Source organism: Agrobacterium leguminum, from assembly GCF_015704895.1.
Taxonomy (GTDB): Bacteria; Pseudomonadota; Alphaproteobacteria; order Rhizobiales; family Rhizobiaceae; genus Agrobacterium; species Agrobacterium leguminum.
This window is the reverse complement of sequence record NZ_JADQWB010000005.1, coordinates 166,711-221,130: the sequence shown is the minus strand read 5'-3', so window position 1 is coordinate 221,130 and position 54,420 is coordinate 166,711. Positions and strand designations below refer to the sequence as shown.

64 protein-coding genes and 3 tRNA genes (2 of these 67 cut by a window edge) are annotated in these 54,420 nt (G+C 59.0%); 50 read left to right on the top strand and 17 right to left on the bottom strand.

The annotated features are described in order from the left end of the window. Positions 1-2,822, bottom strand: partial view of an excinuclease ABC subunit UvrB gene (gene uvrB, locus I3J13_RS10395; protein WP_196378730.1) — the 5' portion only. The gene continues 145 nt to the left of window position 1, outside the view; 2,822 of the gene's 2,967 nt are visible here — the first part of the coding sequence; its start codon is at positions 2,820-2,822; its stop codon lies off the left edge, out of view. 268 nt (positions 2,823-3,090) lie between these two features. Between uvrB and I3J13_RS10390 the strand changes: the two genes are divergently transcribed. Together I3J13_RS10390 and I3J13_RS10385 are read left to right on the top strand one after the other, a co-directional pair. Next, entirely contained in the window at positions 3,091-3,444 is a 354-nt protein-coding gene (locus I3J13_RS10390; protein ID WP_003507620.1) for a DMT family protein, read from the top strand. Positions 3,445-3,550: 106 nt separating this feature from the next. Beyond that, a complete protein-coding gene (locus tag I3J13_RS10385) occupies positions 3,551-3,973 on the top strand; it encodes a GNAT family N-acetyltransferase (protein ID WP_196378786.1) in 423 nt (140 codons plus the stop codon). Positions 3,974-3,990: 17 nt separating this feature from the next. On the opposite strand, the gene I3J13_RS10380 is transcribed toward I3J13_RS10385, so the two are convergent. Continuing rightward, positions 3,991-4,374, bottom strand: coding sequence for a winged helix-turn-helix transcriptional regulator (locus I3J13_RS10380; RefSeq protein WP_065655871.1), 384 nt, complete (start codon positions 4,372-4,374; stop codon positions 3,991-3,993). Between the two features lie 154 nt (positions 4,375-4,528). Between I3J13_RS10380 and I3J13_RS10375 the strand changes: the two genes are divergently transcribed. Both I3J13_RS10375 and I3J13_RS10370 read left to right on the top strand, forming a co-directional pair. Further along, on the top strand, positions 4,529-5,140 hold the full coding sequence (locus tag I3J13_RS10375) for an NAD(P)-dependent oxidoreductase (RefSeq protein WP_196378729.1): 612 nt from the start codon (positions 4,529-4,531) through the stop codon (positions 5,138-5,140). 12 nt (positions 5,141-5,152) lie between these two features. Next, positions 5,153-5,629 carry a nuclear transport factor 2 family protein gene (locus I3J13_RS10370; RefSeq protein WP_196378728.1) on the top strand — a complete coding sequence of 159 codons (477 nt, stop codon included), beginning with the start codon at positions 5,153-5,155 and terminating at the stop codon, positions 5,627-5,629. A 66-nt stretch (positions 5,630-5,695) separates the two neighbouring features. On the opposite strand, the gene I3J13_RS10365 is transcribed toward I3J13_RS10370, so the two are convergent. The 4 genes from I3J13_RS10365 to rlmB all read right to left on the bottom strand — a co-directional run bounded on the left by I3J13_RS10365 (position 5,696) and on the right by rlmB (position 9,019). Next, positions 5,696-7,060: a PepSY-associated TM helix domain-containing protein gene (locus I3J13_RS10365; protein WP_196378727.1), complete on the bottom strand. Its 1,365-nt coding sequence runs from the start codon at positions 7,058-7,060 to the stop codon at positions 5,696-5,698. A gap of 47 nt (positions 7,061-7,107) precedes the next feature. Further along, positions 7,108-7,512: a DUF2946 family protein gene (locus I3J13_RS10360; RefSeq protein ID WP_196378726.1), complete on the bottom strand. Its 405-nt coding sequence runs from the start codon at positions 7,510-7,512 to the stop codon at positions 7,108-7,110. Between the two features lie 150 nt (positions 7,513-7,662). Then, the gene (locus tag I3J13_RS10355; protein ID WP_077981754.1) at positions 7,663-8,055 is read right to left on the bottom strand and encodes an acyl-CoA thioesterase; all 393 of its coding nucleotides are present in this window, start codon (positions 8,053-8,055) and stop codon (positions 7,663-7,665) included. A gap of 76 nt (positions 8,056-8,131) precedes the next feature. Further along, a complete protein-coding gene (gene rlmB / locus I3J13_RS10350; RefSeq protein ID WP_196378725.1) occupies positions 8,132-9,019 on the bottom strand; it encodes a 23S rRNA (guanosine(2251)-2'-O)-methyltransferase RlmB in 888 nt (295 codons plus the stop codon). A 209-nt stretch (positions 9,020-9,228) separates the two neighbouring features. On the opposite strand from rlmB, the gene I3J13_RS10345 reads away from it, so the two are divergent. Continuing rightward, positions 9,229-9,313: transfer RNA gene (locus I3J13_RS10345), tRNA-Tyr, on the top strand. A 25-nt stretch (positions 9,314-9,338) separates the two neighbouring features. Beyond that, positions 9,339-9,412: transfer RNA gene (locus tag I3J13_RS10340), tRNA-Gly, on the top strand. A 176-nt stretch (positions 9,413-9,588) separates the two neighbouring features. On the opposite strand, the gene I3J13_RS10335 is transcribed toward I3J13_RS10340, so the two are convergent. Both I3J13_RS10335 and I3J13_RS10330 read right to left on the bottom strand, forming a co-directional pair. After that, positions 9,589-9,783: a hypothetical protein gene (locus I3J13_RS10335; protein WP_035263387.1), complete on the bottom strand. Its 195-nt coding sequence runs from the start codon at positions 9,781-9,783 to the stop codon at positions 9,589-9,591. 129 nt (positions 9,784-9,912) lie between these two features. After that, positions 9,913-10,239: a BA14K family protein gene (locus I3J13_RS10330; protein ID WP_196378724.1), complete on the bottom strand. Its 327-nt coding sequence runs from the start codon at positions 10,237-10,239 to the stop codon at positions 9,913-9,915. A 317-nt stretch (positions 10,240-10,556) separates the two neighbouring features. Between I3J13_RS10330 and I3J13_RS10325 the strand changes: the two genes are divergently transcribed. Both I3J13_RS10325 and I3J13_RS10320 read left to right on the top strand, forming a co-directional pair. Further along, complete coding sequence (locus tag I3J13_RS10325; protein ID WP_035263391.1) at positions 10,557-11,006, top strand: hypothetical protein; 450 nt, start codon at positions 10,557-10,559, stop codon at positions 11,004-11,006. A 628-nt stretch (positions 11,007-11,634) separates the two neighbouring features. Continuing rightward, positions 11,635-12,003 carry an MliC family protein gene (locus tag I3J13_RS10320; protein ID WP_196378723.1) on the top strand — a complete coding sequence of 123 codons (369 nt, stop codon included), beginning with the start codon at positions 11,635-11,637 and terminating at the stop codon, positions 12,001-12,003. A 473-nt stretch (positions 12,004-12,476) separates the two neighbouring features. Here the strand turns inward: I3J13_RS10320 and I3J13_RS10315 are convergent, their stop codons facing one another. Then, positions 12,477-13,109: a TerC family protein gene (locus I3J13_RS10315; RefSeq protein ID WP_035263395.1), complete on the bottom strand. Its 633-nt coding sequence runs from the start codon at positions 13,107-13,109 to the stop codon at positions 12,477-12,479. Positions 13,110-13,511: 402 nt separating this feature from the next. On the opposite strand from I3J13_RS10315, the gene tuf (I3J13_RS10310) reads away from it, so the two are divergent. Beyond that, positions 13,512-14,687 (top strand): elongation factor Tu, encoded by a 1,176-nt coding sequence (gene tuf, locus I3J13_RS10310; RefSeq protein ID WP_003525183.1) that lies wholly within the window; start codon positions 13,512-13,514, stop codon positions 14,685-14,687. 70 nt (positions 14,688-14,757) lie between these two features. Here the strand turns inward: tuf (I3J13_RS10310) and I3J13_RS10305 are convergent, their stop codons facing one another. Continuing rightward, entirely contained in the window at positions 14,758-15,345 is a 588-nt protein-coding gene (locus tag I3J13_RS10305) for a histidine phosphatase family protein (protein WP_196378722.1), read from the bottom strand. 193 nt (positions 15,346-15,538) lie between these two features. Here I3J13_RS10305 and I3J13_RS10300 point away from each other — a divergent pair. From I3J13_RS10300 to rpoC, 9 genes are all read left to right on the top strand, one after another. Then, positions 15,539-15,614, top strand: a tRNA-Trp gene (locus tag I3J13_RS10300). Positions 15,615-15,800: 186 nt separating this feature from the next. Continuing rightward, positions 15,801-16,001 carry a preprotein translocase subunit SecE gene (gene secE / locus I3J13_RS10295; RefSeq protein WP_003523719.1) on the top strand — a complete coding sequence of 67 codons (201 nt, stop codon included), beginning with the start codon at positions 15,801-15,803 and terminating at the stop codon, positions 15,999-16,001. A 45-nt stretch (positions 16,002-16,046) separates the two neighbouring features. After that, positions 16,047-16,577, top strand: coding sequence for a transcription termination/antitermination protein NusG (nusG, locus tag I3J13_RS10290; RefSeq protein ID WP_003523721.1), 531 nt, complete (start codon positions 16,047-16,049; stop codon positions 16,575-16,577). A gap of 144 nt (positions 16,578-16,721) precedes the next feature. Next, positions 16,722-17,153 carry a 50S ribosomal protein L11 gene (rplK, locus tag I3J13_RS10285; protein ID WP_003523723.1) on the top strand — a complete coding sequence of 144 codons (432 nt, stop codon included), beginning with the start codon at positions 16,722-16,724 and terminating at the stop codon, positions 17,151-17,153. Positions 17,154-17,155: 2 nt separating this feature from the next. Beyond that, positions 17,156-17,851: a 50S ribosomal protein L1 gene (gene rplA, locus I3J13_RS10280; RefSeq protein WP_003523724.1), complete on the top strand. Its 696-nt coding sequence runs from the start codon at positions 17,156-17,158 to the stop codon at positions 17,849-17,851. 353 nt (positions 17,852-18,204) lie between these two features. Next, positions 18,205-18,723, top strand: coding sequence for a 50S ribosomal protein L10 (rplJ, locus tag I3J13_RS10275; protein WP_003523725.1), 519 nt, complete (start codon positions 18,205-18,207; stop codon positions 18,721-18,723). Positions 18,724-18,782: 59 nt separating this feature from the next. Continuing rightward, positions 18,783-19,163: a 50S ribosomal protein L7/L12 gene (gene rplL, locus I3J13_RS10270; protein WP_003523726.1), complete on the top strand. Its 381-nt coding sequence runs from the start codon at positions 18,783-18,785 to the stop codon at positions 19,161-19,163. 262 nt (positions 19,164-19,425) lie between these two features. Next, positions 19,426-23,562, top strand: a complete 4,137-nt coding sequence (gene rpoB, locus I3J13_RS10265; RefSeq protein ID WP_003523727.1) for a DNA-directed RNA polymerase subunit beta — start codon at positions 19,426-19,428, stop codon at positions 23,560-23,562. Positions 23,563-23,742: 180 nt separating this feature from the next. Further along, complete coding sequence (rpoC, locus tag I3J13_RS10260) at positions 23,743-27,951, top strand: DNA-directed RNA polymerase subunit beta' (RefSeq protein ID WP_059762645.1); 4,209 nt, start codon at positions 23,743-23,745, stop codon at positions 27,949-27,951. A gap of 140 nt (positions 27,952-28,091) precedes the next feature. Here the strand turns inward: rpoC and I3J13_RS10255 are convergent, their stop codons facing one another. From I3J13_RS10255 to I3J13_RS10245, 3 genes are all read right to left on the bottom strand, one after another. Continuing rightward, positions 28,092-29,177 (bottom strand): helix-turn-helix transcriptional regulator, encoded by a 1,086-nt coding sequence (locus I3J13_RS10255; protein ID WP_196378721.1) that lies wholly within the window; start codon positions 29,175-29,177, stop codon positions 28,092-28,094. A 98-nt stretch (positions 29,178-29,275) separates the two neighbouring features. Beyond that, positions 29,276-29,626, bottom strand: coding sequence for a VOC family protein (locus I3J13_RS10250; RefSeq protein ID WP_035262580.1), 351 nt, complete (start codon positions 29,624-29,626; stop codon positions 29,276-29,278). A gap of 11 nt (positions 29,627-29,637) precedes the next feature. Next, positions 29,638-29,931: a hypothetical protein gene (locus I3J13_RS10245; RefSeq protein ID WP_035262574.1), complete on the bottom strand. Its 294-nt coding sequence runs from the start codon at positions 29,929-29,931 to the stop codon at positions 29,638-29,640. A gap of 526 nt (positions 29,932-30,457) precedes the next feature. Here I3J13_RS10245 and rpsL point away from each other — a divergent pair. The 31 genes from rpsL to rplQ all read left to right on the top strand — a co-directional run bounded on the left by rpsL (position 30,458) and on the right by rplQ (position 50,095). After that, positions 30,458-30,829 carry a 30S ribosomal protein S12 gene (gene rpsL, locus I3J13_RS10240; protein ID WP_003507760.1) on the top strand — a complete coding sequence of 124 codons (372 nt, stop codon included), beginning with the start codon at positions 30,458-30,460 and terminating at the stop codon, positions 30,827-30,829. A gap of 78 nt (positions 30,830-30,907) precedes the next feature. Continuing rightward, a complete protein-coding gene (rpsG, locus tag I3J13_RS10235) occupies positions 30,908-31,378 on the top strand; it encodes a 30S ribosomal protein S7 (protein ID WP_003507761.1) in 471 nt (156 codons plus the stop codon). Positions 31,379-31,412: 34 nt separating this feature from the next. Then, positions 31,413-33,512, top strand: coding sequence for an elongation factor G (fusA, locus tag I3J13_RS10230; RefSeq protein WP_003523732.1), 2,100 nt, complete (start codon positions 31,413-31,415; stop codon positions 33,510-33,512). Between the two features lie 65 nt (positions 33,513-33,577). Then, positions 33,578-34,753: an elongation factor Tu gene (tuf, locus tag I3J13_RS10225; RefSeq protein WP_003525183.1), complete on the top strand. Its 1,176-nt coding sequence runs from the start codon at positions 33,578-33,580 to the stop codon at positions 34,751-34,753. A 311-nt stretch (positions 34,754-35,064) separates the two neighbouring features. After that, a complete protein-coding gene (gene rpsJ, locus I3J13_RS10220; protein WP_003507767.1) occupies positions 35,065-35,373 on the top strand; it encodes a 30S ribosomal protein S10 in 309 nt (102 codons plus the stop codon). Positions 35,374-35,541: 168 nt separating this feature from the next. Beyond that, positions 35,542-36,183 (top strand): 50S ribosomal protein L3, encoded by a 642-nt coding sequence (gene rplC / locus I3J13_RS10215; protein WP_003507769.1) that lies wholly within the window; start codon positions 35,542-35,544, stop codon positions 36,181-36,183. Between the two features lie 12 nt (positions 36,184-36,195). Continuing rightward, positions 36,196-36,816 carry a 50S ribosomal protein L4 gene (gene rplD, locus I3J13_RS10210; RefSeq protein ID WP_003495173.1) on the top strand — a complete coding sequence of 207 codons (621 nt, stop codon included), beginning with the start codon at positions 36,196-36,198 and terminating at the stop codon, positions 36,814-36,816. Then, the gene (locus tag I3J13_RS10205; protein WP_003521003.1) at positions 36,813-37,106 is read left to right on the top strand and encodes a 50S ribosomal protein L23; all 294 of its coding nucleotides are present in this window, start codon (positions 36,813-36,815) and stop codon (positions 37,104-37,106) included. The genes rplD and I3J13_RS10205 overlap by 4 nt, the downstream gene beginning before the upstream one ends. Positions 37,107-37,149: 43 nt before the next feature. Beyond that, on the top strand, positions 37,150-37,986 hold the full coding sequence (rplB, locus tag I3J13_RS10200; RefSeq protein WP_003521004.1) for a 50S ribosomal protein L2: 837 nt from the start codon (positions 37,150-37,152) through the stop codon (positions 37,984-37,986). A gap of 15 nt (positions 37,987-38,001) precedes the next feature. Beyond that, positions 38,002-38,280, top strand: coding sequence for a 30S ribosomal protein S19 (gene rpsS, locus I3J13_RS10195; RefSeq protein ID WP_003507772.1), 279 nt, complete (start codon positions 38,002-38,004; stop codon positions 38,278-38,280). 2 nt (positions 38,281-38,282) lie between these two features. Beyond that, positions 38,283-38,672, top strand: coding sequence for a 50S ribosomal protein L22 (gene rplV, locus I3J13_RS10190; protein ID WP_003521005.1), 390 nt, complete (start codon positions 38,283-38,285; stop codon positions 38,670-38,672). Then, a complete protein-coding gene (gene rpsC / locus I3J13_RS10185) occupies positions 38,672-39,403 on the top strand; it encodes a 30S ribosomal protein S3 (protein WP_003495188.1) in 732 nt (243 codons plus the stop codon). Before rplV ends, rpsC begins: the two co-directional genes overlap by 1 nt. Positions 39,404-39,441: 38 nt before the next feature. Further along, entirely contained in the window at positions 39,442-39,855 is a 414-nt protein-coding gene (gene rplP / locus I3J13_RS10180) for a 50S ribosomal protein L16 (RefSeq protein ID WP_003495190.1), read from the top strand. 12 nt (positions 39,856-39,867) lie between these two features. Beyond that, positions 39,868-40,068 carry a 50S ribosomal protein L29 gene (gene rpmC / locus I3J13_RS10175; RefSeq protein WP_003495193.1) on the top strand — a complete coding sequence of 67 codons (201 nt, stop codon included), beginning with the start codon at positions 39,868-39,870 and terminating at the stop codon, positions 40,066-40,068. An 11-nt stretch (positions 40,069-40,079) separates the two neighbouring features. Further along, the gene (gene rpsQ, locus I3J13_RS10170; RefSeq protein ID WP_003495195.1) at positions 40,080-40,316 is read left to right on the top strand and encodes a 30S ribosomal protein S17; all 237 of its coding nucleotides are present in this window, start codon (positions 40,080-40,082) and stop codon (positions 40,314-40,316) included. Positions 40,317-40,550: 234 nt separating this feature from the next. After that, on the top strand, positions 40,551-40,919 hold the full coding sequence (rplN, locus tag I3J13_RS10165; RefSeq protein WP_003495199.1) for a 50S ribosomal protein L14: 369 nt from the start codon (positions 40,551-40,553) through the stop codon (positions 40,917-40,919). Positions 40,920-40,931: 12 nt separating this feature from the next. After that, positions 40,932-41,240, top strand: a complete 309-nt coding sequence (gene rplX / locus I3J13_RS10160; protein ID WP_003521006.1) for a 50S ribosomal protein L24 — start codon at positions 40,932-40,934, stop codon at positions 41,238-41,240. Then, entirely contained in the window at positions 41,233-41,787 is a 555-nt protein-coding gene (gene rplE, locus I3J13_RS10155; RefSeq protein WP_003495201.1) for a 50S ribosomal protein L5, read from the top strand. Before rplX ends, rplE begins: the two co-directional genes overlap by 8 nt. Before the next feature lie 33 nt (positions 41,788-41,820). Then, entirely contained in the window at positions 41,821-42,126 is a 306-nt protein-coding gene (gene rpsN / locus I3J13_RS10150) for a 30S ribosomal protein S14 (RefSeq protein ID WP_003507785.1), read from the top strand. Positions 42,127-42,138: 12 nt separating this feature from the next. After that, positions 42,139-42,537 (top strand): 30S ribosomal protein S8, encoded by a 399-nt coding sequence (gene rpsH / locus I3J13_RS10145; protein WP_003521007.1) that lies wholly within the window; start codon positions 42,139-42,141, stop codon positions 42,535-42,537. 42 nt (positions 42,538-42,579) lie between these two features. Continuing rightward, entirely contained in the window at positions 42,580-43,113 is a 534-nt protein-coding gene (rplF, locus tag I3J13_RS10140; RefSeq protein ID WP_003495204.1) for a 50S ribosomal protein L6, read from the top strand. Positions 43,114-43,125: 12 nt separating this feature from the next. Continuing rightward, positions 43,126-43,488, top strand: coding sequence for a 50S ribosomal protein L18 (rplR, locus tag I3J13_RS10135; RefSeq protein WP_003521008.1), 363 nt, complete (start codon positions 43,126-43,128; stop codon positions 43,486-43,488). Positions 43,489-43,607: 119 nt separating this feature from the next. Beyond that, positions 43,608-44,177 carry a 30S ribosomal protein S5 gene (rpsE, locus tag I3J13_RS10130; RefSeq protein WP_004442585.1) on the top strand — a complete coding sequence of 190 codons (570 nt, stop codon included), beginning with the start codon at positions 43,608-43,610 and terminating at the stop codon, positions 44,175-44,177. Between the two features lie 11 nt (positions 44,178-44,188). Then, positions 44,189-44,395 (top strand): 50S ribosomal protein L30, encoded by a 207-nt coding sequence (gene rpmD / locus I3J13_RS10125; protein WP_020812287.1) that lies wholly within the window; start codon positions 44,189-44,191, stop codon positions 44,393-44,395. 16 nt (positions 44,396-44,411) lie between these two features. Next, positions 44,412-44,891, top strand: coding sequence for a 50S ribosomal protein L15 (gene rplO / locus I3J13_RS10120; protein ID WP_003521009.1), 480 nt, complete (start codon positions 44,412-44,414; stop codon positions 44,889-44,891). Positions 44,892-45,219: 328 nt separating this feature from the next. Then, the gene (gene secY / locus I3J13_RS10115; protein WP_003521010.1) at positions 45,220-46,560 is read left to right on the top strand and encodes a preprotein translocase subunit SecY; all 1,341 of its coding nucleotides are present in this window, start codon (positions 45,220-45,222) and stop codon (positions 46,558-46,560) included. Next, complete coding sequence (locus I3J13_RS10110) at positions 46,557-47,147, top strand: adenylate kinase (protein WP_003521011.1); 591 nt, start codon at positions 46,557-46,559, stop codon at positions 47,145-47,147. Before secY ends, I3J13_RS10110 begins: the two co-directional genes overlap by 4 nt. 302 nt (positions 47,148-47,449) lie before the next feature. Beyond that, positions 47,450-47,818 (top strand): 30S ribosomal protein S13, encoded by a 369-nt coding sequence (gene rpsM, locus I3J13_RS10105; protein WP_035263425.1) that lies wholly within the window; start codon positions 47,450-47,452, stop codon positions 47,816-47,818. Between the two features lie 137 nt (positions 47,819-47,955). Next, positions 47,956-48,345, top strand: a complete 390-nt coding sequence (gene rpsK / locus I3J13_RS10100) for a 30S ribosomal protein S11 (protein ID WP_003521013.1) — start codon at positions 47,956-47,958, stop codon at positions 48,343-48,345. Positions 48,346-48,540: 195 nt separating this feature from the next. Continuing rightward, positions 48,541-49,551 (top strand): DNA-directed RNA polymerase subunit alpha, encoded by a 1,011-nt coding sequence (locus I3J13_RS10095; protein ID WP_003495228.1) that lies wholly within the window; start codon positions 48,541-48,543, stop codon positions 49,549-49,551. A 118-nt stretch (positions 49,552-49,669) separates the two neighbouring features. Continuing rightward, on the top strand, positions 49,670-50,095 hold the full coding sequence (rplQ, locus tag I3J13_RS10090) for a 50S ribosomal protein L17 (RefSeq protein ID WP_003521014.1): 426 nt from the start codon (positions 49,670-49,672) through the stop codon (positions 50,093-50,095). An 83-nt stretch (positions 50,096-50,178) separates the two neighbouring features. Here the strand turns inward: rplQ and I3J13_RS10085 are convergent, their stop codons facing one another. The 3 genes from I3J13_RS10085 to msrP are packed head-to-tail and all read right to left on the bottom strand — an operon-like array spanning position 50,179 to position 52,105. Then, positions 50,179-50,499, bottom strand: coding sequence for a hypothetical protein (locus I3J13_RS10085; RefSeq protein ID WP_059760446.1), 321 nt, complete (start codon positions 50,497-50,499; stop codon positions 50,179-50,181). Beyond that, entirely contained in the window at positions 50,496-51,161 is a 666-nt protein-coding gene (msrQ, locus tag I3J13_RS10080; protein WP_196378720.1) for a protein-methionine-sulfoxide reductase heme-binding subunit MsrQ, read from the bottom strand. The genes I3J13_RS10085 and msrQ overlap by 4 nt, the downstream gene beginning before the upstream one ends. Positions 51,162-51,163: 2 nt before the next feature. Next, positions 51,164-52,105 carry a protein-methionine-sulfoxide reductase catalytic subunit MsrP gene (gene msrP, locus I3J13_RS10075; protein ID WP_196378719.1) on the bottom strand — a complete coding sequence of 314 codons (942 nt, stop codon included), beginning with the start codon at positions 52,103-52,105 and terminating at the stop codon, positions 51,164-51,166. Between the two features lie 312 nt (positions 52,106-52,417). Here msrP and ilvD point away from each other — a divergent pair, with 312 nt between their 5' ends. Continuing rightward, positions 52,418-54,253, top strand: a complete 1,836-nt coding sequence (gene ilvD, locus I3J13_RS10070; RefSeq protein WP_003521018.1) for a dihydroxy-acid dehydratase — start codon at positions 52,418-52,420, stop codon at positions 54,251-54,253. A gap of 61 nt (positions 54,254-54,314) precedes the next feature. Here ilvD and I3J13_RS10065 read toward each other — a convergent pair whose 3' ends face one another. Next, a protein-coding gene (locus tag I3J13_RS10065) for a GNAT family N-acetyltransferase (protein WP_196378718.1) crosses the window boundary here: on the bottom strand, positions 54,315-54,420 show its 3' end. 377 nt of this gene lie beyond the right edge of the window; only the last 106 of its 483 coding nucleotides appear in the window; its start codon lies off the right edge, out of view; its stop codon occupies positions 54,315-54,317.

Below are 54,420 nucleotides of genomic sequence, written 5' to 3'. Positions count from 1 at the left end.
GGTGAGAACCGTTTGCCGGGCTCGGTCTCGGGCTTGTCGGGCACCGCGCCGCGCACGGGTTTTTCGGTCCTGCCCACCGTCATCTCATCAAGCGTGTTCCTGCGGAACAGCGGTTTTCCCGCATCCGAGCCGGGGCCCATTTCATCCAGCGAGGGTTTGGCGAAGAGGGATTTGCCGCTTTCGTTCGCTGCGGCACCCGCCTCCGTCCCGCCGGATGTCTCGCCCTCCGGCGGGGAGATAGACAAGTGGCTGCGTCTGTTGTTTTTTCCGCCGCCTTCGATGGCGCGGGCCTCCTCCTTGGCCATCGGGTCGTCCATGGTGGCCAGTTCGGCGGCCTTGAGGCGTTTGATTTCGTCGCGCAGACGGGCGGCCTTTTCGAAATCGAGATCGGCGGCGGCGTCGCGCATGGATTTTTCCAGCGCGTTGAGATGGGCCTGCAGATTGTTGCCGACGAGGTGGCCGCCATCGGCGAAGCCCTTGCCGGAAACGCCAGAAATATCGGCCCTTACGTGATCGCGCTCATAAACAGAATCAAGAATGTCCGAAATCTTCGCCTTGACCGATTCCGGCGTGATGCCGTGTTCGGCGTTATAGGCCATCTGCTTTTCGCGGCGGCGGGAGGTTTCCTCCATCGCCCGCTTCATCGAGCCGGTGATATTGTCGGCATAGAGGATGACCTTGCCGTCGACGTTACGGGCGGCGCGGCCGATGGTCTGGATCAGCGAGGTTTCCGAGCGCAGGAAACCTTCCTTGTCGGCATCGAGGATGGCGACGAAACCGCATTCGGGAATATCGAGACCCTCGCGCAAGAGGTTGATACCGACAAGCACGTCGAAAGCGCCGAGGCGCAGGTCGCGGATGATTTCGATGCGCTCCAGCGTGTCGATATCCGAGTGCATGTAACGGACGCGGACGCCCTGTTCATGCAGATATTCGGTCAGGTCCTCGGCCATGCGTTTGGTCAGCACGGTGCAGAGCGTGCGGTAACCCTTGGCGGCGGTCTCGCGGATTTCGCCGAGAACGTCGTCGACCTGGCTGCGGGCGGAGCGCACTTCGACCGGCGGATCGATGAGGCCGGTCGGGCGGATGACCTGTTCGGCAAAGACGCCGCCGGACTGTTCCATCTCCCATGAGCCGGGGGTTGCCGAAACCGCCACGGTGAGCGGGCGCATCGCGTCCCATTCCTCGAAGCGCAGCGGCCGGTTGTCCATGCAGGAGGGCAGGCGGAAGCCGTATTCGGCCAGCGTCGCCTTGCGCCTGAAGTCGCCGCGATACATGCCGCCGATCTGGCTGACGGAGACGTGGCTCTCGTCGATGAAGAGCAGGGCATTATCAGGGATATATTCGAACAGGGTCGGCGGCGGTTCGCCGGGATTGCGGCCGGTGAGATAACGCGAATAGTTTTCGATGCCGGCGCAGGAGCCGGTCGCCTCCAGCATTTCCACATCGTAGCGGGTGCGCTGTTCCAGCCGCTGGGCTTCCAGCAGGCGTCCGGCCTTTTCCAGCTCGGCGAGACGGACCTTCAACTCTTCCTTGATCGACTTGATCGCGCCGTTCAGCGTCGGGCGCGGGGTGACATAGTGCGAATTGGCGTAAATCTTCACCGATTGCAGGTCGCCGGTCTTCTGGCCCGTCAGCGGGTCGAATTCGGTGATGGAATCGATCTCGTCGCCGAACATCGAGATGCGCCAGGCGGCATCCTCAAGGTGGGCCGGGAAGATTTCGATGGTATCGCCGCGCACGCGGAACGAACCGCGCTGGAAATCCATGTCGCGGCGTTTGTATTGCTGGGCCACGAGGTCGGCCAGAAGCTGGCGCTGGTCCAGCCGGTCGCCCACCTGCATCTGGAAGGTCATGGCCGTATAAGTCTCGACCGAACCGATACCGTAGATGCAGGAAACCGAGGCGACGATGATGCAGTCGTCGCGTTCCAGCAGCGAGCGGGTGGCGGAGTGGCGCATCCGGTCGATCTGTTCGTTGATCGAGGATTCCTTCTCGATGAAGGTGTCGGAGCGCGGCACATAGGCTTCCGGCTGGTAATAATCGTAGTAGGAGACGAAATATTCCACCGCATTGTCGGGGAAGAAGTTCTTGAACTCCGAATAGAGCTGCGCGGCCAGCGTCTTGTTGGGGGCGAGGACGACGGCCGGGCGCTGCGTCGCTTCGATCACCTTGGCCATGGTGAAGGTCTTGCCCGAGCCGGTGACGCCGAGCAGCACCTGGCTGCGTTCGCCCGAATTGATGCCTTCCACAAGGTCGTTGATGGCCGTCGGCTGGTCGCCGGCGGGCTGGTAGTCCGAGGCCATGCGGATGGCGACGCCACCTTCCGATTTCGGTGGCCGGGCGGGCCGGTGCGGCGTCCACAGCTTGCCGTCCTTGAACAGCGGATTGCCGCTCTCGATCAGTTTCGACAGCGCGTCCACCGTTGCGGTGACGGCGCCCGGCGCGAGGTTGGCGGCATCCTCCAGCGATACGTCCATGCCGGCGACTGGATTGAGACCGGCGGCGGCGCGGGTTTTCGGATCGCTCGATGCGCCGATGGAAACGCCGCGTGCGGTCTTGGAGGCCGTGGTGTTCTTGGCCGTCTTCGGGGGGGCTTTCTGGGCCTCCTTGCGCGCCTCGATCTCGATCTTCTTGCGGTGCTTGCCCGCCTTCGAGGCGATTTCGCGCTGGGTTTCCACGGAGGACGCCTCCGCTTCCGCCTCGAGCTGCTTCACCCAATCGGCGACGCTGCCGCTGAGCGGCGCGCCTTCGAAGGACGATTGCGGAGCTTCCTCGAAGCCCGAGGGCGAGGAGGTGGAGTTTTTCGGTGATCTGGCCATGGGCGAAATATGGAGGGAGTCACGCATAAAGGGAAGGGGATGCGGTGAAAAAATGAGTACAAAAAGGAAACGAAGCGTGCGGAACAAAATTCGGCCGGATGCGTTGCGTAGCGTCTGAAGACAGCTTTGTTCAAATCCGTAGGAAATCGATTCCGGTTTTCGGGCGGATGCGCTAGAGCAAATCCATACGGGCGGAATGAGGGTTCCCTTCTGACTGCCTTCTCCTGCCGCATTTCATGACATCCCTCCCTTTTTTCCAGGACCCATCATGCCGTTCTCAATCAGCCCCGCCCATATCTGGCCTGTCCTGATGCTTATTGCCTCCAATGTTTTCATGACCTTCGCCTGGTACGGCCACCTCAAGCACAAGGGCAGCGCGCTCTTCCTGGCGATTGTCGCAAGCTGGGGCATCGCCTTCTTCGAATATGTGCTTGCCGTTCCCGCGAACCGCATCGGTTCTGAGGTCTATTCCACCGCGCAGCTCAAGACCATTCAGGAAGTCATCACGCTCGCGGTCTTCGCGCTGTTTTCGATCTTCTGGCTGAAGGAAAGCATCACCATTAATCACGTGATCGGTTTTGCGTTGATCGCTTTTGGTGCTTCCTTCATTTTCCGCTCCTGAAAAGGAATAAATACCCCGGCGCTTGCCGGCCCGGAACCAGTCGCAACGGATATGAGGTGATGTATCGATGAAAATACGGCCTGCGAAAGTTGACGATGCAACGGGAATGGCGGCGGTTCAGAACGAGATATTCTCGGCCGGCCTCCGAAAAGCGCAGACGGATATCACGGCGGTGCTGGAGAATTACATCCAGCACGCCGACCGTATCGAATGCTCGGTCGCCGAGGATGACGACGGGCGTATCCTGGGCTTCCAGTCGCTGCGTTATGCGCGGACGGACAATCCCTATGGCGTGGCGGAAGGCTGGGGCATCATCGGCACCCATGTCAGCCCGCAGGCGGCGCGAAGAGGTGTGGGATCCGCCCTCTTCGCGGCAACGCGCAGGGCGGCGGAGGCGCGTGGCCTTAAAAATATCGACGCCAGCATCGGCGCGGACAACATGCTCGGGCAAAGCTATTACGAAGCCATGGGATTTATGACCTATCGCCAGCCGGCGGGGCTGGTCTGCAAGGTTTACCGGCTGGGCTAGACGCGGCCTGCTTCCGATCAGCCGCGATTGTCGTTTTCGGAATATTGCAGGCGGGCCTTGCAGATGCGAACGTGGTTCTCGTCAGCCCATTGCACCAGCAATTGCATCGGCACCAGAAACGAACGGCCGAGATTGGTCAGCTCATATTCCACGCGCGGCGGCACCTCGGCATAAAGCGTGCGGCGGATGAAGCCGTCTTCTTCCAGCCGCTTCAGGGTGCGCGACAACATCTGCTTGGAAATATCGTCGATCCTGCGGTTCAGCTCGTTGAAGCGCAGCACGCCACCCTGCAGGGCTTCCAGAACCAAAAGGCTCCATTGATCGCCGATGCGGTCGAGCACGTCGCGGATTGGGCAGGGCTGGTCGAAGGCAAAAACCTCTTTCGTCTGCGTATCCGCCATGTCCTTACCCCTTGCCCTTTTTACCCTTGCAGGTCATCGCCATGTGACCAGATCAGCCGCCGCTGACTTCTTGCGGCTATGGCTGCGATACCATAGCTCTTCTTCGCGGTCTATAATCTAGACCGGTAACGATAGTGACAAGAGGAAAGAAGCCATGGCTAAAATCGCGCTCATCGGCGCTTCCGGCAATGCCGGGTCCCGTATTCTGAAGGAACTTTCCGACCGGGGACATCAGGTGACGGCAATCGCCCGCAATCCCGAAAAGATCGCCAACCTGCCGAATGTGGTGGCAAAGAAGGGCGATGTTTTCGATCAGGCAGGGCTTTCGGAACTGCTGAAGGGTCACGATGCCGTGATCAGCTCCGTACATTTCACCGCCAGCGATCCGGCAACGTTGATCGAGGCCGTGCGCGCCTCCGGCGTTCAGCGCTATCTCGTCGTCGGCGGCGCCGGCAGCCTTGAAATCGCGCCGGGCCAGCGTGTGGTCGACCTGCCGGATTTCCCGGCCGCCTACAAGGCTGAAGCGACCAAGGGTGCGGAGTTTCTGGACCGGCTGAAGCAGGAAAAGCAGCTCGACTGGACCTTCCTGTCGCCATCCGCCGAATTCGTGCCGGGCGAAAGAACCGGCAAATTCCGCATCGGCAAGGATAATCTCCTCAGCAACGATGAGGGCAGCCGCATTTCCTTCGAAGATTATGCCATCGCGCTTGTCGATGAAATCGAGAAGCCGCAGCATTCCCGCCAGCGTTTCACCATCGGTTATTGAGAGGTATCACCCATGAATTTCGTAACACGCCGTCTTGCCATCGCCGCTTTCGCCTTCGTGCCCGCCTTGATGGCGGCACCCGTTCTGGCACAAACCGCAACGCGGGATTTCGCGCAGGAAGAAGCCAATCGCAAACTGGTGATCGAGTTCTACGATACGGTCTTCAACAAGCATGATGTGGCGAAGGGCGCCGCCGTCCTTGTCGACAGCTACAAGCAGCACAACCCGATGGTGCCGGACGGCAAGGCGCCGTTCGTCAATTATTTTACCGGCTTCTTCAAGGAGAATCCGCAGTCGAAAGCGCGGATCGTGCGTAGCGCCACGGATGGCGATCTGGTCTATCTGCACATCCATTCGACGGAAAATGAAGGCGATCGCGGCAGGGCCATCGTCGATATCTTCCGCGTCACCGATGGCAAGATTACCGAGCACTGGGACGTGATCCAGGAGGTACCGGAAAAGGCGGCGAACAATAATACGATGTTCTGAGGGCCGTCGCCGTCGCATTGCCGATAACAGGGAACAGCCGGGATTTTCGCCCGGCTGTTTTCATTTTCAGATTGCACGTCGTTTCTGGCGCGACTGTACGATCAAATCCAGCGCCAGCATGGCCAGCAGGCTCGCGCCCACCAGCGGGAAAATGATGCCGCCGATGGCGAGTATGGCGAGCAGACCGTGCAGGACGCGTTTTTCCTGCGGCAGGGGTGGCACGCCGAGTGACCCTTTCGGACGGCGTTTCCACCACATGATGCCGGCAGACACGGCAAGCAGCACAATGCCGATGCAGGCCGCCAGAAGCACGATCTGGTTGGCGAGGCCATATTGCTGGCCCAGATGCACGTTGATGCCCCATTCCAGCGCCTTGCCGAGCGGGCCGTAGTCGGCGTAGCTCATATCGATCAGCGGTTTGCCGCTATATTGATCGAGATGGACGACACGTTGCTGCGCCAGATCGTCGGGATAGACGGAGCCGCTATAAACGCCCGTCGGTTTTCCCGGCAGGGAGACAGCGTAACCGGCGGCAAGACCGAGCGCGTCGAAACGTGCTATCGCCTCGTCGATCCCGATTGGCTGGCCTTCGGCGGAATGGGTGGATTCCGGTATTTTCGCCTGCTCCAGCGACCAGCTCGTCTTCGCCACGTGATCGAGATGTTCGCCCGACATCGGAACATCGGTGCGAATGCCCGCCGGATATCCGAAGTTACTGCCATTCGCCCATTCATTGACCTTCGCACCCCAGACGCCCGACCAGGGCATGCCGGTGACCGCAAGGAAAACGATGAAAAAGCCGACGAAAATGCCGGTGACGGCATGGGTATCGCGCCAGAACACCCGCTTTTTCGGCGTGCCGCGCACGGTCACGACACCGCCGGTCTGTTTTCGCGGCCACCAGAGATAGATGCCGGTGGCGACAAGAAGGATGGACCAGCCGGCGGCGATCTCGATCAGATAGCGGGCATAGGTGCCGAAATATTTCAGGCTGTGGAGATAGCGGATCGTCCACATGACGGTGCCGCGATCCGGCAGGGAGCCCGCAACCTCTCCGGTATAGGTGTTGACATAGACGGCCCGCTTTCCATCCGCCGTATTGACGGTGATTTCCGTCGATGCGCCCGGATCGGCGGGGGTGGTATATTTGACGGCTGTGCCGGGAACGGCCGCAAGCGCTGCACTCACGATCTCTGAAGGCAGCGCTTTCGGCGCATTTTGCACCACTTCGATCCGCTTCAGGTCCGAATGGATGAGATTATCGAACTCGTCCCGGAAGAGATAAAGCGCACCGGTGACGGCGAGCGATATCATGAAGGGCAGGACGAGCAGACCGGCGTAGAAATGCCAACGCCATACGGCGCGGTAAAGATTTGCGGACGAGGAATGCGCAGGCGCACGCTCGCCCTCGAAAGAGGTCGTAACGGACATGGATGTCTCCGCAAGAGAATTGATTTTCCGGCAGGCCGGACAGTGTTCTAGCGCTGCGGAGCGTAGGGAGGTGCGCGTGGGCGCGATTCCAGATTGGGCGGCGATGGCGGCAACGCCGCGTCGACGTTCGGGAAGGCGACTTCGACCGCAAGGAGAATATTGTCCGCACGCTCGATGGGAATAACCGGAAGAGCGGCGACCGTGGCCGAAGCCAGACGGCAGAGCGTGCCGCAACAGTCATCGGCGATCTTGCCGGCCGGGTTCTGCTTGCCGGAGCCGCCTTCCGGCATATGGCTGGAACAGATGATTTCATCCGCCGCCAGCGCGGCCATCGCCATATTGCCGCTGGTCAGGCCGTTGGCGAGGCCCTGCAAAAGGAAAAGCAGAACCGCCAGCATGGCGATGGCGCCAGCCGAACTTCTGTCCTGCATGATCCTGCGAATGAATCCCATGCAATCGGAATGTCATATTTGCGGCGAAATGTCACCGCGACACAATGACGGGAAGGGAGGGGCAACAACGATCCCGGCAAGGCGTGGGATGCCGATGTATATATGCCGCTTAAATGGAGAGCGGCGCTGGAGCCCAGCGCCGCAGCGCGCTTATTCCGCTGCCGGAATGGGCGTGGGTTGTCCGTTTTCGTCCATCGCCACCATGATGAAGGTTCCGGCGGTGACTTTTTCCAGCTTGTCATAACGCGACCGCTGCGCCCAGGCTTCCACCGTCAGCGTGATGGAGGTGCGGCCAACGCGGGCGATGTCGGTATAGATGGACAGCGTATCGCCGATCTTCACCGGCAGTTCGAAGGCCATTTCCTTGACCGCCGCGGTGACCACGCGACAGCGGGAACGCTCCGCTGCACGGATGCCGCTCGCCAAGTCCATCTGCGACATGACCCAGCCGCCGAAAATATCGCCGGCCGGATTGGCGTCGGCCGGCATGGCGAGCGTTCTGAGCGTCAGCTCGCCGGTCGGTTTGATGGTCTGGTCGGTCATGTTGAGATTTGCTCCGTGCGAATGACAAAGGCGCAGCATGCGTTGCGCTTTGCGATTTCGCAAGGAAGGCGAAGCGTCAGGACGACGCTTTGCCCAGAAATTGCTGCGTTGCATAAAGGGCGATGGCCGCCGCATTCGAAACGTTGAGCGATTTGATCTCGCCGGGCATATCGAGACGGGCGAGCGCCGAGACGGTTTCGCGCGTTTTCTGGCGCAGGCCCTTGCCTTCGGCGCCCAGCACCAGAGCGATTTTATCACCGCTGAACGTCTGCTCGATGGGGGCGGGGCCTTCGGAATCCAGACCGACGGAGAAGAAGCCGAGCTTGTGCAGTTCGCCCAGCGCATCGGCCAGATTGGTGATCTGGATATAGGGAATGAGCTCCAGCGCGCCGGAAGCCGATTTCGCCAGCACGCCCGACTCCGTCGGGCTGTGGCGCATGGTGGTGATGACGGCGCCGGCGTTGAAGGCGACCGCCGAGCGCATGATGGCGCCGACATTGTGCGGATCGGTGACCTGATCGAGCACGAGAATGAGCGGGCTGTCCTTCAGCGCGCCGAGACGCTTGACCGGCAGCGGCCGGGTTTCCAGCATCACGCCCTGATGGATGGCCTCGGGGCCGAGCACACGATCGATATCCTGAGGGGAAACCATCTCGACCGGGAAGGGCTGGGAATCGGCCTCGCCGATATCGAGACGCGCAAAGGCGTTCTGGGTGACGGAGAGCTTGACGATCTGCCGTTCGGGATTGGCGAGTGCCGCACGCACGGTATGCAGGCCGTAAAGATGCACCTGATCGGGCGCAAGCTGCGGCGGCTTCCAGTCGTCTGCGCCACGGTTCTTGCGCTTCGGCTGCTGCGGGGTCGGAATTTCGCCGCGCTCGCGCTTGGCGTCGCGCACGGCGCGGCGCAGGTTGGCATAGTGCGTGTCGCGGGTGGATTTGTTCTTGGGATCGTCTTTGCTCATGGCGCCTTATATCTCTGCCGGGAGGCGCGCACCAGCCCCCGCGATAATCCACAGGGCCGTAAAGAGGTTTGAATTTTTTCCCGAAAATTCGTGAAAGGGCGTGTTGACAGAAACGAACGAGGCCGTCATATACGCGCCACAGACGACGCAACGGCGCTTCGCCGCAGCGAAATCTGAAGAGCTTGGTCGCTCGATCCTAGCAGAAAGCTGGAGGGATGCCCGAGTGGTTAAAGGGGACGGACTGTAAATCCGTTGGCTACGCCTACGTTGGTTCAAATCCAACTCCCTCCACCATTCTGCACGGATCGAAATCACCACCGCGGGTATAGCTCAATGGTAGAGCAGCAGCCTTCCAAGCTGAATACGCGGGTTCGATTCCCGCTACCCGCTCCAGCTTCTCCCCAATATCATCAATTAAGTTTTTTTAGCGCTGTTTTGCCGCCTTTTGTCTCGGCGGAAACATACGGCCGTTTTCTGGCATTTTCCACCTGTAGGAAGGGCGTTCTTCCTGAGCGCCTTGTTATGAGGTCTGACTGCGTCTGTGGGGGCACACCATGCAGAACGCGTCTTCAGGATGGCTCCAGCGCCGACTGGATCCGCAGTTTTTCCGCGTCCAGTTCGCTCAGCCTTCCCATATGCGCCGTGATTTCCTCAAAGATCGAGGTGCGATCCGTTTTCGACAGGCGCTCCACGCGACGCAGGGCCGTGATGACCTCGATCAGATCAAGTCGCTCCTGCTCAAGCTTTTCCAGATTCCAAAACATCGCGTTTTCCCCGTTGGCACGCCTTCAAACGGCTGGCCGGGCAAAAGGTTCAGATCAGTAGAATTTAAGGTAAATTTTATCTTGTCGGCAACGGCCCGAGCTGGGGATGCAGCCCGGGCCTCAGCCGAATCAATAGGGTGAGCGGCACTGCGTCCGCGTGCCGGCAGGGGCCATATAGCTGTTGTCGGTGGGATGGTAGGATGTGTAACGCGCTGCACACCATTTTATATGGTCGATTTCGGCTTGAGACAGGGCGTAGCCGTTGGGCGTGGCCTCTTCGCCTTTCCCTGCCGCAAAGGCAGACGCGGGGTAACCTCGCTGATCTGAATTATGCGCCTGCGCCTGTGTTTCGTAGGCCGGCTGAATGAGGCTCAACGCATGGGCGGGCACGACAGCAGCGGCAGATATCGCGACGCCAAGAGCGAGCGCGGAGATGGTCTTCGGCATCCTCAACATCGATAAATCCTCGTTATTCGTTCGGTATGCTAACGAAAACTTAGGAAATTCGTTCCGGTGAAGGGTTGACGCCACACGAACACGTGATTCTCCGGGCTGGGCGCAGGAGGCGGTTGAAGCGGCAATATCGGGGTGCTCTCGGTCCTGCGGCGGCGTTCATGATGACGGTGCGATGCTGTCTTCACCCGGAAGACGGTGTGTCCGGCAAGCAAGTTCCATTCCCACCTGCTTCGCTTTCCGTCCTTTCGCACTGCTCGTTGACAAGCGGAAAATCCGGTCAGATAGTCGGCCGGCAATCATGCAAACGGGAGTCTTCAATGTTTAACAGGGTTGTCATTCTCTCATCCTTTGCGCTGCTGGCATCGGCGGCGTTTGTCTCCCCCGCAGCCGCACTCACCATGAAGGAGTGCAGCGTCAAATATCAGGCGGCGAAAGCCGACGGGTCGGCCAAGGACGTCAAGTGGAACGACTATCGCGCCAAGTTCTGCGGCAGCGAGGCGGCAGCCGAGGATGCGGCCGACGACAAGCAGGTCGCGGCCACCACCGAAAAAGAACCCGCAAAAGCGACGACAAAGGCCCCGAAGGGCGTCGCTTTCCCGAGTGCTGTCGATAAGAAATATTCAAGCGAGACGCCCGCAAAGGCCCGCCTGAAAACCTGTGTCGACTCCTATCACAAGAACAAGAATGACGGCACGCTCGGCGATCTGAAATGGATCCAGAAGGGCGGCGGTTACTGGAGCCTGTGCAACACGGCCCTGAAGAGCTGAGACAGGCGGGGGCGGATTGCCTCCGGCACTGGCGCGTTATCCGACATGGTTTCGGATAACGCGTGAGTCGATTCGGCCGTGATCGTTTGCCCCTGACCCCTTTTCCCCTTGCCGCCATTCGCCGGCAGATGCGGATATCGCTTCTTGTCCGCGATCAGGATTTGATCGCGGATGAGTCCGTTCCTTGATGGATGGAAACGCGCGGTATGGGGCAACCCCGTTTTCGGGCGGGTAAAATCTGCGAATGGCTTGCGATTCAGTCTCTTGATAGAAAGACTTGACCCTGCGGCTTGATCCGCATCCAGCAATTCAACGGCTGCGGCTGTCCGATGACGGCTCGCCGGCAATGTGGGCGGATGACCAGACGATTTCGAAACTATCTCACCGTGCTGGCCATATCGCTGCTGATGTGGACGGTGATCCTTGGCGTCGTTTATTGGCTGTTTCGATAGGTTTTATCACAACTTGCCGGCCTGAATGAAAGTGCCGCAGGGCCTGTGCGGCGATAAAGCTGCCACATGCCTGCGAGGCCGATATTCCCGAAAATTTGATATGGTGAGAGGCGGCCGCCCCATTTCGGCTTTGCTGGCGTGACCTTATGGTTCGGTGAAATCAGGAAAGGGTCATCATGAAAAAATCCGTTGCCGCGACATGCCTTGCAGCTTTCTCCATGTCGGTCGCTACCGGCGCCATGGCTGAAGAGCTGGTGATTCCGCTTCCGAATGACACGACGGTCGAAAAGGTGGAGACCGTCTATCAATGCGCCGCCGACAAGGTGGAGGCCGTCTATTTCAATGCCGGTGAGATCAGCCTCGTGCGGTTGGGACTGAAGGATGGCGTCACCGTTGCCGCAAATGTCATTTCCGGGTCGGGCGCCAAATATCAGGGCGGCATTTATGTCTGGTGGTCGAAGGGCGAGGAGGCGGATCTTTACGATCTGATGGCGGATCCGGAGATGAAGCAGCCGGTTCATTGCGTGGAAGCGAAGAAATCCTGATCGTTGGGAGCTTTGCCTCAAAGGAGCGGCGGCAGGGCGGTTTTTTGAAAACCTTGCCATGCCGCCGGTCAGCGTGGGAGTGCGCGCGCGGCGCGTTCAGCCAAGAACGAGCGACGCAAGAAGCGCCAGCAGGATAAGAGAGCTGGCGACAACGCCGAGCCTCACCCTGCGAAGGCGGCGGGTACGACCGCCGCTCCAGTCATAAGCCATTGGCAGCTTTACCTTTCTTTTTATTATTATGACTTATTGACTAGCTCCCTAGGCTTGCCCGTGGCTGACCTCAATTGTCAGAATCCATCGGCGAAAATTCACGATTTCCCTGTCTTCTCCCGATGTTGCAGCAAGCGCGGCGATTGATTCTTCCTGTCCTGCGACGGCAAGGAGGGTGAGGCGACCTGACGGGCGCAGGCGATGAAAAAGGCCCGGAAACTGGCGTTTCCGGGCCTTCTGGAGAAGCGTGTCTGCTGGCCGTTTCAGCTCAGATAGGGCTGGAGATAGGGCAGAACCTCGAGCGTGCCGTGATACAGCATGTTGAGGGCGACATAGATGATGACCATCAGGCCGAGATAGGAAATCCAGCGATAGCGGTGCAGCAGCTTGGCGACGAAGTTGGCGGCAAGGCCCATGAGCGCAATCGAAACGACGAGGCCGATGATGAGCACCGTCACATGTTCCTGTGCGGCGCCGGCGACGGCAAGGACGTTATCCAGCGACATGGAAACATCGGCGATGACGATCTGTGTCGCGGCCTGGAAGAAGGTCTTGTGCCCCTTGGTCAGGTCGGCCTCTTCGTCCGTCACTTCGTCTTCGATGGAGCCTGCGGCCTCACGCAGTTCGACCCACATCTTCCAGCACACCCAGGCGAGCAGCAGGCCGCCGAACAATTGCAGGCCGACAATGGCGAGAAGCTGCACGGTGACGGCGGCAAAGCCGATGCGCAGAACCGTGGCGGCGATGATGCCGACCAGGATCGCCTTGCGGCGAAGGTGAGCGGGCAGACCGGCGGCGGCAAGGCCGATGACGATGGCGTTGTCGCCCGCCAGCACGAGGTCGATTGCGATGACCTGTAAGAATGCCGTGAAACCGGCGGCTGTGAAGATTTCCATGGGATGGTCCTGAAACGGATAGAGAGGTCGCGAGGGAAGCGAGGGATCGAGATATGGCTTGGGATGGCGCGTCCGCGCCGGATTCCAGTCGCCCGTCTCCCCCCGGCGATGAAATGTCCTTAAGCCATCATGCCGGTGCAGGTAAAGAAGTTGTGATAGAAATATCTTATTTAGTGATCGGCCATTCCGGAGGAGGGGGCCGTCGGGCGGATGCCCGCTTCGCCCTTGCGAGGGTTTGAATGTCGCAAATCAGATACCATATACGGGCCTCAAGGCACGCTTAGGGCGCGCGCGAAGACGCTTTCACAATTAAGTCTTGCGCATTCGCTTACAAAGCCTTAAACGGCGACACCAAACCGGTACGCCGGGGAAACTACTTCACGTTCACAGGAAGCAATTCACATGGCAAAGAGCAAGTTTGAGCGCAATAAGCCGCACGTCAACATTGGCACGATCGGTCACGTTGACCATGGCAAGACGTCGCTGACGGCAGCGATCACGAAGTTCTTCGGCGAATTCAAGGCGTATGACCAGATCGACGCCGCGCCTGAAGAAAAGGCCCGTGGTATCACGATTTCGACGGCACACGTTGAATACGAAACGCCTGCCCGTCACTATGCGCACGTCGACTGCCCCGGCCACGCCGACTACGTGAAGAACATGATCACCGGTGCTGCCCAGATGGACGGTGCGATCCTGGTTTGCTCGGCTGCCGACGGCCCGATGCCGCAGACCCGCGAGCACATCCTGCTTGCCCGTCAGGTTGGCGTTCCGGCGATCGTCGTGTTCCTCAACAAGGTCGACCAGGTTGACGACGCCGAGCTTCTCGAGCTCGTCGAGCTTGAAGTTCGCGAACTTCTGTCGTCCTACGACTTCCCGGGCGACGATATCCCGATCATCAAGGGTTCGGCACTTGCTGCTCTTGAAGATTCCGACAAGAAGATCGGTGAAGACGCGATCCGCGAGCTGATGGCTGCGGTTGACGCCTACATCCCGACGCCTGAGCGTCCGATCGACCAGCCGTTCCTGATGCCGATCGAAGACGTGTTCTCGATCTCCGGCCGTGGTACGGTTGTGACGGGTCGCGTTGAGCGCGGTATCGTCAAGGTTGGTGAAGAAGTCGAAATCGTCGGCATCCGTCCGACCTCGAAGACGACGGTTACCGGCGTTGAAATGTTCCGCAAGCTGCTCGACCAGGGCCAGGCCGGCGACAACATCGGTGCACTGGTTCGCGGTGTTAACCGTGACGGCGTCGAGCGTGGTCAGATCCTGTGCAAGCCGGGTTCGGTTAAGCCGCACAAGAAGTTCAAGGCAGAAGCCTACATCCTGACGAAGGAAGAAGGCGGCCGTCATACGCCGTTCTTCACGAACTACCGTCCGCAGTTCTACTTCCGCACGACGGACGTAACGGGCATCGTTACGCTTCCGGAAGGCACGGAAATGGTTATGCCTGGCGACAACGTGACCGTTGACGTTGAGCTGATCGTTCCGATCGCGATGGAAGAAAAGCTGCGTTTCGCTATCCGCGAAGGCGGCCGTACCGTCGGCGCAGGCATCGTGGCTTCGATCGTCGAGTAATTTTTCAAACCCGCAAGGGATTGAGGAAAACCCCGCTGGAAACAGCGGGGTTTTTTATTGCCTGAAAGGATCAGCAGTCGATCCGGGTGACGTCACCGTCCTGAAGATGGAAAAACGCATCCTGCGGCACATCGAGGCGCAGGGCTTCCTCTTTGGAAAGGTTCGCATAGACGCCGCGCAATATCCGGCTGGTTATGCCGTGGCAGATGACGATCGCGTCGCGGGCCTGTCTCTGTGTGATCGTCTCCAGGCTGCGGGCGACGCGGCTCCTCATCCTGTCGAATGTTTCGCCGCCCGGTGCATGGAAAAACCACTCGTAGCGATCCAGCCCGTCGCGCATGCCGGGATATTCGTAGTCGATTTCGTAATCCGTCATGCCATCCCATGCGCCCATGCCGATTTCCATCAGTCCGGGATCGAGAGTGATGCCGTCGATCATGCCGATTTCGCCCGCGACGATCTCGCAGGTCTGCCTGGCCCTGCCAAGCGGGCTGGAAAAAATATGCACTTCACCGGTTTCAACCAGCGTGGCGAGCCTGCGTCCCATCAGCATCGCCTGCCGCCGCCCCAGTTCCGTCAGCGGCGAATCGACCTGGCCCTGCCAGCGGCGGACGGCATTAAATTCGGTCTGGCCGTGACGGACGAGATAGATGCTCATGGGGTTTCCTGTGAAAGTGTTGAAGGCGGATCAATGCAATAGGGGGTGCATCAGGCAGGGCAGGGAAGTGCGCCGGCATATTTTGCCAGACAATGTGAAAAAACAAAAAACACACTTGCCATTCTTTTCCCTGCACCTTAAAGGAGCGCATACCGAATTGGCCAAGCGATTTAGCGGCCGGTTCAGGTGTCGAAGGGGTATAGCTCAGTTGGTAGAGCGGCGGTCTCCAAAACCGCAGGTCGGGGGTTCGAGCCCCTCTGCCCCTGCCACTTTCCATTCGCAAGCGCGGGCTTTCGCTGCATGGCAGATGGATGCCGGATTTCCGGCGAATTTCGCCGAATGTCGATTTCCTCTTGTTAAAAGTGGAATCGGTGTTTATGTAGGGTCAAAACAGACACGCGGTGCGTGGGGCTGATCAGTATCGGCTTTACGCGCCGTAATTGCGTGGGCAGTCAATGGCATCCAAAACCAATCCGTTTACGTTTCTGCAGCAGGTTCGCGCCGAAGCGTCAAAAATCACTTGGCCGTCGCGCCGCGAGACCATGATTTCGACGGCTATGGTGCTGGTGATGGTCATTTTTGCGGCTCTGTTCTTCTTTGCTGCGGATCAGCTCATCGGCTGGCTGCTCAGCCTGGTGCTGAACGTAGGCCGGTAACGGCGCGGTCAAAGGCCCGGTGGAAGGATCGAACGGAGAATAAAAATGGCAGCGCGCTGGTATATCGTTCACGCATATTCGAATTTCGAAAAGAAGGTCGCCGAGTCGATCGAGGAAAAGGCCCGTCAGAAGGGTCTGGATCATCTTTTCGAGAAAATCCTCGTGCCGACCGAAAAGGTGGTCGAGGTGCGTCGCGGCCGCAAGGTCGATAGCGAGCGCAAGTTTTTTCCAGGTTACGTGCTGGTGCGCGCCAACCTGACGGATGAGGCCTATCACCTCATCAAGAACACGCCGAAGGTTACCGGTTTCCTCGGTTCGGACAGCAAGCCTGTTCCGATTCCCGATTATGAAGCCGAGCGTATCCTCGGTCAGGTTCAGGAAGGTGTTGAGCGTCCGAAGTCTTCGGTTTCGTTCGAGATCGGCGAGCAGGTTCGCGTTTCCGACGGTCCGTTCGCGTCGTTCAACGGCGTGGTTCAGGATGTCGACGAAGAGCGTTCGCGCCTGAAGGTGGAAGTGTCGATTTTCGGCCGCGCTACGCCGGTCGAGCTGGAATACAATCAGGTCGAAAAGGTCTGATTGGCGGGGCGAAGCCCCAAGCGCGTGGAAGGCTAACTGGCTCTTTAAGCCGGGGCAGGGCGCCGCACCACGCAACCGCAGCCGCCGGAGCAATCCGGCTTAAGAGAAGCCGGGTAACCGGTTTGAATTGAAAGGCAGAGAGATATGGCTAAGAAAGTTGCAGGCCAGCTCAAGTTGCAGGTAAAGGCCGGGGCGGCCAATCCGTCCCCGCCGATCGGTCCGGCACTTGGTCAGCGTGGCATTAACATCATGGAATTCTGCAAGGCGTTCAATGCCGCCACGCAGGAAATGGAAAAGGGTATGCCGATCCCGGTCGTCATCACCTATTACCAGGACAAGTCCTTCACCTTCGTCATGAAGCAGCCGCCGATGACCTACTGGCTGAAGAAGGAAGCAAAGATCACCTCCGGTTCCAAGACGCCTGGTAAGGGCGCCAAGGTCGGCTCCATCACCAAGGCTCAGGTCAAGACGATCGCTGAAGCCAAGATGAAGGATCTGAACGCAGCCGACATCGAAGGCGCAATGGCAATGGTTGAGGGCTCTGCCCGCGCCATGGGCCTGGAAGTGGTAGGTTGATCATGGCCAAGGTAGCAAAGCGCATTCAGAAGATCCGCGAAGGCGTGGATCCGAACAAGCTCTACGTTCTCACCGACGCCATTTCGATGGTCAAGGAACGTGCTGTCGCCAAGTTCGACGAAACCGTTGAAGTTTCGATGAACCTCGGCGTTGACCCGCGCCATGCGGACCAGATGGTTCGCGGCGTCGTCAACCTGCCGAACGGCACCGGCCGTGACGTTCGCGTCGCCGTCTTCGCCCGTGGCGCCAAGGCTGATGAAGCCACGGCTGCTGGCGCTGACGTTGTCGGTGCAGAAGAACTGGTTGAAATCGTTCAGGGCGGCAAGATCGACTTCGATCGCTGCATTGCGACCCCGGACATGATGCCGCTCGTCGGCCGTCTCGGCAAGGTACTCGGCCCGCGTGGCATGATGCCGAACCCGAAGGTCGGTACGGTGACGATGGATGTTGCCGGCGCCGTCAAGGCGTCCAAGGGCGGCGCTGTCGAGTTCCGCGTCGAAAAGGCCGGTATCGTACACGCTGGCGTTGGCAAGGCTTCGTTCGACGCCAAGGCTCTTGAAGAAAACATCAAGGCTTTCGCCGATGCCGTCATCAAGGCAAAGCCGACGGGTGCCAAGGGCAACTACGTCAAGCGCGTCGCGATTTCCTCGACCATGGGTCCGGGCGTCAAGATCGACCCTTCGTCGGTCACGGCTTAATCAATTCTCGCGCTTCTTAATGGAAGTGTGAATAAAAGAATTTCCGGCTCCCAGGAGCCGGAGATTTCCGGGGAAACCCGGAACTCCTGTCCGAGATTGCGGGTGGCCATGTCTTTCGGGACCTGGCCTTAATCATTCAACCTGCATGAGACGGGTGAGGCTGGATTTGAGGCATCCTAGATGCCTGACTGTCCGGTTCGAACCTGGTGTGCCTGTGCCTGAAGCCGTTTGCGGCGACAGAGCGGGGGACAGGATCCTCGAGCGTCGCTCGGGATCTTTGTAAAAAGGTCCCTTGGGGCAAAGGCAAACCCGACGGGTTCACATGTTGTGTTCCCGTCTACTGGAGACAGACAGTGGAAAGAGCGGAAAAACGCGAATTCGTCACGGAGCTGAACGAAGTCTTCAAGGCTTCCGGTTCGGTTGTCGTGGCCCACTATGCTGGTGTCACCGTTGCGCAGATGAACGACTTCCGTTCGAAGATGCGCGCTGCCGGAGGCACCGTCAAGGTCGCGAAGAACCGCCTGGCCAAGATCGCTCTTCAGGGCACGGAGTCGGAAGGGATGACAGATCTCTTCAAGGGCCAGACGCTGATTGCATACAGCGTCGACCCGATGATCGCTCCGAAAGTCGTCATGGATTTCGCCAAGACCAACGACAAGGTCGTTGTTCTCGGTGGCGCCATGGGTGCAACCACGCTCAACGCCGAAGCAGTCAAGTCGCTTGCGACCCTGCCTTCGCTGGACGAGCTGCGCGCAAAGCTGCTGGGCCTTCTCAATGCCCCGGCAACCCGCGTCGCTACGGTTGTCGCCGCACCTGCAAGCCAGCTGGCACGGGTGTTCTCGGCTTACGCCAAGAAGGACGAAGCCGCTTAAGGCGGTTTTTCGCTGTAAATATTCAAACTGGTTCGAACTGAACAAAAGGAACTATCAAAATGGCTGATCTCGCAAAGATCGTAGACGACCTCTCCTCGCTGACCGTTCTGGAAGCTGCAGAACTGTCCAAGCTTCTCGAAGAAAAGTGGGGCGTTTCCGCTGCTGCTCCGGTAGCTGTTGCTGCTGTTGCTGGCGGTGCAGGCGCTGCTGCTGCTGCTGAAGAAGAAAAGACTGAATTCGACGTGATCCTGGTTGACGCTGGCGCCAACAAGATCAACGTCATCAAGGAAGTCCGCGCTATCACGGGCCTCGGCCTGAAGGAAGCCAAGGACCTCGTTGAAGGCGCTCCGAAGGCTGTCAAGGAAGCTGTTTCCAAGGCTGAAGCTGCTGATCTCAAGAAGAAGCTTGAAGAAGCCGGCGCTAAGGTCGACGTTAAGTAATCTTGCGATTACTGGCGGGAAGGGGCTTCATGCCCCTTTCCGTCGTCATCGTTTTTAAAACTCATTACCCAAAAGCCGCGTGAAAATGGCTTTTGGGTAATGGGTTCTTCAAGAGAATGGTTCCGAACCGGCTCATCTAGGCAATCCGGCCTGATCGATCCGGGATGTGGAACGAGATTGATGACACCCATTGCTTGACGGGATCGACTGGCCATCGGTTCCCGTCCGTTGCAGGCCCGGATGCAATTTTAAAGGAGCGACGATGGCTCAGACCCTTTCGTTTAACGGTCGCAGGCGCGTACGCAAGTTTTTCGGCAAAATTCCAGAAGTAGCGGAAATGCCGAACCTCATTGAGGTTCAGAAGGCTTCGTACGACCAGTTTCTCATGGTTGACGAGCCCAAGGGTGGCCGTCCCGACGAGGGATTGAATGCCGTATTCAAGTCCGTATTCCCGATCACCGATTTTTCCGGCGCCTCCATGCTTGAATTCGTGTCTTACGAATTCGAAGCGCCGAAGTTCGACGTCGAGGAATGCCGTCAGCGCGATCTGACCTATGCTGCGCCGCTCAAGGTGACGCTGCGCCTCATCGTGTTCGATATCGATGAAGATACGGGCGCGAAGTCCATCAAGGACATCAAGGAACAGTCCGTCTACATGGGCGACATGCCGCTCATGACCAATAACGGTACGTTCATCGTCAACGGCACCGAGCGCGTCATCGTTTCGCAGATGCACCGTTCGCCGGGCGTGTTCTTCGATCACGACAAGGGCAAAAGCCATTCTTCCGGCAAGCTGCTCTTCGCTGCCCGCGTAATCCCCTATCGCGGTTCCTGGCTCGACATCGAGTTCGACGCCAAGGACATCGTCTATGCGCGTATCGACCGTCGCCGCAAGATCCCCGTGACCTCGCTGCTGATGGCGCTTGGCATGGATGGCGAAGACATTCTGTCGACCTTCTATACCAAGGCTTCCTATGAGCGCGACGGCGACGGCTGGCGCATTCCCTTCCAGCCCGAGACGCTGAAGAACGCCAAGGTCATCACCGACATGATCGACGCCGATACTGGCGAAGTCGTGGTCGAAGGTGGCAAGAAGCTGACCCCGCGCCTGATCCGTCAGCTGACGGAGAAGGGCCTGAAGGCGCTGAAGGCGACCGACGAAGACCTCTACGGCAACTATCTGGCCGAAGACATCGTCAACTACGAGACGGGTGAAATCTATCTCGAAGCCGGCGACGAAATCGACGAGAAGACTCTCGGTCTCATCCTGCAGTCCGGCTTCGACGAGATTCCGGTCCTCAACATCGACCACGTCAATGTTGGCGCCTATATCCGCAACACGCTGTCTGCCGACAAGAACGAGAACCGTCAGGAAGCCCTGTTCGACATCTACCGCGTCATGCGTCCGGGTGAGCCGCCGACCATGGAATCGGCGGAAGCGATGTTCAACTCGCTGTTCTTCGATGCAGAGCGTTACGACCTGTCGGCCGTCGGCCGCGTCAAGATGAACATGCGCCTCGACCTCGATGCGGAAGACACCGTGCGCACGCTGCGCAAGGAAGACATCCTCGCCGTCGTCAAGATGCTGGTCGAACTGCGCGACGGCAAGGGCGAAATCGACGACATCGACAACCTCGGCAACCGCCGTGTCCGTTCTGTCGGCGAACTGATGGAAAACCAGTATCGTCTGGGCCTTCTGCGCATGGAACGTGCGATCAAGGAACGTATGTCCTCGATCGAAATCGACACCGTGATGCCGCAGGACCTGATCAACGCGAAGCCGGCAGCCGCCGCCGTTCGCGAATTCTTCGGTTCCTCGCAGCTGTCGCAGTTCATGGACCAGGTGAACCCGCTTTCGGAAATCACCCACAAGCGCCGTCTTTCGGCTCTTGGACCGGGTGGTCTGACCCGCGAGCGCGCCGGCTTCGAAGTCCGCGACGTTCACCCGACCCATTACGGCCGTATTTGCCCGATCGAAACGCCGGAAGGCCCGAACATCGGTCTGATCAACTCGCTTGCAACCTTCGCCCGCGTCAACAAGTACGGCTTCATCGAAAGCCCGTACCGCAAGATCGTCGACGGCAAGGTGACCAACGACGTGATCTACCTTTCCGCCATGGAAGAGGCCAAGTATTACGTCGCGCAGGCCAACGCGCCGCTCAATGAAGACGGTTCGTTCTCGGAAGAGTTCGTCGTCTGCCGTCACTCGGGCGAAGTTATGCTCGCACCGCGTGACAACATCAACCTGATGGACGTTTCGCCGAAGCAGCTCGTTTCGGTCGCAGCGGCTCTCATTCCGTTCCTGGAAAACGACGACGCCAACCGCGCTCTCATGGGCTCGAACATGCAGCGTCAGGCCGTTCCGCTTCTGCGCGCCGAGGCACCGTTCGTCGGTACCGGCATGGAGCCGATCGTCGCCCGTGACTCCGGCGCTGCCATCGCAGCCCGTCGTGGCGGTGTGGTCGATCAGGTGGATGCGACCCGTATCGTTATCCGCGCCACGGAAGACCTCGATGCCGGCAAGTCCGGTGTCGATATCTACCGTCTGCAGAAGTTCCAGCGTTCGAACCAGAACACCTGCGTCAACCAGCGTCCGCTGGTTTCCGTCGGCGACAACATCTCCAAGGGCGATATCATCGCGGACGGTCCGTCGACCGACCTCGGCGATCTGGCTCTCGGCCGCAACGCGCTCGTCGCGTTCATGCCCTGGAACGGCTACAACTACGAAGACTCGATCCTGATGTCGGAGCGTATCGTTTCCGACGACGTGTTCACCTCCATTCACATCGAAGAATTCGAAGTGATGGCGCGCGACACGAAGCTTGGTCCGGAAGAAATCACGCGCGACATTCCGAACGTTTCGGAAGAAGCGCTGAAGAACCTCGACGAAGCCGGTATCGTTTACATCGGTGCGGAAGTTCAGCCGGGCGACATCCTCGTCGGCAAGATCACGCCGAAGGGCGAAAGCCCGATGACGCCGGAAGAAAAGCTTCTGCGCGCCATCTTCGGTGAAAAGGCTTCCGACGTTCGCGACACCTCCATGCGCATGCCTCCGGGCACGTTCGGTACGGTCGTCGAAGTCCGCGTCTTCAACCGTCACGGTGTGGAGAAGGACGAGCGCGCGATGGCTATCGAGCGCGAAGAGATCGAGCGTCTGGCGAAGGACCGCGACGACGAGCAGGCGATCCTCGACCGTAACGTCTACGGCCGTCTGATCGACATGCTGCGTGGCCACGTTTCCATTGCCGGTCCGAAGGGCTTCAAGAAGGGCGTCGAGCTTTCCAACGCTGTCGTCTCCGAATATCCCCGCTCGCAGTGGTGGATGTTCGCAGTCGAAGACGAAAAGGCTCAGTCCGAGCTGGAAGCACTTCGCGGCCAGTACGACGAATCCAAGTCGCGCCTTGAACAGCGCTTCATGGACAAGGTCGAAAAGGTCCAGCGCGGCGATGAAATGCCTCCGGGCGTCATGAAGATGGTCAAGGTCTTCGTTGCCGTTAAGCGCAAGATCCAGCCGGGCGACAAGATGGCCGGCCGTCACGGTAACAAGGGCGTCGTCTCGCGTATCGTTCCGGTCGAGGACATGCCGTTCCTCGAAGACGGCACGCATGTCGACATCTGCTTGAACCCGCTCGGCGTGCCTTCGCGCATGAACGTCGGCCAGATCCTCGAAACCCACCTCGCATGGGCATGCGCAGGCATGGGCAAGAAGATCGGCGAGATGCTCGAAGAGTATCGCAAGACGATGGACATCAGCGAGCTTCGCAGCGAGCTGACGGAAATCTACGCGTCTGAAGCCAATGACGAGGTTCAGCGTTTCGATGACGACTCGCTGGTCAAGCTTGCCGAAGAAGCCAAGCGCGGTGTTTCCATCGCGACCCCGGTTTTCGACGGTGCGCATGAGCCCGACGTCGCCGCGATGCTGAAGAAGGCAGGTCTGCATGAATCCGGTCAGTCCGTCCTTTACGACGGTCGTACCGGTGAGCCGTTCGACCGCAAGGTCACCGTCGGCTACATGTACATGATCAAGCTGAACCACCTTGTCGACGACAAGATCCACGCTCGCTCGATCGGTCCTTACTCGCTCGTTACCCAGCAGCCGCTGGGCGGCAAGGCGCAGTTCGGCGGACAGCGCTTCGGGGAAATGGAAGTCTGGGCTCTGGAAGCATACGGCGCGGCTTACACGCTGCAGGAAATGCTCACCGTGAAGTCGGACGACGTGGCGGGCCGCACCAAGGTCTACGAAGCGATCGTCCGTGGCGACGACACCTTCGAGGCCGGTATTCCGGAGAGCTTCAACGTTCTCGTCAAGGAAATGCGGTCGCTCGGTCTTTCGGTCGAACTGGAAAACTCGAAGATCGAGAACCAGCCCGAAGACCAGCTGCCCGACGCGGCGGAATAAGACGATAGAGGCGGGCGCCTTCAAGGGCGCCTGCCGGTTTCCCGGACGGTATTGGCCGGTTTGGGACACTTTCGCCGCATTATGCGGTTAATCCGTATTTAAAGCTCTGGACGGTGACCCGGGAAGAAGCCGGTCCAGATGCAAACAGGGGCAGCAGCTAGCCTCTCAAGGAGACAAGGCATGAACCAAGAGGTCATGAATCTTTTCAATCCTCAGGTGCCTGCGCAGCATTTCGATTCCATCCGGATTTCGATCGCTTCGCCGGAAAAAATCCTGTCGTGGTCCTACGGCGAGATCAAGAAGCCGGAAACCATCAACTACCGTACGTTCAAGCCGGAACGCGACGGTCTCTTCTGCGCGCGTATCTTCGGACCGATCAAGGACTATGAGTGCCTGTGCGGCAAGTACAAGCGCATGAAGTACAAGGGCATCATCTGCGAAAAGTGCGGCGTCGAAGTGACGCTGTCGCGCGTTCGCCGTGAGCGCATGGGCCATATCGAGCTCGCAGCGCCGGTTGCCCATATCTGGTTCCTGAAGTCGCTTCCCTCGCGTATCTCGACCCTGCTCGACATGACGCTGAAGGATGTCGAGCGCGTTCTCTATTTCGAGAACTACATCGTCACGGAACCGGGCCTCACTTCGCTGAAGCAGAACCAGCTTCTGTCCGAAGAAGAGTACATGATCGCCGTCGACGAGTTCGGCGAAGACCAGTTCACCGCCATGATCGGCGCTGAAGCCATCTATGAGATGCTGGCTTCGATGAACCTCGAAAAGATCGCCGGCGACCTGCGCGTCGAGCTTGCTGAAACGACTTCTGACCTGAAGCAGAAGAAGCTGATGAAGCGCCTGAAGATCGTCGAGAACTTCATGGAAAGCGGCAACCGTCCGGAATGGATGATCATGAAGGTCGTTCCGGTCATTCCGCCGGACCTGCGCCCGCTGGTTCCGCTGGATGGCGGCCGTTTCGCGACGTCCGACCTCAACGATCTCTATCGCCGCGTCATCAACCGTAACAACCGTCTGAAGCGCCTGATCGAGCTTCGTGCGCCGGGTATCATCATCCGCAACGAAAAGCGCATGTTGCAGGAATCCGTCGATGCGTTGTTCGACAACGGCCGTCGCGGTCGCGTCATCACGGGCGCCAACAAGCGCCCGCTGAAGTCGCTCTCCGACATGCTCAAGGGCAAGCAGGGCCGCTTCCGCCAGAACCTTCTCGGCAAGCGCGTCGACTATTCCGGCCGTTCGGTCATCGTGACCGGTCCGGAACTGAAGCTGCACCAGTGCGGCCTGCCGAAGAAGATGGCGCTCGAACTGTTCAAGCCGTTCATCTATGCCCGCCTCGACGCCAAGGGTTATTCCTCGACCGTCAAGCAGGCCAAGAAGCTGGTTGAAAAAGAAAAGCCGGAAGTCTGGGATATCCTCGACGAGGTCATCCGCGAGCATCCGGTTCTCCTGAACCGCGCGCCGACGCTGCACCGTCTGGGTATCCAGGCTTTCGAACCCATGCTGGTCGAAGGCAAGGCCATCCAGCTGCACCCGCTCGTCTGCACGGCCTTCAACGCCGACTTCGACGGTGACCAGATGGCTGTTCACGTTCCGCTTTCGCTGGAAGCCCAGCTCGAAGCGCGCGTGCTGATGATGTCGACCAACAACATCCTGCATCCGGCAAACGGCCACCCGATCATCGTTCCTTCGCAGGACATGGTTCTCGGCCTGTATTACCTGTCGATCATGAACCAGAACGAGCCGGGCGAAGGCATGGCCTTCTCGGATATCGGCGAGTTGCATCACGCGCTTGAAAACAAGGTCGTGACGCTGCATGCCAAGATCCGCGGCCGCTTCAAGACCGTTGATGCCGATGGCAAGCCGGTTTCGAAGATCCATGAGACGACCCCCGGCCGTATGCTCATCGGCGAACTTCTGCCGAAGAACGTCAACGTGCCTTTCGACGTCTGCAACCAGGAAATGACCAAGAAGAACATCTCCAAGATGATCGACACGGTCTACCGTCATTGCGGCCAGAAAGACACGGTCATCTTCTGCGACCGCATCATGCAGCTCGGCTTTGCCCATGCCTGCCGCGCCGGCATTTCGTTCGGCAAGGACGACATGGTCATTCCGGACAGCAAGGTGAAGATCGTCGGCGACACCGAAGCTCTCGTGAAGGAATACGAACAGCAGTATAATGATGGTCTCATCACCCAGGGCGAAAAGTACAACAAGGTTGTCGACGCCTGGGGCAAGGCTACCGAAAAGGTCGCCGAAGAAATGATGGCACGCATCAAGGCTGTCGAGTTCGATCCGGAAACGGGCCGCCAGAAGCCGATGAACTCCATCTACATGATGTCGCACTCGGGTGCTCGTGGTTCTCCGAACCAGATGCGTCAGCTGGGCGGCATGCGCGGCCTGATGGCGAAGCCGTCGGGTGAAATCATCGAGACGCCGATCATCTCGAACTTCAAGGAAGGCCTGACCGTTAACGAGTACTTCAACTCGACCCACGGTGCCCGTAAGGGTCTTGCAGACACCGCTCTGAAGACGGCGAACTCGGGTTACCTGACCCGTCGTCTCGTCGACGTCGCGCAGGATTGCATCGTCAACTCCAGGGATTGCGGCACCGACAAGGGCCTCACCATGACCGCCATCGTCGATGCCGGTCAGGTCGTTGCCTCGCTTGGCGCACGTATCCTCGGCCGTACGGCCCTGGACGACATCGATCATCCGGTTTCCGGCGAAAACATCGTCAAGGCCGGTACGCTGATCGACGAAGCCGACGTGGCCGCCATCGAGAAGGCCGGTATCCAGTCCGTCCGCATCCGTTCGGCTCTGACCTGCGAAGTGCAGATCGGCGTCTGCGGCGTGTGCTACGGTCGTGACCTTGCACGCGGTACGCCTGTCAACATGGGCGAAGCCGTCGGCGTCATCGCCGCACAGTCCATCGGTGAACCGGGCACGCAGCTTACCATGCGTACCTTCCACCTTGGCGGTACGGCGAACGTGGTCGACCAGTCGTTCCTCGAAGCCTCTTACGAGGGCACGATTGCGATCAAGAACCGCAACATTCTGCGCAACTCCGAAGGCGCACTCATCGCGATGGGCCGTAACATGGCCGTCACCATTCTCGATGAGCGTGGCCAGGAGCGGTCTTCGCAGCGCGTTGCCTATGGTTCGAAGATCTTCGTCGACGACGGCGACAAGGTTAAGCGCGGTCAGCGTCTTGCAGAGTGGGACCCTTACACCCGTCCGATGATGACGGAAGTGGAAGGTACCGTTCACTTCGAGGACCTCGTCGACGGTCTCTCCGTTCTGGAAGCGACCGACGAATCCACCGGCATCACCAAGCGTCAGGTTATCGACTGGCGTTCGACGCCGCGCGGTTCGGACCTCAAGCCCGCGATCGTCATCAAGGACGCTTCCGGTGCTGTTGCGAAGCTTGCCCGTGGTGGCGAAGCCCGCTTCCAGCTCTCGGTTGACGCCATCCTGTCGGTCGAGCCGGGTGCGAAGGTCTCCCAGGGTGACGTGCTTGCACGTTCGCCGCTGGAAAGCGCCAAGACGAAGGACATCACCGGCGGTCTGCCGCGCGTTGCCGAACTGTTCGAAGCCCGTCGTCCGAAGGACCACGCCATCATCGCAGAGATCGATGGTACGATCCGTCTGGGCCGCGACTACAAGAACAAGCGTCGCGTGATGATCGAGCCTGCGGAAGACGGCGTCGAGCCGGTCGAATACCTGATCCCGAAGGGCAAGCCCTTCCATCTTCAGGAAGGCGACTATATCGAAAAGGGTGAATACATCCTCGACGGTAACCCGGCACCGCACGACATTCTGGCGATCAAGGGCGTGGAGGCTCTGGCTTCCTACCTCGTGAACGAAATCCAGGAAGTCTACCGTCTGCAGGGCGTTGTGATCAACGACAAGCACATCGAGGTGATCGTTCGCCAGATGCTGCAGAAGGTCGAGATCACCGATGCGGGCGACAGCCAGTACATCGTCGGCGACAATGTCGACCGTATCGAGCTGGACGACATGAACGACCGCCTGATCGAGGAAGGCAAGAAGCCGGCTTACGGCGATCCTGTCCTGCTCGGTATCACCAAGGCTTCGCTGCAGACGCCGTCCTTCATCTCGGCCGCATCCTTCCAGGAAACCACCAAGGTTCTCACGGAAGCTGCAATCGCCGGTAAGACGGACACGCTGCAGGGCCTCAAGGAAAACGTCATCGTCGGCCGTCTCATCCCGGCCGGTACCGGCGGCACCATGACGCAGATCCGCCGCATCGCCACCTCGCGCGACGACCTCATTCTCGAGGAACGCCGCAAGGGTACCGGCGCAGGCTCTGCGAACCAGATGCTGCAGGACATGACGGACCAGGCTCCGGCCGCCGAATAAGGCGGGAAGGGCAGGGGCTTTGCGAAGCCCCGCCAAAGTTCAGAACAAAACGCCCGGAGCAATCCGGGCGTTTTTGTTTGTGCGGATAGGGGTCTGTCGCTTTTGCGGTCGGGCGACGTCTCCAGCCACGTGCGGCGGGCTCAGCCCTGTTCGCGGATGTTATAACGGGTGAGGACGGAAAGCCGGCGAACGAGATCGGTCTGGCCGGTGCTGCCGGTCTTCGCATAGATCGACTTGGCGTTGCTGCGCACCGTTTCGTGGGAAATCTGCAATTGCTTCGCCACGGCGGGAAGCGAAAGCCCCTTCATGATTTCCAGCGCCACACGGGCCTCGCCCCTGGTGAGGTCATAAAGCCCCTTTAGCAGTGAGGTCGCGTCGGCGACGGTGCCCATGGGTTGCGATATCAGCACGATGGCGCAGCCTTTCGGGGACAGATCCAGTGCGTTCCTGCGCAACGGTATGACATGCAGGATGCAGGACCGATCTTCGCCGGTCGGCAGCGGGAACGAGCCGATATTATGCCCGGCAAGCGCCTTATAGAGCAGCCGGTTCACTCTTTCGTCGGCAATCACGATCCTGTCGTGGGCGCGGGTGGAAATACATTTCCTGAGGGAGAGAAACATGTCGTTTGCGGAAAGCACACGGCCGCTCGCCTGAAGCACCGCCGCCGGCGCCCCGATGGCGTTCAGTCCAAGCGTCATGGCATCGGCTTTCTGCCGCTGCAGCCGGGTTGCCAGCGTGAGGCTGCGGGCAATATGCGGTCTCAGCCGGTCGAGCGCCGCCATGGTTTCCGGCTCGATGACGCCGCTATCGAGCTTGCGTTCGAAAAGCACCGTCATTGCCGGATGGTCGGGCGGGGCAACCTGTGTGGCCGCGCCATATCCCAGTCCGCGCGGTATCAGGAAATCGCGCACGATCGGCAGGCCGGCCCATTCATCATGGGTGAAGACATCGAAATCCTGCACGAAGGAAAATTGTCCCTCGCGGATTGCGCGGGTCAGGCGGTCGTTTCGGCGGTTCCAGCCGCCATCCATGAAGGCCTGCATCAGTTCCTGGAAATTGGGCGTGTAAAGCCAGGCTTCTTCTTCACCCTTGCCCCAGGTAAGGGCGCCACCCCAGAAATCCAGCCGGTGGCCGATGGCGGCAATGACCTGTGCCCAACGATCGGGGAAAAGCGCTGCCTCATAAATGTCATCGATAATGTCTGCCGACAATATAGTATTCAACCCGTCACTGGAATCTTGTGTCGGGGCTATTTAAACCTCATATTCCGGTATTGTTCAACGTATAATCAAATAATACTATTGTATTCAAAGTATATAATCTATGAGTGACTTAATATATTGACCAATTTGCCAAAGGGATCGCGCAGAAACAGCCGGCGCACGCCCCAGGCTTCGGTAACCGGGCCATAGTCGATCGGCAAGCCCGCTTTCAGGATTCTTTCGTGGATCTCTTCGAAATTATCGACCTCGATGGAAAGGTCCGGCACGGCAGTGCCGGAGCCGCCTTCGCTTGCGAAGCTGACCTGCGCCCTGGCTTCGAGCGGACTGGCATAGGTCAGGATCCAGCCGTGGTCCATGGCGACGGTCATGCCGAGAATATCGCCATAGAATGCCTGAGCCCGCGCGGGTTCCGGTGTTGCGATGTTGGCGACGACACGTCTTACCGCCACGGACCTGCGCCTCAGGCGAAGCGGATGATGGCGACTTCGCCTTCGAGCGCGCCCTGATAGGCGGAGGCGTGCGGCTCTTCATCCGGCACGTCGGTCAGCATGCCGATCTGGTCGAGATCGGCTTCGATGAAACCTTCCTCGGAAAGCGCGTTCAGCGTTTCGCGTACGGCGGTATCGTCGTCCGGCGCCCGCAGGATGACGTGGATGTCGATGCCCTCGGAATTGTCGGTCTCATAGGCCTTGCCGATGACGATGAAGACCATCGGCTCGTCGCGTCCGTTGTCGTTGTCGGGGAGGGTGCTCATGACGCGGTTCCTTGATCTGTCGTTGCTGTGATGCGGGCCGAGGGAATCGGTCCCGCCCATGGCGGAGCCGCTCCGGCCCGCCATGGGGAATCAATAGACGGATTTTATGAAAAGCCAAAGCGTGGAGGTCAAAATCGCTGCCTTCTGTGCCGACTTATGTTAAAGCGGGTTGGAAATGGCCCGGACGTGGGCTTTGCGGCCATGGGTGGCGGCGCAAAATGTGGATTCACCCTTGACGAAAGCTGGCTAAAACAGTAGTACGCCCGCCATCGGAGCCTCTGTGGGTGCTGGCCGTTCGGTAACCTTTTTCCCGAACATCATCTCAAACGGGTCTCCATTGCACGTAGAAGACACGAATGTTGCACGCAAGACGCCTCATCCGGTGTCCTCTGCTCTTGGTGGTCCATCCGTGAAAACGGATCGGGCCACGTTTTGCGCATGAGGATATATGCGTGCATCGTCGCCGGCAACGGCATAGCCGCCACCCGTGAGGGTGGCTAAAGTAGTTTTTGCAAGGGATGGTTATATGCCTACCGTAAACCAGCTGATCCGCAAGCCTCGCCAGGCACAGGTAAAGCGCAACAAGGTTCCTGCTCTTCAGGAAAACCCGCAGAAGCGTGGTGTTTGCACCCGCGTTTACACGACGACCCCGAAGAAGCCGAACTCGGCTCTGCGTAAGGTTGCCAAGATCCGCCTCACCAACGGCTTCGAAGTCATCGGCTACATTCCGGGCGAAGGTCACAACCTTCAGGAACACTCCGTGGTCATGATCCGCGGCGGCCGCGTAAAGGACTTGCCGGGCGTGCGTTACCACATCATCCGCGGTGTTCTCGATACCCAGGGCGTCAAGAACCGCAAGCAGCGCCGCTCCAAGTACGGTGCGAAGCGTCCGAAGTAATTCGGGTTTAAACAAATTCCGGCGCTGCGCGAGGTTCTCCGCGTGGTTTAGCGTCAATAACATTGAGAGACAAAGAATATGTCCCGTCGCCATAGTGCAGAAAAGCGTGAGATCAACCCGGACCCGAAGTTCGGCGATCTGGTCGTCACCAAGTTCATGAACGCCATCATGCTTCACGGCAAGAAGTCGGTCGCAGAAAGCATCGTTTACGGCGCATTCGACGTCGTTCAGGGCAAGACGAAGCAGGAGCCGCTCGGCGTGTTCCACTCCGCCCTCGACAACGTTGCTCCGCACGTTGAAGTGCGTTCGCGCCGCGTTGGTGGTGCCACGTATCAGGTTCCCGTCGACGTTCGCCCCGAGCGCCGTCAGGCCCTTGCTATCCGCTGGCTGATCACGGCTGCCCGCAAGCGCAACGAAACGACCATGGTCGATCGCCTTTCCGGCGAACTCATGGACGCTGCGAACAACCGCGGTTCCGCTGTCAAGAAGCGCGAAGACACGCACAAGATGGCCGACGCCAACCGCGCATTCTCGCATTACCGCTGGTAATCTTAACCGGTCGCATATCGAAAGGCAGTCCATTATGGCTCGCGAATATAAAATCGAAGACTACCGCAATTTCGGTATCATGGCGCATATCGACGCCGGCAAGACGACGACCACCGAGCGTATCCTTTATTACACCGGTAAGTCGCACAAGATCGGCGAAGTTCACGATGGCGCTGCCACGATGGACTGGATGGAGCAGGAGCAGGAGCGTGGTATCACCATCACCTCCGCCGCCACCACGACCTTCTGGAAGGGTCGCGACGGCAAGATGCGCCGCTTCAACATCATCGACACCCCCGGCCACGTCGACTTCACCATTGAAGTCGAGCGTTCGCTGCGCGTTCTCGACGGCGCCATCGCGCTGCTCGACGCCAACGCCGGTGTTGAGCCGCAGACGGAAACCGTCTGGCGTCAGGCCGAGAAGTATCATGTTCCGCGCATGATCTTCTGCAACAAGATGGATAAGACCGGTGCTGACTTCTACCGCTCGGTGGAAATGATCAAGACCCGTCTCGGCGCCATCGCCGTTGTCATGCAGCTGCCGATCGGCGCTGAGACCGAGTTCAAGGGCGTTATCGACCTGATCGAGATGAACGCACTCATCTGGCGCGACGAATCGCTCGGCGCTCAGTGGGACGTCGTCGAAATCCCGGAAGACATGAAGGCCAAGGCTGACGAATATCGCGAAAAGCTGATCGAGACCGTTGTCGAGATCGACGAAGAAGCGATGGAAGACTACCTGAACGGCATCATGCCCGACAACGACAAGATCCGTGCGCTCGTTCGCCGCGGCACCATCGACGTGAAGTTCCACCCGATGTTCTGCGGTACCGCGTTCAAGAACAAGGGCGTTCAGCCGCTTCTCGACGCCGTTGTCGACTACCTGCCTTCTCCGCTGGACATTCCGGCGATCAAGGGTATCGACTTCAAGACCGAAGCCGAAATCGAGCGTCATGCCGACGACAGCGAGCCGCTTTCCATGCTCGCTTTCAAGATCATGAACGACCCCTTCGTCGGTTCGCTGACCTTCGCACGTATCTACTCGGGCAAGCTCGAAAAGGGTACGTCTGTCATCAACACGGTCAAGGACAAGCGCGAGCGCGTCGGCCGTATGCTGCAGATGCACTCCAACAGCCGTGAAGACATCGAAGAAGCCTTTGCCGGCGACATCGTTGCTCTGGCTGGCCTCAAGGAAACCACCACTGGCGATACGCTCTGCGATCCGCTGAAGCCGGTTATCCTCGAGCGCATGGAATTCCCCGAGCCGGTCATCCAGATCGCGATCGAGCCGAAGACCAAGGGCGACCAGGAAAAGATGGGCCTCGCGCTCAACCGTCTGGCTGCTGAAGATCCTTCGTTCCGCGTCAAGACGGATGAAGAGTCCGGTCAGACGATCATCGCGGGCATGGGCGAACTTCACCTCGACATTCTCGTTGACCGTATGCGTCGCGAATTCAAGGTTGAAGCAACCGTCGGCGCTCCGCAGGTTGCCTACCGCGAAACCATCACGCGTCAGCACGAAGAAGACTACACGCACAAGAAGCAGTCCGGTGGTACCGGTCAGTTCGCTCGCGTGAAGATCATCTTCGAACCGAACCCCGAAGGCGAAGACTTCAAGTTCGAATCCAAGATCGTCGGCGGTGCTGTTCCGAAGGAATACATCCCGGGCGTTCAGAAGGGTATCGAAAGCGTTCTGTCTTCCGGTCCGCTGGCTGGCTTCCCGATGCTCGGCGTCAAGGCGACGCTGGTCGACGGTGCATTCCACGATGTCGACTCGTCGGTTCTCGCCTTCGAAATCGCATCGCGTGCCTGCTTCCGTGAAGCAGCGAAGAAGGCTGGCGCACAGCTTCTCGAGCCGATGATGAAGGTCGAAGTCGTAACGCCGGAAGACTATGTCGGTGACGTTATCGGCGACCTGAACTCCCGTCGTGGTCAGATCCAGGGCCAGGAAAGCCGTGGTATCGCCGTCGTCATCAACGCGCATGTTCCGCTCGCGAACATGTTCAAGTACGTCGACAACCTGCGCTCCATGTCGCAGGGCCGTGCACAGTACTCGATGACGTTCGACCACTATTCGCCGGTTCCGTCGAACGTGGCGCAGGAAATCCAGGCTAAGTACTCCGGTCAGAAGTGATCGGGGTACGCCCCACCGAATTTTGAAGATTATTCCCGTCAAGGGACAAGAATGGAGAGCCACTAATGGCAAAGAGCAAGTTTGAGCGCAATAAGCCGCACGTCAACATTGGCACGATCGGTCACGTTGACCATGGCAAGACGTCGCTGACGGCAGCGATCACGAAGTTCTTCGGCGAATTCAAGGCGTATGACCAGATCGACGCCGCGCCTGAAGAAAAGGCCCGTGGTATCACGATTTCGACGGCGCACGTTGAATACGAAACGCCTGCCCGTCACTATGCGCACGTCGACTGCCCCGGCCACGCCGACTACGTGAAGAACATGATCACCGGTGCTGCCCAGATGGACGGCGCGATCCTGGTTTGCTCGGCTGCCGACGGCCCGATGCCGCAGACCCGCGAGCACATCCTGCTTGCCCGTCAGGTTGGCGTTCCGGCGATCGTCGTGTTCCTCAACAAGGTCGACCAGGTTGACGACGCCGAGCTTCTCGAGCTCGTCGAGCTTGAAGTTCGCGAACTTCTGTCGTCCTACGACTTCCCGGGCGACGATATTCCGATCATCAAGGGTTCGGCACTTGCCGCTCTTGAAGATTCTGACAAGAAGATCGGTGAAGACGCGATCCGCGAGCTGATGGCTGCGGTTGACGCCTACATCCCGACGCCTGAGCGTCCGATCGACCAGCCGTTCCTGATGCCGATCGAAGACGTGTTCTCGATCTCCGGCCGTGGTACGGTTGTGACGGGTCGCGTTGAGCGCGGTATCGTCAAGGTTGGTGAAGAAGTCGAAATCGTCGGCATCCGTCCGACCTCGAAGACGACGGTTACCGGCGTTGAAATGTTCCGCAAGCTGCTCGACCAGGGCCAGGCCGGCGACAACATCGGCGCACTGGTTCGCGGTGTTAACCGTGACGGCGTCGAGCGTGGTCAGATCCTGTGCAAGCCGGGTTCGGTTAAGCCGCACAAGAAGTTCAAGGCTGAAGCCTACATCCTGACGAAGGAAGAAGGCGGCCGTCATACGCCGTTCTTCACGAACTACCGTCCGCAGTTCTACTTCCGCACGACGGACGTAACGGGCATCGTTACGCTTCCGGAAGGCACGGAAATGGTTATGCCTGGCGACAACGTGACCGTTGACGTCGAGCTGATCGTTCCGATCGCGATGGAAGAAAAGCTGCGCTTCGCTATCCGCGAAGGCGGCCGTACCGTCGGCGCCGGCATCGTCGCTTCGATCGTCGAGTAATTTCGACCTTTGAAATTCAGACTGGCGGCGGTGTGAACAACACCGCCGCCGGACTTTTGGTAAAAAGCCTGGCGGCGTTGCATTTTTAGTGCTTGAAAAATTCGGTGAAAGCGCGTAAACGCGCACTCACACTCACCGCTGGATTCGCAAGCGATTGCGAAACGCGGTGTTTTAGCAATACAGACAACTGAAATGATTGGGATGCGACAGCGCATTTCTCTCGATTTTTGAAAATCTGCGGCGCCACGATCAATAGAAGTTCATGTGTTTCCGCGTGCGGAAACGAATAACAAAGAACAAGGACAAGACGAATGAACGGCCAGAATATCCGTATCCGCCTCAAGGCGTTCGATCACCGGATCCTCGATGCCTCTACCCGTGAAATCGTGTCGACCGCAAAGCGCACCGGCGCCAGCGTTCGCGGCCCGGTTCCGCTCCCCACCCGCATCGAAAAGTTTACCGTCAACCGCTCTCCTCACGTCGATAAGAAGAGCCGTGAACAGTTCGAAATGCGGACGCACAAGCGTCTTCTCGATATCGTTGACCCCACCCCGCAGACTGTCGATGCTCTGATGAAGCTCGACCTCGCTGCTGGCGTTGACGTGGAAATCAAGCTCTAAGACCCGGCCCGATCTATCCAAGGTGAGGGCTGAAATAACAAGGAAGGTACGTGGAGTAATCCAACGACTTCCAAACCGGAGACCGGAAACATCGTGAGATGTCGAAGGGCACTCCTTAACAAAGGCCAGAGAGGGTTTTCCCTTCAAGGCTCGCAAGAGGATGAACCAATGCGTTCAGGTGTGATTGCACAGAAAGTGGGTATGACACGCGTCTATAACGACGCAGGTGAACATATCCCCGTAACAGTATTGCGACTGGATAACGTACAAGTCGTTGCCCAGCGCACGGAAGACAAGAATGGCTATACCGCAGTTCAGCTCGGTGCCGGCCAGTCCAAGGTCAAGAACACGACGAAGGCGCTTCGCGGTCATTTTGCCGCTGCCAATGTCGAACCGAAAGCCAAGCTCGTCGAGTTCCGGGTTTCCCCCGAGAACCTGATCGACATCGGTGCAACACTGACCGCAAATCATTTTCAGTCCGGCCAGCTGGTCGACGTCACTGGAACCACGATCGGTAAAGGTTTTGCCGGTGCTATGAAGCGTCACAACTTCGGTGGTGGCCGCGCTTCGCACGGTAACTCCGTGTCGCACCGTGCACACGGTTCGACCGGTAACAACCAGGATCCGGGCCGCGTCTGGAAGGGCAAGCGCATGGCTGGTCATATGGGCCAGACGCGCGTTACGACCCAGAACCTCGAAGTCGTTTCGACCGATGAAGACCGTGGCCTCATCCTCGTGAAGGGTGCAGTTCCCGGCTCGAAGGGTTCCTGGATCATCGTCCGCGACGCCGTCAAGTCGGCTGCGAAGTAAGGGAGCCTTATCATGGAATTGAACGTCAAGACCCTCGAGGGAAAAGACGCCGGCAAGGTTTCTCTGTCGGATGAGATTTTCGGCCTCGACCCCCGCCAGGACATCCTGGCCCGCATGGTTCGCTGGCAGCTTGCAAAGAAGCAGCAGGGAACCCACAAGTCCAAGAACCGGTCGGAAGTTTCCCGCACCGGCGCGAAGATGTACAAGCAGAAGGGTACGGGCCGCGCTCGTCACCATTCGGCTCGCGCACCGCAGTTCCGCGGCGGCGGCAAGGCCCACGGCCCGGTCGTTCGCAGCCATGCACACGACCTTCCGAAGAAGGTTCGCGCGCTCGCTCTGCGTCACGCCCTGTCTGCAAAGCTGAAGGCTGAAGAACTGATCATCGTTGATCAGCTCGTCGCGTCCGAAGCAAAGACCAAGGCTCTGCTGGGCAGCTTCGCTTCGCTTGGCCTGACCAACGCTCTCGTTATCGGCGGCGCCGAACTTGATGGCAACTTCAAGCTCGCTGCTCAGAACATCCCGAACGTGGACGTTCTGCCGGTTCAGGGCATCAATGTTTACGACATCCTGCGCCGTGGCAAGCTGGTGCTTTCCAAGGCTGCTGTAGAGGCTCTGGAGGAGCGGTTCAAATGACGGATCTTCGCCACTACGATGTGATCGTATCTCCTTCGATCACGGAAAAGTCGACGCTGGTATCCGAACAGAACCAGGTCGTATTCAACGTCGCCAAGAACGCTTCCAAGCCTGAAATTAAGGCTGCCGTGGAAGCTCTCTTCGGCGTCAAAGTCACGGCTGTGAACACGCTTATCCGCAAGGGTAAGACCCGTCGTTTCCGTGGATTCGCCGGTAAGCTGAAGGACGTCAAGAAAGCCGTCGTCACGCTCGCCGAAGGTCAATCCATCGACGTGTCCACCGGACTCTAAAGGTTAGGCCCAAGCGGGCAAAGACCCAAAAGGGAACAAGAAAATGGCATTGAAAAGTTTCAATCCGACCACGCCGAGCCAGCGCCAGCTGGTTATCGTGGACCGCGCTTCGCTCTACAAGGGCAAGCCGGTAAAGGCTCTCACCCAGGGCCTCAGCTCCAAGGGTGGCCGTAACAACCAGGGCCGGATCACCGTCCGTTTCCAGGGTGGCGGTCACAAGCGGACCTACCGTCTGGTTGACTTCAAGCGTCGCAAGTTCGACGTAGAAGGCACCGTTGAGCGTCTGGAATACGACCCCAACCGCACCGCGTTCATCGCGCTGGTTACGTATACCGACGGCGAACAGGCTTACATTCTCGCGCCACAGCGTCTCGCTGCCGGTGACAAGGTGATCGCCTCCGACAAGGCAGTGGACGTGAAGCCCGGCAACACCATGCCGCTTCAGTACATTCCGGTCGGTTCGATCATCCACAACGTCGAGATGAAGCCGGGCAAGGGCGGTCAGATCGCTCGCTCCGCCGGTACGTATGTCCAGCTCGTCGGCCGCGATGCCGGCATGGCCATCCTGCGTCTCAACTCGGGCGAACAGCGTCTGGTGCATGGCTCCTGCCTCGCATCGATCGGTGCTGTTTCGAACTCGGACCACGCCAACATCAACGACGGCAAGGCCGGTCGTTCCCGTTGGCGCGGCAAGCGTCCGCACGTTCGCGGCGTCGTCATGAACCCGGTCGACCACCCGCACGGTGGTGGTGAAGGTCGCACGTCGGGTGGTCGCCACCCGGTTACTCCGTGGGGCAAGCCCACGAAGGGCAAGCGCACCCGTTCGAACAAGTCGACCGACAAGTTCATCATGCGCTCGCGCCATCAGCGTAAGAAGTAAGAGAGGTAGTCACTAATGGCTCGTTCAGTATGGAAAGGTCCGTTTGTTGACGGCTATCTTCTCACCAAGGCTGAGAAGGTGCGCGAGAGCGGACGTAACGAAGTAATCAAGATCTGGAGCCGTCGCTCCACGATCCTGCCGCAGTTCGTTGGTCTGACCTTCGGCGTCTACAACGGCAGCAAGCATGTGCCCGTCTCCGTCAACGAAGACATGGTCGGACACAAGTTCGGTGAATTCTCTCCGACCCGTACCTATTACGGTCACGGCGCGGACAAGAAGGCAAAGAGGAAGTAATCATGGCGAAGGCTAAGACCGAACGCCGGCTGAAGGACAACGAGGCTCAGGCCGTTGCCCGTACGCTCCGCGTCAGCCCCCAGAAACTGAACCTGGTTGCCGCTCTTATCCGTGGCAAGAAGGTTGATCGCGCTCTCGCCGAGCTCGAATTCTCCCGCAAGCGCATTGCAGGCACCGTCAAGAAGACGCTGGAATCTGCAATTGCCAATGCGGAAAACAACCACGACCTCGACGTCGACGCTCTCGTCGTCGCCGAGGCCTATGTTGGCAAGTCCATCACCATGAAGCGTTTCCACGCTCGTGGCCGTGGTCGTGCTTCCCGCATCGAAAAGCCGTTCGCTCACCTCACGATCGTTGTTCGTGAAGTCGAGGAAAAAGGGGAGGCCGCATAATGGGTCAGAAAATCAATCCGATTGGCTTCCGCCTCGGCATCAACCGTACCTGGGATAGCCGCTGGTACGCTGACACCGCAGAATACGGCAAGCTGCTGCATGAAGACCTGAAGATCCGGGCTTACCTGATCAAGGAACTCAAGCAGGCCGGTATCGCCAAGGTCGTCATCGAGCGTCCGCACAAGAAGTGCCGCGTTACGATCCACTCGGCTCGTCCGGGTCTGATCATCGGCAAGAAGGGCGCGGACATCGAGAAGCTTCGCAAGAAGCTTTCCGAGATGACCAACTCCGAAACGCACCTCAACATCGTTGAAGTGCGCAAGCCGGAAATCGACGCGACGCTGGTTGCCCAGTCGATCGCTCAGCAGCTCGAGCGCCGCGTGGCTTTCCGCCGTGCGATGAAGCGTGCTGTTCAGTCCGCAATGCGTCTTGGCGCCGAAGGCATCAAGATCACCTGCGGCGGCCGTCTCGGCGGTGCAGAAATCGCTCGTACCGAATGGTACCGCGAAGGTCGCGTTCCGCTCCACACGCTGCGTGCGGACATCGACTACGGCACGGCTGAAGCTGAAACCGCATTCGGCATTTGCGGCATCAAGGTCTGGATCTTCAAGGGCGAAATCCTTGAGCACGATCCGATGGCTTCTGAGCGTCGCGGTCTCGAAGGCGACGCACAGGGCCCTGCAAGCCGTGAGCGTGGCGATCGTCCCGATCGTCGTCGCGAAAACGCTTGATTGACGCTGGCGAAAGATAAGCTCGGAGAAGTAAGAAAATGTTGCAGCCAAAGCGTACTAAGTACCGTAAGCAGTTCAAGGGACGCATCAAGGGCGTCGCCAAGGGCGGCTTTGACCTGGCATTCGGTGAATTCGGCTTGAAGTCGCAGGAACCGAACCGCGTGAATGCACGCGAGATCGAAGCGGCCCGCCGCGCGATCACGCGTTACATGAAGCGCGCAGGTCGCGTGTGGATCCGCGTATTCCCCGACGTTCCGGTCACGGCAAAGCCGACCGAAGTTCGTATGGGTAAGGGCAAGGGTTCGGTCGATTACTGGGCATGCAAGGTCAAGCCCGGTCGTATGATGTTCGAGATCGACGGTGTGTCCGAGGAGATCGCCCGTGAGGCGCTTCGTCTCGGCGCTGCCAAGCTCTCGGTCAAGACGCGCTTCGTACAGCGCATCGCAGAGTAAGGAGCAAGGCACATGAAAGCCGATGAAGTTCGCGGCCTCAGCGCCGACCAGCTCAAGGACAAGCTCGCCGATCTGAAGAAGGAGCAGTTCAACCTGCGCTTCCAGAAGGCAACTGGTCAGCTGGAGAAGTCCTCGCGCATCAACGAAGTCCGCAAGGATATCGCCCGCGTTAAAACCATTGCCCGCCAGAAGGCGGCAGAAGCCAAGGCCTAAGGAAGAATAATATGCCGAAACGCATTCTGCAGGGCGTCGTAGTGTCCGACAAGAACGAGAAGACTGTCGTAGTCCGGGTTGAGCGCCGATTCGCTCACCCGCTGCTTCAGAAGACCGTTCGTCGTTCGAAGAAGTACAAGGCACACGACGAAAACAATCAGTATAAGGTCGGCGATGTCGTTTCCATCGAGGAATGCGCACCGATCTCCAAGGACAAGCGCTGGACGGTCGTTTCCGCCCAGGCTTAATTTCATCAGAATCGCGCCAGGTGTCTTGCACTTGGCGCGAATTCCTGTATGAAGCACCGCAAGGACGCTCGTGAATCGAGCGTCTTTTGCTTTGATGCGCACGGAAGGTCCTTCGGGAAACCACCCTGTCACGACATTTCCGCGCAAAAAAAGAGATATTCATAAGCTGGGGCAGGGGGCTTGCTCGGGAGAGTTTGCCCAACCGTCCCGGTAACAACAAGAAGGCGACCTGACATGATTCAGATGCAAACAAACCTCGACGTGGCGGATAATTCCGGCGCACGTCGTGTCATGTGCATCAAGGTGCTGGGCGGCTCGAAGCGCAAATATGCTTCTGTTGGCGACATTATTGTCGTTTCCATCAAGGAAGCTATTCCGCGCGGCCGCGTCAAGAAGGGCGACGTGATGAAGGCGGTTGTCGTGCGCACCGCCAAGGACATCCGCCGCGCTGACGGCAGCGTCATCCGTTTCGATAACAACGCAGCCGTTCTTATCGACAACAAGAAAGAGCCCATCGGCACCCGTATCTTCGGACCGGTTCCGCGCGAACTTCGCGCCAAGAACCACATGAAGATCATCTCGCTGGCTCCGGAAGTACTGTAAGGAGCGAATGCGATGCAGAAGATTCGTAAAGGCGACAAGGTTGTCGTATTGACCGGTAAGGACAAGGGCCGTACCGGCGAAGTAATCCAGGTTTTGCCGAAGGAAGATCGGGCCGTTGTGCGTGGCGTTAACATGGTGAAGCGTCACCAGCGCCAGACCCAGGCCCAGGAAGCCGGCATCATCAACAAGGAAGCATCCTTGCACATCTCCAACATCGCCATCGTCGACAAGGATGGCAAGCCGACCCGCGTTGGCTTCTCGGTTGTGGATGGCAAGAAGGTCCGCGTGGCCAAGCGTTCGGGAGAAGTGATCGATGGCTGATAAGTACGAGCCGCGTCTCAAGACGGAATACGTTTCCCGTATCCGTGGCGCCATGCAGGAGAAGTTCTCCTACGCCAACGTGATGATGATCCCGAAGCTTGAAAAGATCGTGATCAACATGGGTGTTGGCGAGGCGACTGCCGACTCCAAGAAGCCCACCATCGCTGCCGGTGACCTGGCTGCGATCGCCGGCCAGAAGCCGGTCGTTACCCGCGCTCGCAACTCGATCGCAGGTTTCAAGGTTCGCGAAGGCATGCCGATCGGTGCGAAGGTTACCCTTCGTGGCGCCCGCATGTACGAATTCCTTGATCGTCTGGTCAACATCGCGCTTCCGCGCGTTCGCGACTTCCGGGGCCTGAACCCGAAGAGCTTTGACGGCCGTGGCAACTTCGCCATGGGCATCAAGGAACACATTGTGTTCCCTGAGATCAACTACGATAAGGTTGATCAGATGTGGGGCATGGACATCATCGTTTGCACGACGGCGACGTCGGACGACGAAGCTCGGGCTCTGCTGACAGAGTTCAACTTCCCGTTCCGTCACTAACCGTAACGACGAGCGTAGAAAAGGAACTCCGATATGGCGAAAACAAGCGCAGTTGAAAAGAACAAGCGCCGCCGCAAGTCGGTCGCCCAGCAGGCCGCCAAGCGCGCCGCACTGAAGGCGATCGTGATGAACCAGTCCCTTCCGATCGAAGACCGGTTCAAGGCCACTCTGAAGCTCGCTTCGCTGCCGCGTGACGGCTCGAAGACGCGTATCCGCAACCGCTGCGAAGTAACGGGCCGTCCGCGCGCGTTCTATCGCAAGCTCAAGATGTCGCGTATCGCGCTTCGTGAGCTGGGCAATTCCGGCAAGGTGCCGGGCATTGTCAAGTCGAGCTGGTAAGGAGACGGGCACATGACCATGACTGATCCTTTGGGTGATATGCTCACCCGCATCCGCAATGGTGCTGCTCGCCGCAAGTCTTCGGTAAGCACGCCGGCTTCCAGCCTCCGCGCACGCGTTCTCGACGTGCTGCAGGCTGAAGGCTACATTCGCGGTTATTCCAAGGTCGATTTCGAAAACGGCAAGTCCGAATTCACGATCGAGCTGAAGTACTACGAAGGCGCGTCCGTGATCCGTGAGATCGGCCGCGTTTCCAAGCCGGGCCGCCGGGTTTATGTCTCGGTAAAGTCCATTCCGCAGGTCGCGAACGGCCTCGGCATCACCATCCTTTCGACCCCGAAGGGCGTGATGGCCGATCACCAGGCTCGCGAACAGAACGTTGGTGGCGAGGTTCTTTGCTCGGTCTTCTAAGACTGGGCAAGGATCTCCATAACGAACAGACAGGATTGAATAATGTCTCGTATCGGTAAAAAGCCCGTTCCGGTTCCAGCAGGTGTGACGGCCAATGTCGACGGCCAGAAGGTTACTGCTAAGGGCCCGAAGGGTGAACTGTTTTTCGTCGCTAACGACGACATTCAGCTGAAGCTCGAAGATAACGGCGTTTCCGTAACGCCGGCTAACGGCACCAAGGAAGCTCGTTCGAAGTGGGGCATGTCCCGCACGATGATCGAGAACATCTTCAAGGGTGTTAAGGACGGCTATGAGCGCAAGCTCGAAATCAACGGCGTCGGTTACCGTGCCGCCATGCAGGGCAAGAACCTGCAACTGGCTCTCGGCTTCTCCCACGATGTTGTTTACGAGCCGCCGGTCGGCATCACCATTGCCGTTCCGAAGCCCACGGAAATCATCGTTTCCGGCATCAACAAGCAGCAGGTTGGCCAGGTAGCCGCGGAAATCCGCGAATACCGCGGTCCCGAGCCCTACAAGGGCAAGGGCGTGAAGTACGCTGAAGAGCGTATTGTCCGCAAAGAAGGCAAGAAGAAGTAAGGATCACGCGAAATGGCTAGCAGGAAAGAAGCACTTGCACGTCGCGCGAGCCGTGTGCGCCGCCAGATCAAGGCGGTTGCCAACGGCCGCCCGCGCCTGTCGGTTCATCGCTCGTCGAAGAACATCTACGCCCAGATCATCGATGACGTTGCTGGCAAGACGCTTGCGTCTGCCTCCACGCTCGAAGCCGATCTGCGCGGCTCGCTCAAGACCGGCGCCGACGTTGCAGCAGCAACTGTCGTAGGCAAGCTGGTTGCCGAGCGTGGCGTCAAGGCTGGCGTCAAGGATGTCGTATTCGACCGTGGCGCGTTCATCTACCACGGCCGTATCAAGGCCCTGGCAGACGCTGCCCGCGAAGGCGGCCTGAACTTCTGATTTTTTTCCGCCCGGACAACGATCCGGGCGGAATTTCACCGGACCATGCGGATCTCTTCATTGGGACCGCTGGTCTTTTCGTTTGCCGTTCCACCCGCAAAAGAAAAAGGACAAGGACAATGGCACAGGATAAAAGAGGTTCCCGCGAAGAGCGTCAGAACCGCGAAGAGCGCGATAGCGAATTCGTCGACAAGCTGGTCGCGATCAACCGCGTTGCAAAGGTTGTTAAGGGTGGCCGTCGCTTCGGCTTCGCCGCTCTCGTCGTCGTTGGCGACCAGAAGGGCCGCGTTGGCTTCGGTCACGGCAAGGCTCGTGAAGTTCCGGAAGCGATCCGCAAGGCAACCGAAAGCGCAAAGCGCGATCTGATCTTCGTTCCGCTGCGCGATGGCCGCACGCTGCACCACGACGTCAATGGCCGTCACGGCGCAGGCAAGGTTCTGCTGCGTTCGGCCAAGGCCGGTACCGGTATCATCGCCGGTGGTCCGATGCGCGCCGTTTTCGAAACGCTCGGCGTTCATGACGTTGTTGCCAAGTCGACCGGTTCTTCGAACCCGTACAACATGGTTCGCGCTACGTTCGACGCTCTGAAGCATCAGGTTCATCCGAAGGACATCGCTGCACAGCGCGGTCTGAAGTATGCGACCCTTCAGGCTCGTCGTGCCGCTTCCGGCAACGCTTCTGAAGAATAAGGAGCTGGATCATGGCCAAGAAGACTACTGAAGCCAAGAAGACTGTTACGGTCGAACAGATCGGCAGCCCCATTCGCCGCCCGGCAATCCAGCGCCAGACGCTGATCGGCCTGGGTCTCAACAAGATGCATCGTCAGCGCACCCTGGAAGACACTCCGGCGGTTCGCGGCATGATCCGTGCGGTCCAGCATCTCGTTCGCGTCGTTGACGAGAAGTGAGACGGAGTAACCTATCATGAAACTCAATGAAATCAGAGACAACGAAGGCGCCTCCAAGGACCGTATCCGCGTAGGTCGCGGTATCGGTTCCGGCAAGGGCAAGACCGGTGGTCGCGGTGTGAAGGGCCAGAAGGCTCGTTCGGGCGTCGCCATCAACGGTTTCGAAGGCGGTCAGATGCCCATCTACCGTCGTCTGCCGAAGCGCGGTTTCAACAACATCTTCGCTTCCGAATATGTTGTCGTATCGCTCGGCCGCATTCAGACCGCCATCGACGCCAAGAAGCTTGACGCTTCCGCAACGATCGATGCCGCTGCTCTCAAGGCTGCCGGCGTTATCCGCCGCGCCAAGGACGGCGTACGCATTCTCGCCGACGGCGAGCTGAAGGCCAAGGTCGCTTTCGAAGTTGCCGGCGCTTCCAAGCCCGCAATCGAAAAGATCGAAAAGGCTGGCGGTTCGATCAAGCTTCTCGCAGTTGCAGCAGAAGCCGCCGAGTAATATATAGACTTCAGACGCCCGGGGCTCGTCGCTCCGGGCGTTTGCGCTCCCTGGCCTATGGTGCTTTCGATCTAAATCGATTTATAGAGCATCAGGGCAATCTCTTCGCGGTGTGCTTCCACGGCCCCGCTTGCGGCAGAAAGTGCTGCAGGGAGAGCCTCACAGTTCTTGAACTTCCGTAGGGGAGGGGATAGGACATAAAAAACAGGGTGAGGCATGATGGCGGCTGAGAGCCGCATTTGTCCGAAGCCCGGTTTTGACCAGTATCTTTTAGACCTTTCCGCATCGGCCGGTTGCGCTGGCTGGCAAGGGTCATTCGGAGAAATTTATGGCTTCAGCAGCGGAACAACTGGCTTCGAACCTGAATTTTTCGACCTTCGCTAAGGCGGAGGATCTGAAAAAGCGTCTCTGGTTTACTCTTGCCGCACTTCTCGTCTACCGTCTCGGCACCCACATTCCGCTTCCGGGCCTGAACCCCGAAGCCTATGCGCAGGCCTTCCGTGGCCAGGCCAACGGTATTCTCGGTCTTTTCAACATGTTTGCGGGTGGCGCCGTCGAGCGCATGGCGATCTTCGCGCTCGGCATCATGCCTTACATCTCCGCTTCGATCATCGTGCAGCTCATGACCTCGGTCGTGCCCTCGCTCGAAGCGTTGAAGAAGGAAGGCGAAGCCGGCCGCAAGATCATCAACCAGTATACGCGCTACGGCACGGTGCTGCTCGGCACGCTGCAGGCCTATGGCATTGCGGTCGGCCTCGAAAGCGGTAACGGCCTCGTGGTCGATCCGGGCTGGTTCTTCCGCATTTCCACCGTCATCACGCTGCTCGGCGGCACGATGTTCCTGATGTGGCTGGGTGAGCAGATCACCTCGCGCGGTATCGGCAACGGTATTTCGCTGATCATCTTCGCGGGCATTGCCGCAGGCCTGCCCAAGGCTCTGGCCGGCACGCTGGAACTCGGCCGTACCGGTGCGCTTTCCACCCCGCTCATCCTGACGGTGGTTGTGGTCGCCATCGGCGTCATCGCGCTCATCGTCTTCGTGGAGCGCGCGCAGCGCCGCCTGTTGATCCAATATCCGAAGCGACAGGTCGGCAATCGCATGTTCCAGGGCGATACCTCGCATCTGCCGCTGAAGCTCAACACGGCCGGCGTCATTCCCGCGATCTTCGCATCGTCGCTGCTGCTGCTGCCGGCAACGGCTGCGGGTTTTGCCGGAAACACCAACCTGCCGGGCTGGGCAACCTCGATCATCGCGTCGCTGCAGCACGGACAGCCGCTGTTCATGGCGCTCTACGGCCTGCTGATCGCGTTCTTTGCGTTTTTCTATACGGCGATCGTCTTCAATCCGAAGGACACCGCAGATAACCTCAAGAAGCATGGTGGCTTCATTCCGGGCATCCGTCCGGGCGAGCGCACCGCGGAGTACATCGATTACGTCCTGACCCGCATCACGGTGGTCGGCGCGATTTATCTTGTCTTCGTCTGTATCCTTCCTGAGACACTTATCGCACGCACGGGCATTCCATTAGCCCTTGGTGGTACTTCGCTTTTGATCGTTGTCAGTGTAACTCTGGATACGGTTGCGCAAATTCAGGGCCACCTGATCGCGCAGCAGTATGAAGGGCTGATCAAGAAGTCGAAGTTGCGTGGAGGAAAGAGGGGACGATGAGACTGATATTTTTGGGTCCGCCGGGTGCGGGCAAGGGAACCCAGGCCAAGCGGCTGACGGACAAGTACGGGATCCCGCAGCTTTCCACCGGTGACATGCTTCGCGCTGCGGTCAGCGCGGGCACCGAAATCGGCAAACGCGCCAAGGCCGTCATGGACGCCGGCGGGCTTGTTTCCGACGATATCGTCAATCAGATCGTTTCCGAACGCATCGAAGCACCGGACTGTGCCAAGGGCTTTATTCTCGACGGCTATCCGCGCACCGTTCCGCAGGCCAAGGCGCTTGCCGAGAACATGCGCAAGAAGAATCTGGTCCTCGATGCCGTCATCGAACTCAAGGTGGACGAAGAGGCGTTGATTCGCCGAATCGAAAACCGCGTGGCTGAAACCATTGCCGCCGGCGGTACGGTTCGCTCGGATGACAATCCGGAAGCGTTCCGCAAGCGCCTGACGGAATATCGCGAGAAGACCGCGCCGCTGTCCGCCTATTACAGCGAACAGGGCGAGCTCGTGACGCTGGATGGCATGGCTGACGTCGATGCCGTCACCGAGGCTATCGAGCGCGTTCTCGAGAAAGCTTCCGCCTGATCGACGGAGCGGATGGGCGGGGCTGTTGCGCTCTTGCCCATATCTCGCTTGCGCATGGCGGCAGATCCTTTGGATCGTAAAAGAATCTTGGCGGAGCCGGTTGCTTTTTTGCGCTGATTCCGTTAAACACCGCGCCAACTCGCGACATCCCAAGCGACTGGCGCGGATTTCCCTAAGGGAAGGGAGATCCGGGTTCGGTCGTTTTGACTTGTCACGGACACCAATTTGAACTGGCGGTCTTGTCGGCCGCTCGAATGGAATCACCACTTGCCGGATGGCAACTGGAACCAAGGAGAAGAGACGTGGCACGTATCGCTGGCGTCAACATCCCGACCGCGAAGCGCGTTGTTATTGCGCTGACCTACATTCACGGGATCGGTCCGAAATTCGCGCAGGAAATCATGGACAAGGTCGGTCTTCCGGCTGAGAAGCGCGTTCATCAGCTGACGGATGCTGAAGTTCTTCAGATCCGCGAAGCCATCGACCGCGACTACCAGGTCGAAGGCGACCTGCGTCGTGAGACCTCGATGAACATCAAGCGTCTGATGGACCTCGGTTGCTACCGCGGCCTGCGTCACCGTCGTGGCCTTCCGGTCCGCGGTCAGCGCACGCACACCAACGCCCGCACCCGCAAGGGTCCGGCGAAGGCTATCGCTGGTAAGAAGAAGTAATTTTCCGGTTCTCCGGAAAGGGGAGGCTGGTGCAGTCCGCGCCAGCCTTTCTGAGTTTGGCGTGAAGCTCCGATGGGGTTGATCGCCGGTGTAGCCGCTGGTGTTACGGCGGTGAAGAGATCAATGAAAGGTATAAAATGGCCAAGGAAGCCGCACGTATTCGCCGTCGCGAACGTAAGAACATCACGTCGGGCGTCGCGCACGTCAACTCGACCTTCAACAACACGATGATCACCATCACCGACGCACAGGGCAATGCTATTGCCTGGTCGTCCGCTGGTGCCAAGGGCTTCAAGGGTTCGCGCAAGTCGACCCCGTTCGCTGCCCAGATCGCTGCTGAAGATTGCGCGAAGAAGGCTCAGGAACACGGCATGAAGTCGCTTGAAGTTGAAGTTTGCGGTCCGGGTTCCGGCCGTGAATCGGCACTTCGCGCTCTCCAGGCTGCCGGTTTCATGATCACTTCCATTCGCGACGTGACGCCGATCCCGCACAACGGTTGCCGTCCGCGCAAGAAGCGCCGCGTCTGACGCGACCGTGGTTCGGAAATTCCGCCTTACCTCAGGTCTGGCGGAATTTTCGTGTATCTGGCGTGTGCGCGTCGATTTCGATCGGCGGACTTGCGCTCAAGAACCCACCGATGAACCGCTGAATTAGGTTCCTCTCGGTGTTTTCATGCTCGGTCCGTCACGATTGGATGGTGGCGGCGAACGGAAGGTTTAAAGATGATTCAGAAGAACTGGCAGGAACTTATCAAGCCGAACAAGGTCGAGTTCACCTCGTCCAGCCGCACCAAGGCAACGCTCGTTGCCGAGCCGCTGGAGCGTGGTTTCGGTCTTACCCTCGGCAACGCGCTGCGTCGCGTTCTGTTGTCTTCTCTGCGTGGCGCCGCTGTGACGGCCGTGCAGATCGACGGTGTCCTGCACGAATTCTCCTCCATCCCCGGCGTTCGGGAAGATGTGACGGATATCGTGCTCAACATCAAGGAAATCGCCATCAAGATGGACGGCGATGATTCCAAGCGCATGGTCGTGCGCAAGCAGGGTCCGGGCGCCGTGACCGCTGGTGACATCCAGACGGTTGGCGATATCGAGATCCTGAACCCCGACCACGTGATCTGCACGCTGGACGATGGCGCTGAAATCCGCATGGAATTCACCGTCAACAACGGCAAGGGTTACGTACCGGCTGAGCGCAACCGCGCGGAAGATGCCCCGATTGGCCTCATTCCGGTGGACAGCCTCTATTCTCCGGTCAAGAAAGTGTCCTACAAGGTGGAAAACACCCGTGAAGGCCAGGTTCTCGACTATGACAAGCTGATCATGACGATCGAGACCAACGGTTCGGTTTCCGGCGAAGACGCCGTTGCCTTCGCCGCTCGCATTCTTCAGGACCAGCTCGGCGTCTTCGTCAACTTCGACGAGCCGCAGAAGGAAGCAGAAGAAGAATCGGTTACCGAACTCGCGTTCAACCCGGCGCTTCTCAAGAAGGTGGACGAGCTCGAGCTGTCCGTTCGTTCGGCAAACTGCCTGAAGAACGACAACATCGTTTATATCGGCGACCTGATCCAGAAGACCGAAGCCGAAATGCTTCGCACGCCGAACTTCGGTCGCAAGTCGCTGAACGAAATCAAGGAAGTTCTCGCTTCCATGGGTCTGCACCTCGGCATGGAAGTGCCGGCATGGCCGCCTGAGAACATCGAAGATCTCGCAAAGCGTTACGAAGACCAGTACTAACAAACAAGAAGGCAGACCTCAAAGACTGCCTTTCCCCGTCAAACAGCAGATAAGTCATCTGCATGTGCCAGGAAACGGCAGGCCTTAGAGAAGGAACCTGCGTAGAAGGAGAATAGCAATGCGCCACGGTAATTCAGGCCGCAAGCTCAATAGAACCGCCAGCCACCGCAAGGCAATGTTTGCCAACATGGCTGCTTCGCTCATCACCCATGAGCAGATCGTAACCACGCTTCCGAAGGCGAAGGAAATTCGCCCGATCGTTGAGAAGCTCGTCACCCTCGGCAAGCGCGGCGACCTGCACGCTCGTCGTCAGGCGATCTCGCAGATCAAGGATCAGGACGCCGTTCGCAAGCTGTTCGACGCGATCGCAGCCCGCTACGCAAACCGCAACGGCGGCTACCTGCGTATCATGAAGGCCGGCTTCCGCCAGGGCGACAATGCCGCTCTCGCCGTCATCGAATTCGTCGAGCGCGACGTTGACGCCAAGGGCGCCGCCGACAAGGCTCGCGTTGCCGCTGAAGCTGCTGCTGCCGAAGCTGCATAAGGTTTGACGCCGTTCAGGCGTCATGAGTTAAAAAAGCCGGGCGAGAGATCGCCCGGCTTTTTTTGTTGCTTCACTTTCCGGATTTAAGGCTGTCGACCCGGCAAGTAGCGGCTGATTTGACGAATAAGGTCAACAAGTGTGGCCATCAGAACAATGCGGTCCGAAACATGATGCGCGAGCCAGAGCCTTTGCAGGTCTTCTTCTTTAACGTCGTCGTTCTCAATGCGTTCAACAAGCCCTGATAACGCCTGCCGATGAGCACTGTTTAAGGCGCGGCCAATTCGAGCAGGGTCGAAAGCCGCGCCAGTTGCCATTGTGTTGAATATTTCGGAGAGAGCCGTTTGACCGGAAATGGAGATTTCAGGGCGGTGGGCAGTTCGGAGGTTTTGATCGGTCGGCTTCATGATCGTGATGGGCGTTGCAGAGAGTTCTTGTCAGCGCGTCTCCCCCGCTTCCTTGCCATGATCGAGGGCCGTACCAGCCGATAGCCGAGCAATACCACCATCGTGCTGATATAAAACACCGGCTCCAGCGTGATCGACTTTCGCGCCAGCACGAAATGCAGCACGCCGACGATGAGCACGAGATAGACGAGTTTGTGCAGCGTGTTCCAGCGGCTGCCGAGTTTGCGGATCGACCAGCGGTTGGAGGTGAGCGCCAGCGGTATGAGCATGAGAAGGCCGGCCATGCCGAGCATGATATAGGGGCGCTTCAGAATATCGCCGGCGATGGAACCGAGGATCAGGCCGCGATCCAGCACCAGATAGACGGTGAAATGCGCCAGCACGTAATAAAAGGCGATCAGCCCCAGCGCGCGGCGATAGGCGATGAGATTAACGTTGAAGAGATCGCGCAGCGGCGTTACCAGAAGCCCGAGGCACAGGAAGCGCAGCGCCCAGATGCCGAGCAGGTGTTCGAAATCCTTGACCGGATTGAAGCCGAGGCCGCCGGTTGCGGCGAGATAGAAATACCAGACACCCGGACAGAGGCCGATCACATAAAGCGACCAGATGGCCGCCGGCTGGTAACGCTTCGGCAGCGAGGGAAGAGGCAGGGCGAAGGCCATGGTCAATAATTCGCTTTCAGGTCCATGCCGGCATAGAGGCTCGCCACCTCGTCATAACCGTTGAACATCAGGGTAGGGCGGTTCTGGGTGCCAAAGAAACCGCCTTCACCGATGCGCTGTTCCGTCGCCTGGCTCCAGCGCGGATGGTCCACATTCGGATTGACGTTGGAATAGAAGCCATATTCGCGGGCATTGGAATTTTTCCAGGTCGTTTCCGGCTGTTTTTCGACCAGCGAAATGCGGACGATGGATTTGATGCCCTTGAAACCGTATTTCCACGGCACGACGAGGCGGATCGGTGCACCGTTCTGGTTCGGCAGCGTCTCTCCATAAAGGCCGACGGCGAGAATGGTGAGCGGATGGCGTGCTTCATCGAGGCGAAGCCCCTCGACATAGGGCCAGGAGAGAGGCTGGAACAGGCCGCTTTGCCCCGGCATTTCGTCCGGCCGCACCACGGTTTCGAAAGCGACATATTTCGCGCTGCCAAGCGGCTCCACCTTGTCGAGAAGGGTGGCGAGCGGGAAACCGATCCACGGAATGACCATCGACCAGCCCTCGACACAGCGCATGCGATAGGTGCGCTCTTCGAGGGGATATTTCATTAGGTCTTCGATGCCGAATTCCTGCGGTTTGGAGACGAGGCCATCCACCTTCACCGTCCAGGGGGTAGGCTTGAACTTGCCGGAATTTTCCTTCGGGTCGGATTTTCCGACACCGAATTCGTAGAAATTATTATAGCTGGTGACAGCATCGAGCGGGGTGAGCTTCTCATCCAGCTTGTAGGCGCCGGGTTTTGCGGAAAGCGGAGCAGCAACAGCCTCGCGTCCGGCCAGCCCGATTGCCGCCAGCCCCGCCGCCGTGCCGAGGAAGCCACGTCTGGACAGGTAGATATTCTTCGGCGTGATTTCATTTGCCGAGATGAGGGGCGGGCGATAGGCGGGCATTGGAACCTCCACAAAAGCCGGGTACATCGGCGATAAATCGATTATGATAGCCAATACGGCCGCTGCACAGATATGTTTCAGCGCTCTGCGGAAAAACAACGGTGGGGCGGCGGAAATCGCGCATTTGTGATGAAGGCGCGGCCGGATAGCACGATGAAGAGAAAGCGTACCGTACCGAACCGTACTGTTTTGCCCCAAGGTGACAGTGACAGGGCTTGCGGTTTGCGCTAGAAAAACCGCAAAATAGGGCAGAGGCCGTTTTGACCGCGTTGCGGAAGACGCGTCTTCGCCCAAGAGATTGAGGAAAGCACCATGCCAGCCTATCGCTCCAGAACGACAACCCACGGCCGCAACATGGCGGGCGCGCGCGGCCTTTGGCGCGCCACCGGCATGAAGGACAGCGATTTCGGCAAGCCGATCATCGCGGTGGTCAATTCCTTCACGCAGTTCGTGCCGGGCCATGTGCATCTGAAGGATCTCGGCCAGCTCGTTGCCCGCGAAATCGAGGCGGCCGGCGGTGTGGCCAAGGAATTCAACACCATCGCGGTCGATGACGGTATCGCCATGGGCCATGACGGCATGCTCTATTCGCTGCCGTCGCGCGAGATCATCGCGGATTCGGTGGAATATATGGTCAACGCCCATTGCGCCGATGCGATGGTGTGCATTTCCAACTGCGACAAGATCACCCCCGGCATGCTGAATGCGGCGATGCGCCTCAACATCCCCGCCGTCTTCGTTTCCGGCGGTCCGATGGAGGCCGGCAAGGTCGTCCTGCATGGCAAGACGGTGGCGCTTGATCTGGTCGACGCCATGGTTGCTGCTGCAGACGACAAGATTTCCGACGAGGATGTGAAGGTCATCGAGCGTTCGGCCTGCCCGACCTGCGGTTCCTGTTCCGGCATGTTCACGGCCAACTCCATGAACTGTCTGACCGAGGCGCTGGGTCTCTCGCTGCCCGGCAACGGTTCGACGCTTGCCACCCATTCCGATCGCAAGCGGCTGTTCGTCGAAGCCGGTCACCTGATCGTCGATCTGGCGCGCCGTTATTATGAGCAGGAGGACGAAACCGTCCTGCCGCGCACCATCGCCAACAAGGCGGCATTCGAAAACGCCATGTCGCTGGATATCGCCATGGGCGGCTCCACCAACACGGTGCTGCATATTCTGGCGGCGGCGCATGAGGGCGGTGTCGATTTCGGCATGGAAGACATCGACCGTCTTTCCCGCAAGGTTCCCTGCCTTTCCAAGGTCGCGCCTGCCAAGCAGGACGTGCACATGGAAGACGTTCACCGCGCCGGCGGCATCATGCGTATTCTCGGCGAGCTGGAACGCGGTGGGCTCATCAATCGCGATACCTATACCGTGCATGAGGCGACGCTGGGCGACGCCATCGACCGCTGGGACATCACCCGCACCAACAGCGAGACGGTGCGCCAGTTCTTCAAGGCCGCCCCCGGCGGCGTGCCGACGCAGGTGGCCTTCAGCCAGTCCTCGCGCTGGGACGATCTGGATACCGACGGCGAAAACGGCGTCATCCGCTCGGTCGAGAAGCCTTTTTCGAAGGATGGCGGTCTGGCCGTGCTTTACGGCAACATCGCGCTCGACGGCTGCATCGTGAAGACGGCGGGCGTCGATGAATCCATCCTGAAATTCACCGGTCCGGCAGTGGTTTACGAAAGTCAGGATGCGGCGGTGAAGGGCATTCTCGGCAACGAGGTCAAGGCGGGCGACGTCGTCGTCATCCGTTACGAAGGGCCGAAGGGCGGGCCGGGCATGCAGGAAATGCTCTATCCGACCAGCTATCTGAAATCCAAAGGCCTCGGCAAAGCCTGCGCGCTGATTACCGACGGCCGTTTCTCTGGCGGTACTTCGGGCCTCTCCATCGGTCACGCCTCGCCGGAAGCGGCGCAGGGCGGCGCCATCGGCCTCGTGCGTCAGGGCGACTTGATCGAGATCGACATTCCGAACCGCACTATCAACCTGAAGGTCACCGATGCGGAGCTGGCGTCGCGCCGCGCCGAGCAGGAGGAACTGGGCTGGAAGCCGGAAGCGCCACGCAAGCGCAATGTCACCACGGCGCTGAAGGCCTATGCGGCCTTTGCCTCGAGCGCCGACAAGGGCGCGGTGCGGATTCTGCCGGAATAATTTCCGGATTTGCGAGATGATAAAAAGCCGCCGTTGATAAACGGCGGCTTTTTTGTGCCGATCACTCTTTATCGAGCCGATAAGGTCGAAGCGGCATGATTTTTCCCCGTTGCCTGCAAAAGGCATTTGAACGGCCGGTCGCAACAAAGCCCAGCTTGTCCATCAGA

Bases quoted from the DNA above. Each gene is read 5' to 3' on its own strand.
- I3J13_RS10245 (WP_035262574.1), bottom strand. From the start codon at position 29,931: ATGAGCACCCTCCCCGACAACGACAACGGACGCGACGAGCCGATGGTC.
- rlmB (WP_196378725.1), bottom strand. From the start codon at position 9,019: ATGAGCAAAGACGATCCCAAGAACAAATCCACCCGCGACACGCACTAT.
- rpsL (WP_003507760.1), top strand. From the start codon at position 30,458: ATGCCTACCGTAAACCAGCTGATCCGCAAGCCTCGCCAGGCACAGGTA.
- rplQ (WP_003521014.1), top strand. From the start codon at position 49,670: ATGCGCCACGGTAATTCAGGCCGCAAGCTCAATAGAACCGCCAGCCAC.
- rplV (WP_003521005.1), top strand. From the start codon at position 38,283: ATGGCGAAGGCTAAGACCGAACGCCGGCTGAAGGACAACGAGGCTCAG.
- rpsJ (WP_003507767.1), top strand. From the start codon at position 35,065: ATGAACGGCCAGAATATCCGTATCCGCCTCAAGGCGTTCGATCACCGG.
- tuf (WP_003525183.1), top strand. From the start codon at position 13,512: ATGGCAAAGAGCAAGTTTGAGCGCAATAAGCCGCACGTCAACATTGGC.
- I3J13_RS10315 (WP_035263395.1), bottom strand. From the start codon at position 13,109: ATGGAAATCTTCACAGCCGCCGGTTTCACGGCATTCTTACAGGTCATC.
- I3J13_RS10320 (WP_196378723.1), top strand. From the start codon at position 11,635: ATGAAAAAATCCGTTGCCGCGACATGCCTTGCAGCTTTCTCCATGTCG.
- I3J13_RS10355 (WP_077981754.1), bottom strand. From the start codon at position 8,055: ATGACCGACCAGACCATCAAACCGACCGGCGAGCTGACGCTCAGAACG.
- rplP (WP_003495190.1), top strand. From the start codon at position 39,442: ATGTTGCAGCCAAAGCGTACTAAGTACCGTAAGCAGTTCAAGGGACGC.
- I3J13_RS10390 (WP_003507620.1), top strand. From the start codon at position 3,091: ATGCCGTTCTCAATCAGCCCCGCCCATATCTGGCCTGTCCTGATGCTT.
- secY (WP_003521010.1), top strand. From the start codon at position 45,220: ATGGCTTCAGCAGCGGAACAACTGGCTTCGAACCTGAATTTTTCGACC.
- I3J13_RS10360 (WP_196378726.1), bottom strand. From the start codon at position 7,512: ATGGGATTCATTCGCAGGATCATGCAGGACAGAAGTTCGGCTGGCGCC.
- rpmD (WP_020812287.1), top strand. From the start codon at position 44,189: ATGGCCAAGAAGACTACTGAAGCCAAGAAGACTGTTACGGTCGAACAG.
- rplC (WP_003507769.1), top strand. From the start codon at position 35,542: ATGCGTTCAGGTGTGATTGCACAGAAAGTGGGTATGACACGCGTCTAT.
- rpsS (WP_003507772.1), top strand. From the start codon at position 38,002: ATGGCTCGTTCAGTATGGAAAGGTCCGTTTGTTGACGGCTATCTTCTC.
- ilvD (WP_003521018.1), top strand. From the start codon at position 52,418: ATGCCAGCCTATCGCTCCAGAACGACAACCCACGGCCGCAACATGGCG.
- rplN (WP_003495199.1), top strand. From the start codon at position 40,551: ATGATTCAGATGCAAACAAACCTCGACGTGGCGGATAATTCCGGCGCA.
- I3J13_RS10385 (WP_196378786.1), top strand. From the start codon at position 3,551: ATGGCGGCGGTTCAGAACGAGATATTCTCGGCCGGCCTCCGAAAAGCG.
- I3J13_RS10375 (WP_196378729.1), top strand. From the start codon at position 4,529: ATGGCTAAAATCGCGCTCATCGGCGCTTCCGGCAATGCCGGGTCCCGT.
- I3J13_RS10330 (WP_196378724.1), bottom strand. From the start codon at position 10,239: ATGTTGAGGATGCCGAAGACCATCTCCGCGCTCGCTCTTGGCGTCGCG.
- rpsC (WP_003495188.1), top strand. From the start codon at position 38,672: ATGGGTCAGAAAATCAATCCGATTGGCTTCCGCCTCGGCATCAACCGT.
- I3J13_RS10365 (WP_196378727.1), bottom strand. From the start codon at position 7,060: ATGTCCGTTACGACCTCTTTCGAGGGCGAGCGTGCGCCTGCGCATTCC.
- msrP (WP_196378719.1), bottom strand. From the start codon at position 52,105: ATGCCCGCCTATCGCCCGCCCCTCATCTCGGCAAATGAAATCACGCCG.
- rpsH (WP_003521007.1), top strand. From the start codon at position 42,139: ATGACCATGACTGATCCTTTGGGTGATATGCTCACCCGCATCCGCAAT.
- rplF (WP_003495204.1), top strand. From the start codon at position 42,580: ATGTCTCGTATCGGTAAAAAGCCCGTTCCGGTTCCAGCAGGTGTGACG.
- secE (WP_003523719.1), top strand. From the start codon at position 15,801: ATGGCATCCAAAACCAATCCGTTTACGTTTCTGCAGCAGGTTCGCGCC.
- rplK (WP_003523723.1), top strand. From the start codon at position 16,722: ATGGCTAAGAAAGTTGCAGGCCAGCTCAAGTTGCAGGTAAAGGCCGGG.
- rpsK (WP_003521013.1), top strand. From the start codon at position 47,956: ATGGCCAAGGAAGCCGCACGTATTCGCCGTCGCGAACGTAAGAACATC.
- rplL (WP_003523726.1), top strand. From the start codon at position 18,783: ATGGCTGATCTCGCAAAGATCGTAGACGACCTCTCCTCGCTGACCGTT.
- I3J13_RS10205 (WP_003521003.1), top strand. From the start codon at position 36,813: ATGACGGATCTTCGCCACTACGATGTGATCGTATCTCCTTCGATCACG.
- rplE (WP_003495201.1), top strand. From the start codon at position 41,233: ATGGCTGATAAGTACGAGCCGCGTCTCAAGACGGAATACGTTTCCCGT.
- rplA (WP_003523724.1), top strand. From the start codon at position 17,156: ATGGCCAAGGTAGCAAAGCGCATTCAGAAGATCCGCGAAGGCGTGGAT.
- I3J13_RS10305 (WP_196378722.1), bottom strand. From the start codon at position 15,345: ATGAGCATCTATCTCGTCCGTCACGGCCAGACCGAATTTAATGCCGTC.
- I3J13_RS10380 (WP_065655871.1), bottom strand. From the start codon at position 4,374: ATGGCGGATACGCAGACGAAAGAGGTTTTTGCCTTCGACCAGCCCTGC.
- tuf (WP_003525183.1), top strand. From the start codon at position 33,578: ATGGCAAAGAGCAAGTTTGAGCGCAATAAGCCGCACGTCAACATTGGC.
- rpoB (WP_003523727.1), top strand. From the start codon at position 19,426: ATGGCTCAGACCCTTTCGTTTAACGGTCGCAGGCGCGTACGCAAGTTT.
- rpsG (WP_003507761.1), top strand. From the start codon at position 30,908: ATGTCCCGTCGCCATAGTGCAGAAAAGCGTGAGATCAACCCGGACCCG.
- msrQ (WP_196378720.1), bottom strand. From the start codon at position 51,161: ATGGCCTTCGCCCTGCCTCTTCCCTCGCTGCCGAAGCGTTACCAGCCG.
- I3J13_RS10335 (WP_035263387.1), bottom strand. From the start codon at position 9,783: ATGTTTTGGAATCTGGAAAAGCTTGAGCAGGAGCGACTTGATCTGATC.
- I3J13_RS10085 (WP_059760446.1), bottom strand. From the start codon at position 50,499: ATGAAGCCGACCGATCAAAACCTCCGAACTGCCCACCGCCCTGAAATC.
- I3J13_RS10095 (WP_003495228.1), top strand. From the start codon at position 48,541: ATGATTCAGAAGAACTGGCAGGAACTTATCAAGCCGAACAAGGTCGAG.
- nusG (WP_003523721.1), top strand. From the start codon at position 16,047: ATGGCAGCGCGCTGGTATATCGTTCACGCATATTCGAATTTCGAAAAG.
- rpoC (WP_059762645.1), top strand. From the start codon at position 23,743: ATGAACCAAGAGGTCATGAATCTTTTCAATCCTCAGGTGCCTGCGCAG.
- rplR (WP_003521008.1), top strand. From the start codon at position 43,126: ATGGCTAGCAGGAAAGAAGCACTTGCACGTCGCGCGAGCCGTGTGCGC.
- I3J13_RS10325 (WP_035263391.1), top strand. From the start codon at position 10,557: ATGTTTAACAGGGTTGTCATTCTCTCATCCTTTGCGCTGCTGGCATCG.
- rplD (WP_003495173.1), top strand. From the start codon at position 36,196: ATGGAATTGAACGTCAAGACCCTCGAGGGAAAAGACGCCGGCAAGGTT.
- rplX (WP_003521006.1), top strand. From the start codon at position 40,932: ATGCAGAAGATTCGTAAAGGCGACAAGGTTGTCGTATTGACCGGTAAG.
- rpsQ (WP_003495195.1), top strand. From the start codon at position 40,080: ATGCCGAAACGCATTCTGCAGGGCGTCGTAGTGTCCGACAAGAACGAG.
- rplB (WP_003521004.1), top strand. From the start codon at position 37,150: ATGGCATTGAAAAGTTTCAATCCGACCACGCCGAGCCAGCGCCAGCTG.
- I3J13_RS10370 (WP_196378728.1), top strand. From the start codon at position 5,153: ATGAATTTCGTAACACGCCGTCTTGCCATCGCCGCTTTCGCCTTCGTG.
- fusA (WP_003523732.1), top strand. From the start codon at position 31,413: ATGGCTCGCGAATATAAAATCGAAGACTACCGCAATTTCGGTATCATG.
- rpsE (WP_004442585.1), top strand. From the start codon at position 43,608: ATGGCACAGGATAAAAGAGGTTCCCGCGAAGAGCGTCAGAACCGCGAA.
- I3J13_RS10110 (WP_003521011.1), top strand. From the start codon at position 46,557: ATGAGACTGATATTTTTGGGTCCGCCGGGTGCGGGCAAGGGAACCCAG.
- rpmC (WP_003495193.1), top strand. From the start codon at position 39,868: ATGAAAGCCGATGAAGTTCGCGGCCTCAGCGCCGACCAGCTCAAGGAC.
- rplO (WP_003521009.1), top strand. From the start codon at position 44,412: ATGAAACTCAATGAAATCAGAGACAACGAAGGCGCCTCCAAGGACCGT.
- rpsN (WP_003507785.1), top strand. From the start codon at position 41,821: ATGGCGAAAACAAGCGCAGTTGAAAAGAACAAGCGCCGCCGCAAGTCG.